47 protein-coding genes and 1 pseudogene (1 of these 48 running past the window's edge) are annotated in these 57,671 nt (G+C 41.0%); 30 read left to right on the forward strand and 18 right to left on the reverse strand.

Annotation, left to right across the window (positions count from 1 at the left end):
* Nucleotides 1-539: 539 nt before the first annotated feature.
* From BV375_RS29455 to BV375_RS29465, 3 genes are all read right to left on the reverse strand, one after another.
* Nucleotides 540-1,943, reverse strand: a complete 1,404-nt coding sequence (locus BV375_RS29455; RefSeq protein WP_086767117.1) for an NAD(P)(+) transhydrogenase (Re/Si-specific) subunit beta — start codon at nt 1,941-1,943, stop codon at nt 540-542.
* On the reverse strand, nt 1,940-2,233 hold the full coding sequence (locus tag BV375_RS29460; RefSeq protein ID WP_086691366.1) for an NAD(P) transhydrogenase subunit alpha: 294 nt from the start codon (nt 2,231-2,233) through the stop codon (nt 1,940-1,942). Before BV375_RS29460 ends, BV375_RS29455 begins: the two co-directional genes overlap by 4 nt.
* A 94-nt stretch (nt 2,234-2,327) precedes the next feature.
* Nucleotides 2,328-3,503, reverse strand: coding sequence for a Re/Si-specific NAD(P)(+) transhydrogenase subunit alpha (locus BV375_RS29465; RefSeq protein ID WP_086767119.1), 1,176 nt, complete (start codon nt 3,501-3,503; stop codon nt 2,328-2,330).
* A gap of 877 nt (nt 3,504-4,380) precedes the next feature.
* On the opposite strand from BV375_RS29465, the gene BV375_RS29470 reads away from it, so the two are divergent.
* The 12 genes from BV375_RS29470 (at nt 4,381) to BV375_RS29525 (ending at nt 17,312) form a co-directional block, all read left to right on the forward strand.
* Nucleotides 4,381-4,935, forward strand: a complete 555-nt coding sequence (locus BV375_RS29470; protein WP_086767121.1) for a DUF2808 domain-containing protein — start codon at nt 4,381-4,383, stop codon at nt 4,933-4,935.
* 312 nt (nt 4,936-5,247) lie between these two features.
* Nucleotides 5,248-5,382 (forward strand): 50S ribosomal protein L34, encoded by a 135-nt coding sequence (gene rpmH, locus BV375_RS29475; RefSeq protein WP_015129556.1) that lies wholly within the window; start codon nt 5,248-5,250, stop codon nt 5,380-5,382.
* 24 nt (nt 5,383-5,406) lie between these two features.
* On the forward strand, nt 5,407-5,829 hold the full coding sequence (gene rnpA / locus BV375_RS29480; RefSeq protein ID WP_086767123.1) for a ribonuclease P protein component: 423 nt from the start codon (nt 5,407-5,409) through the stop codon (nt 5,827-5,829).
* Nucleotides 5,816-6,205, forward strand: coding sequence for a PH domain-containing protein (locus BV375_RS29485; protein ID WP_086691374.1), 390 nt, complete (start codon nt 5,816-5,818; stop codon nt 6,203-6,205). The genes rnpA and BV375_RS29485 overlap by 14 nt, the downstream gene beginning before the upstream one ends.
* Nucleotides 6,206-6,507: 302 nt before the next feature.
* Nucleotides 6,508-7,653: a membrane protein insertase YidC gene (gene yidC, locus BV375_RS29490; protein ID WP_086767125.1), complete on the forward strand. Its 1,146-nt coding sequence runs from the start codon at nt 6,508-6,510 to the stop codon at nt 7,651-7,653.
* A gap of 2 nt (nt 7,654-7,655) precedes the next feature.
* Nucleotides 7,656-8,171: a R3H domain-containing nucleic acid-binding protein gene (locus BV375_RS29495; protein ID WP_086767126.1), complete on the forward strand. Its 516-nt coding sequence runs from the start codon at nt 7,656-7,658 to the stop codon at nt 8,169-8,171.
* Between the two features lie 217 nt (nt 8,172-8,388).
* A complete protein-coding gene (locus tag BV375_RS29500) occupies nt 8,389-8,895 on the forward strand; it encodes a YceD family protein (RefSeq protein ID WP_086767128.1) in 507 nt (168 codons plus the stop codon).
* A 592-nt stretch (nt 8,896-9,487) separates the two neighbouring features.
* Nucleotides 9,488-10,999, forward strand: a complete 1,512-nt coding sequence (locus BV375_RS29505) for an AAA family ATPase (protein ID WP_086767129.1) — start codon at nt 9,488-9,490, stop codon at nt 10,997-10,999.
* Between the two features lie 146 nt (nt 11,000-11,145).
* The gene (locus BV375_RS29510; protein ID WP_086767131.1) at nt 11,146-11,694 is read left to right on the forward strand and encodes an SH3 domain-containing protein; all 549 of its coding nucleotides are present in this window, start codon (nt 11,146-11,148) and stop codon (nt 11,692-11,694) included.
* Nucleotides 11,695-12,075: 381 nt separating this feature from the next.
* Complete coding sequence (locus tag BV375_RS29515) at nt 12,076-13,590, forward strand: peptidoglycan-binding protein (RefSeq protein ID WP_086767133.1); 1,515 nt, start codon at nt 12,076-12,078, stop codon at nt 13,588-13,590.
* A gap of 162 nt (nt 13,591-13,752) precedes the next feature.
* The gene (locus tag BV375_RS29520; RefSeq protein WP_086767135.1) at nt 13,753-14,970 is read left to right on the forward strand and encodes a HAMP domain-containing sensor histidine kinase; all 1,218 of its coding nucleotides are present in this window, start codon (nt 13,753-13,755) and stop codon (nt 14,968-14,970) included.
* Nucleotides 14,971-15,989: 1,019 nt separating this feature from the next.
* Nucleotides 15,990-17,312 (forward strand): D-alanyl-D-alanine carboxypeptidase, encoded by a 1,323-nt coding sequence (locus tag BV375_RS29525; protein ID WP_086767137.1) that lies wholly within the window; start codon nt 15,990-15,992, stop codon nt 17,310-17,312.
* Between the two features lie 137 nt (nt 17,313-17,449).
* Here the strand turns inward: BV375_RS29525 and lptC are convergent, their stop codons facing one another.
* The 3 genes from lptC to metG all read right to left on the reverse strand — a co-directional run bounded on the left by lptC (nt 17,450) and on the right by metG (nt 21,108).
* Complete coding sequence (lptC, locus tag BV375_RS29530; RefSeq protein ID WP_086767139.1) at nt 17,450-18,712, reverse strand: LPS export ABC transporter periplasmic protein LptC; 1,263 nt, start codon at nt 18,710-18,712, stop codon at nt 17,450-17,452.
* Nucleotides 18,712-19,341, reverse strand: coding sequence for an NYN domain-containing protein (locus tag BV375_RS29535; protein ID WP_086691395.1), 630 nt, complete (start codon nt 19,339-19,341; stop codon nt 18,712-18,714). The genes lptC and BV375_RS29535 overlap by 1 nt, the downstream gene beginning before the upstream one ends.
* Nucleotides 19,342-19,506: 165 nt before the next feature.
* Nucleotides 19,507-21,108, reverse strand: a complete 1,602-nt coding sequence (gene metG / locus BV375_RS29540; RefSeq protein ID WP_086767141.1) for a methionine--tRNA ligase — start codon at nt 21,106-21,108, stop codon at nt 19,507-19,509.
* Between the two features lie 375 nt (nt 21,109-21,483).
* On the opposite strand from metG, the gene BV375_RS29545 reads away from it, so the two are divergent.
* From BV375_RS29545 to BV375_RS29555, 3 genes are all read left to right on the forward strand, one after another.
* A complete protein-coding gene (locus BV375_RS29545; protein WP_086767143.1) occupies nt 21,484-22,209 on the forward strand; it encodes a 1-acyl-sn-glycerol-3-phosphate acyltransferase in 726 nt (241 codons plus the stop codon).
* A 361-nt stretch (nt 22,210-22,570) separates the two neighbouring features.
* Nucleotides 22,571-23,401: an alpha/beta hydrolase gene (locus BV375_RS29550; RefSeq protein ID WP_086767145.1), complete on the forward strand. Its 831-nt coding sequence runs from the start codon at nt 22,571-22,573 to the stop codon at nt 23,399-23,401.
* Nucleotides 23,402-23,609: 208 nt separating this feature from the next.
* Entirely contained in the window at nt 23,610-24,734 is a 1,125-nt protein-coding gene (locus BV375_RS29555; RefSeq protein WP_086767148.1) for an EcsC family protein, read from the forward strand.
* 471 nt (nt 24,735-25,205) lie between these two features.
* Here BV375_RS29555 and BV375_RS29565 read toward each other — a convergent pair.
* Nucleotides 25,206-25,617 (reverse strand): annotated as a pseudogene (locus tag BV375_RS29565) (type II toxin-antitoxin system VapC family toxin).
* Nucleotides 25,618-25,866, reverse strand: coding sequence for a hypothetical protein (locus BV375_RS29570; protein ID WP_086767150.1), 249 nt, complete (start codon nt 25,864-25,866; stop codon nt 25,618-25,620). It lies immediately after the preceding pseudogene.
* 70 nt (nt 25,867-25,936) lie between these two features.
* Between BV375_RS29570 and BV375_RS29575 the strand changes: the two genes are divergently transcribed.
* The 8 genes from BV375_RS29575 (at nt 25,937) to BV375_RS29610 (ending at nt 33,434) form a co-directional block, all read left to right on the forward strand.
* Complete coding sequence (locus BV375_RS29575) at nt 25,937-26,233, forward strand: transposase (RefSeq protein ID WP_243714095.1); 297 nt, start codon at nt 25,937-25,939, stop codon at nt 26,231-26,233.
* Nucleotides 26,214-27,695: a leucyl aminopeptidase gene (locus BV375_RS29580; protein WP_086767152.1), complete on the forward strand. Its 1,482-nt coding sequence runs from the start codon at nt 26,214-26,216 to the stop codon at nt 27,693-27,695. Before BV375_RS29575 ends, BV375_RS29580 begins: the two co-directional genes overlap by 20 nt.
* Before the next feature lie 235 nt (nt 27,696-27,930).
* Complete coding sequence (gene plsX, locus BV375_RS29585) at nt 27,931-28,956, forward strand: phosphate acyltransferase PlsX (RefSeq protein ID WP_086691408.1); 1,026 nt, start codon at nt 27,931-27,933, stop codon at nt 28,954-28,956.
* Nucleotides 28,957-29,077: 121 nt separating this feature from the next.
* Nucleotides 29,078-30,070: a beta-ketoacyl-ACP synthase III gene (locus BV375_RS29590; protein ID WP_086767153.1), complete on the forward strand. Its 993-nt coding sequence runs from the start codon at nt 29,078-29,080 to the stop codon at nt 30,068-30,070.
* A gap of 271 nt (nt 30,071-30,341) precedes the next feature.
* Nucleotides 30,342-31,223, forward strand: coding sequence for an ACP S-malonyltransferase (gene fabD, locus BV375_RS29595; RefSeq protein ID WP_086767155.1), 882 nt, complete (start codon nt 30,342-30,344; stop codon nt 31,221-31,223).
* Nucleotides 31,224-31,284: 61 nt separating this feature from the next.
* Nucleotides 31,285-31,923 (forward strand): lysophospholipid acyltransferase family protein, encoded by a 639-nt coding sequence (locus BV375_RS29600; protein WP_086767157.1) that lies wholly within the window; start codon nt 31,285-31,287, stop codon nt 31,921-31,923.
* A gap of 90 nt (nt 31,924-32,013) precedes the next feature.
* Nucleotides 32,014-33,054 carry an AI-2E family transporter gene (locus BV375_RS29605; protein ID WP_086767159.1) on the forward strand — a complete coding sequence of 347 codons (1,041 nt, stop codon included), beginning with the start codon at nt 32,014-32,016 and terminating at the stop codon, nt 33,052-33,054.
* Nucleotides 33,055-33,137: 83 nt separating this feature from the next.
* On the forward strand, nt 33,138-33,434 hold the full coding sequence (locus tag BV375_RS29610; RefSeq protein WP_086767160.1) for a DUF2288 domain-containing protein: 297 nt from the start codon (nt 33,138-33,140) through the stop codon (nt 33,432-33,434).
* 198 nt (nt 33,435-33,632) lie between these two features.
* Here BV375_RS29610 and BV375_RS29615 read toward each other — a convergent pair whose 3' ends face one another.
* Complete coding sequence (locus BV375_RS29615) at nt 33,633-35,048, reverse strand: isochorismate synthase MenF (RefSeq protein WP_086767162.1); 1,416 nt, start codon at nt 35,046-35,048, stop codon at nt 33,633-33,635.
* Nucleotides 35,049-35,336: 288 nt separating this feature from the next.
* Here BV375_RS29615 and menA point away from each other — a divergent pair, with 288 nt between their 5' ends.
* The 3 genes from menA to BV375_RS29630 are packed head-to-tail and all read left to right on the forward strand — an operon-like array spanning nt 35,337 to nt 38,676.
* Entirely contained in the window at nt 35,337-36,233 is an 897-nt protein-coding gene (gene menA, locus BV375_RS29620; RefSeq protein ID WP_086767164.1) for a 2-carboxy-1,4-naphthoquinone phytyltransferase, read from the forward strand.
* A 47-nt stretch (nt 36,234-36,280) separates the two neighbouring features.
* On the forward strand, nt 36,281-37,303 hold the full coding sequence (locus tag BV375_RS29625) for an o-succinylbenzoate synthase (protein WP_086767166.1): 1,023 nt from the start codon (nt 36,281-36,283) through the stop codon (nt 37,301-37,303).
* Nucleotides 37,288-38,676: a 2-succinylbenzoate--CoA ligase gene (locus BV375_RS29630; RefSeq protein WP_086767168.1), complete on the forward strand. Its 1,389-nt coding sequence runs from the start codon at nt 37,288-37,290 to the stop codon at nt 38,674-38,676. Before BV375_RS29625 ends, BV375_RS29630 begins: the two co-directional genes overlap by 16 nt.
* 5 nt (nt 38,677-38,681) lie before the next feature.
* On the opposite strand, the gene BV375_RS29635 is transcribed toward BV375_RS29630, so the two are convergent.
* The 6 genes from BV375_RS29635 to BV375_RS29660 all read right to left on the reverse strand — a co-directional run bounded on the left by BV375_RS29635 (nt 38,682) and on the right by BV375_RS29660 (nt 50,142).
* Complete coding sequence (locus BV375_RS29635) at nt 38,682-39,128, reverse strand: thioesterase family protein (RefSeq protein WP_086767170.1); 447 nt, start codon at nt 39,126-39,128, stop codon at nt 38,682-38,684.
* A gap of 85 nt (nt 39,129-39,213) precedes the next feature.
* Complete coding sequence (locus BV375_RS29640) at nt 39,214-40,302, reverse strand: T3SS effector HopA1 family protein (RefSeq protein WP_086767172.1); 1,089 nt, start codon at nt 40,300-40,302, stop codon at nt 39,214-39,216.
* A gap of 186 nt (nt 40,303-40,488) precedes the next feature.
* Nucleotides 40,489-41,724 carry an aminoglycoside phosphotransferase family protein gene (locus tag BV375_RS29645; protein WP_086767174.1) on the reverse strand — a complete coding sequence of 412 codons (1,236 nt, stop codon included), beginning with the start codon at nt 41,722-41,724 and terminating at the stop codon, nt 40,489-40,491.
* Nucleotides 41,725-42,710: 986 nt separating this feature from the next.
* Nucleotides 42,711-44,591, reverse strand: coding sequence for a hypothetical protein (locus BV375_RS29650; RefSeq protein WP_086767176.1), 1,881 nt, complete (start codon nt 44,589-44,591; stop codon nt 42,711-42,713).
* A complete protein-coding gene (locus BV375_RS29655) occupies nt 44,569-49,071 on the reverse strand; it encodes a translation initiation factor IF-2 N-terminal domain-containing protein (RefSeq protein WP_086767178.1) in 4,503 nt (1,500 codons plus the stop codon). The genes BV375_RS29650 and BV375_RS29655 overlap by 23 nt, the downstream gene beginning before the upstream one ends.
* A 153-nt stretch (nt 49,072-49,224) precedes the next feature.
* Nucleotides 49,225-50,142 carry a histone deacetylase gene (locus BV375_RS29660; protein WP_086767180.1) on the reverse strand — a complete coding sequence of 306 codons (918 nt, stop codon included), beginning with the start codon at nt 50,140-50,142 and terminating at the stop codon, nt 49,225-49,227.
* A gap of 124 nt (nt 50,143-50,266) precedes the next feature.
* Between BV375_RS29660 and BV375_RS29665 the strand changes: the two genes are divergently transcribed.
* Both BV375_RS29665 and BV375_RS29670 read left to right on the forward strand, forming a co-directional pair.
* Nucleotides 50,267-50,788, forward strand: coding sequence for a hypothetical protein (locus BV375_RS29665; RefSeq protein WP_086767182.1), 522 nt, complete (start codon nt 50,267-50,269; stop codon nt 50,786-50,788).
* A gap of 66 nt (nt 50,789-50,854) precedes the next feature.
* The gene (locus tag BV375_RS29670; protein ID WP_086767184.1) at nt 50,855-51,880 is read left to right on the forward strand and encodes a mechanosensitive ion channel family protein; all 1,026 of its coding nucleotides are present in this window, start codon (nt 50,855-50,857) and stop codon (nt 51,878-51,880) included.
* Between the two features lie 128 nt (nt 51,881-52,008).
* Here the strand turns inward: BV375_RS29670 and BV375_RS29675 are convergent, their stop codons facing one another.
* A complete protein-coding gene (locus tag BV375_RS29675; protein WP_086767186.1) occupies nt 52,009-53,712 on the reverse strand; it encodes an S-layer homology domain-containing protein in 1,704 nt (567 codons plus the stop codon).
* A 137-nt stretch (nt 53,713-53,849) separates the two neighbouring features.
* Nucleotides 53,850-54,590, reverse strand: coding sequence for a Uma2 family endonuclease (locus tag BV375_RS29680; protein ID WP_086767188.1), 741 nt, complete (start codon nt 54,588-54,590; stop codon nt 53,850-53,852).
* A 195-nt stretch (nt 54,591-54,785) separates the two neighbouring features.
* Here BV375_RS29680 and BV375_RS29685 point away from each other — a divergent pair, with 195 nt between their 5' ends.
* Nucleotides 54,786-55,676 (forward strand): alpha/beta fold hydrolase, encoded by an 891-nt coding sequence (locus tag BV375_RS29685; protein ID WP_086767190.1) that lies wholly within the window; start codon nt 54,786-54,788, stop codon nt 55,674-55,676.
* A gap of 108 nt (nt 55,677-55,784) precedes the next feature.
* Nucleotides 55,785-56,843: a serine/threonine-protein kinase gene (locus tag BV375_RS29690; protein WP_086767192.1), complete on the forward strand. Its 1,059-nt coding sequence runs from the start codon at nt 55,785-55,787 to the stop codon at nt 56,841-56,843.
* 455 nt (nt 56,844-57,298) lie between these two features.
* Here the strand turns inward: BV375_RS29690 and BV375_RS29695 are convergent, their stop codons facing one another.
* On the reverse strand, nt 57,299-57,671 hold the 3' portion of the coding sequence (locus BV375_RS29695; protein WP_339376844.1) for a hypothetical protein. 1,208 nt of this gene lie beyond the right edge of the window; only the last 373 of its 1,581 coding nucleotides appear in the window; the start codon falls outside the window, past its right edge; it ends in the stop codon at nt 57,299-57,301.

Raw genomic sequence — 57,671 nt, forward strand, 5'->3', positions numbered from 1 at the left:
GGTCAGACGACTGGCATAATTTTTGACTGGTTTTGACTTTTAAAACATCCTCTTAAAACTACTTGATGTTTTAGAAGCTGCTCATATCTTACCTTATCGTGGTAATGATGATAATCATCCAGATAATGGGCTTTTGTTACGCGCAGATTTACATACCTTATTTGATCTTAATTTGTTGGGTATTATCCCAGAATCTCTAGAAGTTAATTTTCATCCAAAAGTCTTAAAAACTGGTTATCAAGAGTTGGCTGGTAGAAAACTTATATGCTCTCAATATCAACCAAGTCAGTCAGCACTTGTATCTAGATGGAAGCAATTTCTAAACCGTCTTAATCAAAATTATTAAAATTGAAAGTTTAATTAAAAATCTTACCTTAAAAATTTTTAAATTTCAAAACAAGTCGAATCTCTTAATTCTTTCTTTTCTTTGCGTCTTTGCGCCTTTGCGTGAGCCAATTTTATAAAGAAAAAACTTGCCCCAGAAGCATTACATTCTCAAGGCAAGCTAACTCTCTAATTGTTTTTTAATTCGCGGTTCGTTAAAGTTGCTTCACTTCAAAAACCAACTTCGCCACCATATCCTTCGCGCTACCAAAGAGCATCGTAGTTTTATCTTTGTAGAACAACTCATTATCTACACCGGCAAAACCTGTACTCATTCCGCGCTTAATCACAATTGTCTGCTTCGCCCGATCTACTTCCAAAATTGGCATCCCAAAAATTGGGCTATTAACATCAGTACGCGCCGCTGGATTAACTACATCATTTGCTCCAATTACTAAAGCTACGTCTGCTTGCTCAAATTGGGGATTAATATCTTCCATGTCATACAACTGGGTATAAGGCACATTTGCCTCAGCCAGTAGCACGTTCATGTGTCCTGGCATTCTTCCAGCAACGGGGTGAATGGCATACTTAACGTCAACGCCCATCCGTTCTAGTTGATCTGTTAATTCCCGGACGCTATGTTGCGCTTGAGCAACTGCCATTCCATAACCAGGCACAATTACCACAGAACGGGCATAACCCAACATCATTGCGCCTTCTTCGGGATCGATGCTGCGGACAGTTTGATCGGTTGCACCACCACTAGCTGCACCACCAGTCGCACTTCCTGTGCCAAAAGCGCTGAACAGCACGCTGAAGAGGGAGCGGTTCATTGCTTTACACATAATTTCGGTAAGGATTAATCCAGATGCTCCCACCAATGCGCCAGCGATGATTAACATATTGTTCATCACCACGAAACCTGCGGCGGATGCTGCTACACCGGATAACGAGTTCAACAGCGAAATTACCACAGGCATGTCGCCACCACCAATAGGGATGACGAACATTACACCCAATACTAAAGAAACAGCAACTACTGCTAAGAATATGGGTAGGCTATCCGGCGTGATGATTAAGTAGGCACTACCCGCTATATAAGCACCTAGTAGTAAGAGGTTAAATGGTTGTTGGAAAGGAAATGTAATCGGGGAACCGCTAATTAAACCTTGCAATTTGGCAAAGGCGAGAAAACTACCTGTGAAGGTAACACCACCGATTAACACATCCAGCAGCATGGAAATGTTGACATCAAGGGGTACAGGTGATCCAGAATCCAATAACCGCCAGAATTCGGCAACAGCGACTAATGCAGAAGCTGCACCACCCAAACCGTTGAGTAAACCCACCATTTGGGGCATTTCTGTCATTTGGACTTTATAGGCTGCGATCGCACCAATGCCTGAACCAATCGCCAAACCTAACAAAATCATCTCGTAGTTCAACACATGCTGATCCAGCATTGTGGCAACAATTGCTAGCAGCATCCCCACGGCTGCTACAACATTACCGTTCCTTGCTGTTGCTGGTGAACCCAGCTTTTTTAAACCGAGAATAAATAAGGATGCAGCGACTAAGTACGTTAACTGAATCCCAGTTGGTAGAAAATCGCTCACGCCTTAATCTCCTTTTTCTTAAACATTTGCAACATTCTGTCTGTAACTAAGAAGCCACCCACAACGTTTACTGTTGCTAGTACGACGGCAATTAAACCGAGAATGACTGACACATTCGTCTCTCTAGCACCAGAAGCTACTATCGCCCCCAGTACTGCAATGCCAGAAATTGCGTTTGATCCCGACATTAAGGGTGTGTGTAAGGTAGGTGGTACTTTGTTGATGACTTCAAACCCAATAAAAGATGCCAACACAAATACAAACAAAGCAGCAAGTAATGCCTCTGTCATGAAATAAAAACTCCTTCTGAATTAATGGGAATGGGGCATTGGGCATTGGTATTTCTTCTTGTCTTCCTTTTCCTCCTAGCCCCCTTCCTAGTTCCTAACTAACTGGCGATTGTTGAGTATTCAAAGCCGTTAAAGCGTCACTCACGCGTTGATTGCGAATTTCACCTGCATGAGTGACGCAAGCTGCTTCAACGATGTCATCGGCAAAGTTCACCTGCAAAGCTTTGTCTTTATTAATCAGCAATTGCATCAACGATGTCAGGTTCTTGGCATACAGTTGGCTGGCATGGACTGGCATCGATGATGGTAGATTGATCGGCCCGATGATAGTAACACCGTTCCAAACGATGTCTTTACCGGGATCGGTGCAGGCGCAGTTACCACCTTGTTCAGCAGCCAAGTCTACAATCACTGAACCTGGCTTCATCTGTCTCACCATTTCCTCAGTGACTAGCAGTGGGGCTTTTTTCCCTGGAACTTGGGCGGTGGTAATCACCACATCGGCATTCTTGATGTGTTCGGTAACAACTTCTTGGGTGCGTTGCTTGCTAGCTTCGGAAATTTCTTTGGCGTAGCCGCCAGCCGCAACAGTGTCTTCTTCGAGTTTGACTTCGACGAATTTTGCCCCTAAGCTTTGAACTTCTTCTTTGACGGCGGGACGAATATCAAATGCTTCTACCACTGCTCCCAAGCGCCTAGCGGTGGCGATCGCTTGCAATCCTGCTACACCTGCTCCCATGATAAATACTTTCGCTGGAGCGATCGTGCCTGCGGCTGTAGTCAGCATGGGGAAGTATTTCGGCAATGCTGCGGCGGCAATTAATACAGATTTGTAACCTGCTAAGGATGCTTGCGAGGACAATGCATCCATGCTTTGGGCCCTAGTAGTACGGGGGATCAATTCCATACTCAAGGCTGTAACTTGGCGATTTGCCAATTTTTGCACCACCAAAGGATTTCCTAAGGGATTGAGGAAGCTAATTAGTACAGCGCCTTGTTTGAGAAATTCAATTTCTGAACGTCCATCTTCACGTTCTTGTGGCGGACTCACTTTCAATAAAATATCTGTTTCGCCCCATAAAGTAGCGGGATCAGCAATAATTTTAGCTCCTGCGGCTTCATAGGCAGAATCACTAAAGAATGATCGCTCTCCCGCACCTGTTTCTACCCAAATTTCTAAACCTTGTTTTACCAATCGGGCAACGATGTCAGGAATTAAAGCTACACGACGCTCACCAACTTCTATTTCTTTAGCAACTGCTATTCTCATGAAATCTCCTGGAGATAAATACCTAAATCTCTGCCAACTATGCAATTTCTTCGCTGAGTTATTCCCACTCTCATGCTTTATAGGCTGGGGATCTCAGCCATTGCTTTTATTCGTAGATTGAACCTTGACCATTTTCGGTTTCACTGTCGGTTCCCTAGACAAAGCCTGAGTTTGCCACTTACAGATGTCGCAATTTCAGATAATTTTAATGGGCTTACATACTGCACATCCTATGTTGATTCCCAAATTTTGCATCTGTGTCTTCAGCTTATTTTAGGGATTGAAAAATTTTGTATTCCTATATTACATAGTGCAATATGCATCCACTTAGAAAAACTTGATTATTCCCAAAGTAATTTTTGATGATTAGTACTTGGATTCACGCTTGTTTTTATCAATCTAGCCCAACTTAACAGGCGATCGCTGATTCTATGGCTCAATTTTTATAACAAAACTCTTACAATTTAGATACACTTATACATATTAAGAAACACAATCTCATCTCAACACTGTGTTTCTATCTAGTAGAAACAGGACAGTTCGACGTAATTTCAAGGCTTGTAGTTAGCGGCTCAATCGCTTACCGCAGTACTAAAGTACTTAACTCAGAACTCGTCATAGTTTCTGTGATCGGCTGCTAGTTCTCAGTTGAAGCAGCCAACAAGCAAATAGCTAGTCAGTAAAGGTAGTGAGGCAAATAAAATCAATGTCAAAAATGTTACTTCAATCCCTCTTGTTCAGATATCTCAGGCAGATGGCACTTTTAATTACTATTTACCGTCTATTTTGAGAAAGTCAGTAGTAAAGTTTAGTTACGAATACTAAACTTTTAGTTATTTAGATAACCAAGCATACTATCTGATAGAGGAGCCTAACTATGCGACATTTACTTTTTAGAAGTTCAAATCGGCGGAAGCCGCCGCTGCGACTTCTCTCTACTTTAGCCGTGACTAGCTGTTTGTTAACTGGTTTTCAAGCTGTAAGCTGGGCACAGAGTTTACCAGGATTGACTCTATTTAGCGGCGTCAAAAGCGAAAATCAACTGCCATTCCGCTTAGATTTTGGCGGACAAGCCGATGGCTGGGATAGATATATACTAAGAATTCCAGCTCAAAAAATGAAATTAGCAGTAGCTCAATTTGCTATTACCTACCCAGATTATTACAAGGGTAAATTTGACCCCAAACAGATTGAGGTGAGGGTTAAAGACAAAGCAGTTCCCCTTTCTGAGGTGAAGTGGGATAAAGACGGTCACGTGATTCAAATTTACCCTCAAGAGCCAGTACCAGCAGGTAGTAGGGTAGAAGTTGTGTTATCTAACGTGAAAAACCCAACATTTGGTGGGACTTTCTATTTTAACTGCCAAGTTCTTTCCCCAGGCGATGTACCGCTATTGCGTTATTTGGGATCGTGGATTTTGATGATCAGTTAACTCAAAGGCCATTTGTGATTGGGCACTGCGCCCTTGCGGGTTTCTAAGGCACTCTGTTGGGCGGCTTTCCGCAGGGTAGGAAGTGCCGTCACGTTATAACAAGTGGCGTGGACAAGAGAGAAAATGCAAGGAGCCAGGAGCAAGCAAAGCAAGAAAGCACGAATGACTCTTGGCTCTTAACTGTTCACCAATAACAAAGTGACTATTGGCTCTTGTCCTTGACTCTTTACCGGAATCTCTATATTTTGCCTGTAATAGTGATATAATAAGAGATTGTGACTTTTTATAAAAATCACCTAAGAGGAGCACAGTATGCAAAGAACCCTGGGCGGTACCAACCGAAAGAGAAAAAGAACCTCTGGTTTTCGCGCTAGAATGCGTACCCCAGACGGGAGAAACGTAATTAGCGCTAGGAGAAAAAAAGGACGTCATCGTCTGAGCGTTTAGGGCATATTAGGCGGAAGAGCATCTGTGGCTTTGCCCAAGGCGAATCGGCTAAAATCCCGAAAAGATTTCCAGGCAGTTTTCCGAGAGGGAATTCGGCGTCATGGTTCCTATTTCACATTAAGGGCCCTGAAACCGTCGGTTGCGAAACAGCCTTCTTTGGATACTGCCCCCGAGAATATACAGTTAACTGATGCAGCAGACCTGCACAGCATAAAGTTTGGTATTTCCATTAGCACAAAAGTCAGCAAGCGTGCAGTAGTGCGCAACCGGATCAAAAGGCAAGTAACGGTAGCTTTGTATCAGTTGTTGCCCAGATTGTCACCTGGATGGCGGTTAGTGATAGTTGTGAAACCAACAGCAGCAGAACTAGAGTGCGTAAGCCAACAATTTCTGCAAGAATTAGAGCAGTTGTTAGCACAAACCGAGGTACTAAATGGGCATTCGTGAAGAAATTTATTATGAAGGCGGCCCTCATATTGGGGATTTGATTGTGAACCTGCTGATTGGACTAACTGTCGTCGGGATACCGTTGACAGTTGGGGCTATTGTCAGAGCTTTGTGGCTACGCTTCCGCATCACAGATCGCCGGATTTCTGTGATGGGGGGTTGGATGGGACGCGATCGCACTGACGTAATTTATTCAGAAATTGTCAAAATCGTCAAAGTTCCCCGTGGTATCGGCATATGGGGAGATATGGTGCTAACTCTCAGAAATGGTAGTCGTCTGGAAATGAGGGCTGTTCCTAAGTTTCGGGAAGTTTATGACTATATCAGCGAAAGAGTTGCTGCCAAAAATTCTGAATATAGCGCGGCTGCTAAGTAATTAGTTAGTTGATAGTCTTCAGTGCTGAGAAGAAGCGAGCACACTGCTTTCCCATGTAGTAGCTGGCGTTGCTGAGTAATGGGGAACAGAGGCACAAACAGTTAATAATCAACCATTAAGATTGTGATGACTCAGTTAAATAAATTTAGTTTTCATCATCCTTGCCTACTTCCTCAATCATTACTCAGCACTCAGCACTTTGAATGTGCGGCTATCCGTAGTGAATGATAGTCGCAGACAAATCATGATTTAGATAAATTAGATTCAGTTAGTTTACAGTACCTCAGGTTGAATTCAGAATAATGGATTTTGGTATCGGGTTTCTCTCGAACAACGTGATGCTGCCAATCATAGACTTTTTCTATGGCATTTTGCCTAGCTATGGATTGGCGATCGTTGCCTTGACATTGATAGTCCGCTTCGCGCTCTATCCCCTGAGTGCTGGTTCCATTCGGAGTATGCGGCGGATGCGGATTGTGCAGCCTCTGATGCAAAAGCGGATGGCAGAAATTAAGGAGCGTTATAAAGACGATCCGCAAAAGCAGCAAGAGGAAATGGTTAACGTCCAAAAAGAATTTGGCAACCCTCTAGCTGGCTGTTTGCCACTGCTGTTGCAAATGCCAGTGTTGTTGGCTCTGTTTGCCACTTTGCGGGGTTCACCCTTTGCTGGTGTTAACTACAACGTTAATCTGCAAGTCTTTCCCGCCGAACAAATCGAACGAATTCAACCCCAAGCCTTTGCTACTCCTCCCCAAAACATCTACATTGCTGATGGGGAACACAGTCGTATTACTGCTATCCTGCCTGGAGGCAATAAATTAGCCGTAGGAGAAAGAACCAAGATACAATACCAGACTGTTGACGGCAAACCATTTCAGGTGCTTTTGGCAGAACACCCAGAAAATAAGTTGATTCCCGAATGGAAAATTACTAAAGGGGAAGACAGAATCAAAATTGACGCTGACGGCAATATAGAAGCCTTACAGCCTGGAGATGTGACAATTCAAGGCACTATTCCTGGACTGGCAGCAGATAAAGGATTTCTGTTCATCGATGCCTTAGGTAGAGTAGGCGCAACCGATCCCGACGGTACAATCCACTGGGATATTGTCGCTATGGTAATTTTCTTTGGGATCAGCCTCTACGTTAGCCAAATTCTTTCCGGGCAAAATTCCAGCGGAGGCAATCCACAGCAGGATACAGTTAATAAAATCACCCCAGTCATCTTTTCAGGGATGTTTTTGTTCTTCCCTCTGCCAGCTGGGGTTTTGATGTATATGGTGATTGGGAATATCTTCCAAACTCTGCAAACCTTTATTCTCTCGCGCGAACCCTTACCGGAAGAACTGCAAAAAATCGTAGCAACCCAAGAAAAAGAAGCAGCAACGGCAGAACAGAAGGCATTGCCGTTTGAGCCAAAAAGTTCTAAGAAAAAGGCTACAAACTGATCATGAGTAACAGTCCCATGCAGCGAGGGCAGCAGTGGTTAAAAACGCTGCTGCTACTTACTGGGGTATCTGCTGAGGTTGAGGGTAATTTAGAACCTGCTCAACCTCAGAGCGGCGACTCCGAAGAACCAGATAACTACTGGTTGACGATTGATGACCAGAACCTCAACTCACAACAAATCCGAAATTTGATTGGTACTGATGGTTCAGTGCTAGATGCAATTCAGTATCTAGCTAATTCAGTACTGAACTTAAACCAACCACCAGAAGAGCAAGCCTCTTATACCATTGAGTTGAATGGCTACCGCGTCAAAAGAGAAGCGGAAATTCGAGCATTGGCAGAGGCCGCATCCCAAGAAGTACGAGCTACGGGTAGAGAGGTAGAAATCAAATCCCTTAGTTCGGCCGAACGGCGGCAAATTCACACATTTTTAAAGGAATTTAGCGATTTAGAAACCTTTAGTCGCGGTAAAGAGCCACATCGTCATCTTGTAGTTCGTCCCGCGATCGCACAGTAGAAGAAGTTGGAAAGCAGGGGAAGTAGAGCAGCAAGGACAGTAAGAAATAATTAATCATTACTTGCTTCTTGAGTTTTGGCTCTTAACTGATTGCGCAGCACTTTTTCTTGAGCGTTAAACTCTCATGTCGCTAAAAGCTAAAATAAAGATCTAAATAACAGCAAAATTGCTGGTAATTAAACTAAGTTAAGTTTCGTGAGGATGTCTCACAAATCCTATGGACGCAATTTTTATTCCGCAGCTCACCAAAGCCCCGGAGCGGACAGAGGAAATTCAAGTTCAGGATTTTCTGCCTGGTTTGGAAACTTTGACCCCTGTTCGTGGTGTTATTCGCGTGCAGCATCTAGGTAATTACTTAGAAGTATCTGGTCAGGCAGAAGCAATTATTACTTGTACTTGTAACCGCTGTTTACAGCAATACAATCAGCGTTTGGTAGTTGATACCAAGGAAATTATCTGGTTAGACGCAACAGCTAATCAACCGCAAGACTTACCCCTTGAAAGGGAAGTAACGGTAGAAGATTTGGTAGAAAGCCTGCCACCTGATGGTTATTTTCATCCCAGTGAATGGCTGTATGAGCAGATGTGTTTAGAATTGCCTCAGCGCCAGCTATGCGATATCAATTGCCCAGGTATTTTGAGTACTGCTGCTGATAGTTCCGAAAAGCCAGTTGATAACCGTTGGGCTTCTTTGGAAGCACTGAAAAAGCAGCTTCCAGGATAGTCGATTAGATTCATACTCAGCAGATTTTAGTGCTGAATTTGAGCGCTCAAGCGCTCACTACAGATATTTTTAATAGTGATAGCAGTAGCCAATAATAATCAATATTTTGACGTTCTTGATTAATCTTCTATCTCAATACGGTTCAGTTAAGGTGATCAGAGTTCTCATCTGTTGGACAAAACCAAGATTTGGGGGAGAATCCCCCAAACCCCCGATTGGGTGACGGTTGCGTCCCCCAAGCCTCCTCCAAAATAATTGTTCCGTTTTTTGTTTAGTAATTATTTGTGAGCTTTGTTGTCAATGAATTTTCTTAACTGAACTGTATTGTCTTATATCTAGCGGCCTAACAGCAGAAAAGCAATTAAGCCAATAAGAAAACAAAGCGCAAATTTTGTCCAAGGTTTTTGAATTAATTGGATAAATCTTGGTATCGCTCTAGGTGAGGAAGTTTTGATCTGGTTGGAGATGGGTACGACTACGGACCAGAGGATTGATCAAATTCCTGATTGTTTCCGTTTTTAGTTTTTAGTTGTGAGAGACAGTACAACCCTTAACAATGAGAGAAGAACGAATAAACCAATAACAGCTACTTATGACCTTCCGTGATGAGTTTAAACTGCTGCTACGTGCCCGTTATCCTTTAATTTATATTCCGACATACGAAGAGGAACGGGTAGAAGCAGCGATCCGGGAAGAAGCAACCAACCAGGGTAATCGCCCAGTGTATACTTGGGATTTTGTTGATGGCTACCAGGGCAATCCCAATGATGCGGGGTTTGGGCGGCGCAATCCCCTGCAAGCTTTGGAATTTATCGAAAAATTGCCAGCTTCTGCGCCAGCGGTATTGATTCTGCGAGACTATCATCGATTTTTAGAAGATGTGGCGATCGCACGCAAACTCCGTAACATGGCTCGACTTCTGAAGTCGCAACCAAAAAATATTGTGATTTTATCACCCCGGATTGCAATTCCTGACGATTTAACCGAAGTGCTGACGGTCGTAGAATTTCCCTTACCAGCCGCCGCCGAGATTAAAATCGAGGTGGAACGCTTGCTACAAGTAACTGGTAATTCGTTGTCTGGGAAATTCATAGATGATTTAGTACGCTCTTGTCAAGGGCTATCAATGGAAAGAATTCGCCGGGTTTTGGCAAAAGCGATCGCTACTCACGGCGAATTGCAACCAGAAGATGTGGATCTAGTTTTGGAAGAAAAGCGTCAAACTATCCGCCAAACCCAAATCTTAGACTTCTACCCAGCCACTGAGCAAATTTCTGATATTGGGGGGTTAGATAATCTCAAAGATTGGCTGCTACGCCGAGGTGGCTCATTTACAGAAAGAGCGCGACAGTACGGATTACCACACCCTCGCGGTTTAATGTTGGTGGGTATTCAGGGTACTGGGAAGTCTTTAACTGCAAAAGCGATCGCTCATCATTGGCATTTACCCTTACTGCGTCTAGACGTGGGACGGTTATTTGGTGGTTTGGTAGGTGAATCGGAATTACGGACTCGCCAAATGATTCAAGTAGCTGAAGCTTTAGCACCCTGTGTTTTGTGGATTGATGAGATAGATAAAGCTTTTTCTGGGCTTGGTAGTAAAGGGGATGCGGGAACCACTAGCCGCGTATTTGGTACATTTATTAACTGGTTAGCTGAAAAAACCTCGCCTGTCTTTGTTGTCGCCACCGCTAACGATATCCAAGCTTTACCACCAGAAATGCTCCGTAAAGGGCGATTTGATGAAATATTCTTTGTCGGTTTACCCACCCAAGAAGAGAGAAAAGCAATTTTTAACGTTCATTTATCCCGACTACGCCCTCATAACTTGAAAAGTTATGACATCGATCGGCTAGCATATGAGACACCCGATTTTTCTGGAGCAGAGATTGAGCAAACTTTAATTGAAGCGATGCATATCGGATTTAGTCAAAATCGCGACTTTACCAACGACGACATTTTAGAAGCTGCTAGCCAGATTATTCCCTTGGCGCGCACTGCGGTAGAGCAGATTCAGCAACTACAAGAATGGGCTGCGGCTGGAAGAGCAAGGTTAGCATCGAAACAAAGCCCGTTAAGCGATACCTTTGGTAAGCTACGCTAACGCATTCAACGGCAGCTGCAATCATAGGTAGTCAAAATTCTAGAGTCAATCATCCAATGTTCAGAGTCATTAATAATTGACTATTGACCCTTGACCATTGACCATTGACTCTTGACAATTGAGCATTGGTGATGAGGTTATAAATTATGTTTTCTAACGTACTAAAATTTATACTTGGGTTTTTCTTGGCGATCGCTATTTTAATTGGTACTGGTGTTGCTACAGCGCTTTATTTCATGAATCGAACTGCCATACCCCCGACTAAACCAGTTTTTTCCAACGATCACCCCACTCAGAGAACCCAAACTGTTAAAGCAACTGAAAAAGTAGCGACGAAGACTAGCTCCTCGCCCGAAACATCTCCTAGCCCAACTCCTTCACCTACACCTACTTCTACTGAATCTCCCAAGACTCAGGAATCACCCAAACCATTACCACCTGGAGCTTACCAAGGAAAAGTTACTTGGTCTCAAGGCTTGAGTTTACGAACCGAACCTAAGCAAGATGCTGAACGTGTTGGTGGAGTTGGTTTTAATCAAAAAGTTGTAATTTTAGAAGAAAGCGACGATAAATTGTGGCAGAAAATTCGCCAGGAAGATACCAATCAAGAAGGGTGGGTGAAAGCAGGGAATACCGAACGAATTGAGGCAAACGAGGCAGTACAACAGCCAGAAAAACCAACACAAGACCAATAGACAGCTAAAGCACTGTAACTTGATTAAATATTTGTTTGATTCAATGAACCTGGGGAAGCCTTGCTCGCCAGGTTGCTTTTTTTGTCAGTATTAATTCTTTTAAGTTCTGCTTATCCTATAGTATACTGGTAGCCAAAATTTCTCATAAACTTAGTAGCAAGTAACTCTACTGTTGTGATATTCATCAACTCAAGTACTTAGATGATGCGATCGCACAACAAACAAAATATGAAAATTTTTATTTCTACTACCTACTGCCTTGAAAGTGCTGAGTCAAGAGTTAATAAGCAGGAGGCAAAGGTCATTAGGTATTCTTTGTTGCCTGCCCTGTCTCCTTTATCCACCTATTTCCTAGCCCCTAGTATCTAACCCTTTATATTTATGGAAGCCATTGGTTATCTACACTCCGAAGCAACTAAAAGCCTTGAAATTGTTCGAGCTCAAGGAAATTTTAGATTCTGGAATTGGACAAAGCTGTCTAGCACAGTTGCAATGCGTTTTTTATCTGTAGGAATAACCTTGGCAATTCTCAGTATAGCTGGGCAAAGTTTAGCACTTCAAAAAATAGGAAGTAATGGCTCTGAAGTGTCAAGCATTCAGAGTTGTTTAAAAAAGTTAGGTTACTTTCGGGGTCCAGTCAACGGTAACTTTGGTTCCATAACCCAGCAGGCTGTCATCGCTTTCCAGCAAGCTAATAAACTACCTGCTGATGGAGCTGTTGGAGTTGGTACTCAGCGATCGCTACAACAAGCGTGTCAAAGTAGAACCGTTAATAGAAATGTCAATAGTAATCTGCAATTAGGCAGCAGAGGACCAGAAGTTGTCAAGCTACAACAGCGTTTGCAGCAGTCAGGCTATTTTCAAGGCCCAATTACAGGCTATTTTGGCCCACAAACTCAGCAGGCGCTAATCCGTTCCCAGCAATCTTCGAGAAGCCGTACTAATCCTGTTATTCCTCGCAGAGTCCCACAAGCAACGCTGAACAGACCAAGCCAAGGAGGTGATTATCCTTCAATATCTCAAGGCAGTCAAGGCCCAGCGGTAACGAGATTACAACAGCGTTTGCAACAGTTAGGTTATTTGAATACTAATCCGACTGGTAATTTTGGACCCCTCACTAGAGATGCTTTAATTGCATTCCAGCGGAATTCTGGCATCACTGCTAATGGGATTGCCAATCAACAAACTTGGAATAGATTGCTGAATCCCTCTGTAGGTGTATTGCCAGATAGAAATAGTCTTGCTGCTCAGCAAGTGCGAGAACTGCAAGAGCATTTACGAGATCTAGGGTACTTGCAAGCTAATCCGACTGGTAATTTTGGCCCTATGAGTAGAGATGCTCTCATCCGATTCCAGAGAGATTACCAACTAGCTGCCGATGGTATAGCTGATACACAAGCCTTGGAAGCAGTACGTGGAGTTTGGCAAAGTAGATCTGTCAATCAACCAGCTAGAAACTATCTAACTATCGGTGACAGTGGTGATAATGTCAGGGCAGTTCAAGCGCGTTTATTGCAATTAGGCTTTTTTAATGGCAATCCTGATGGCTATTATGGTGAAAATACCAGAGCGTATGTGTATGCCTTCCAGCAATATTCCCGACTCAATCCTACAGGGAATGTAGACGCACAAACTTGGCAAGCCTTAGGTTTAAATAATTCTACTGGAGACAATACTGTTAATCCTAATAATAAGAATCGCTATGTAGTAGTAGTCCCGATTCATAATGCTGATACTCTCAACAAAGTACGTCAGTACATAGCTAATCCTGTTGTGGAAAAATCGAGTTTAGGGGATTATGTCAATGCTGGCAGATTTGGCAATCGCACAGAGGCAGAAAATCTCTCTAAACTTTTACGCTCCTATGGTTTAGATGCAAGAGTGGAATATTTTTAAGCACTTTGATAGCGGTTTGCTGGTAAGTGCAATAAAACGTGGAATTAAAATCTAAAATTGGTATAACTTCCATCTTTCGTCAGGTGCGAAGCTGAAGTTAAACAGAGTAAGCTACCTCTAGCTGACGAGGCTTTGCGCTTACTGTTTTTGGTTGCTTAAAAGATGGATTTTAGCCAAACTTTAATTGAAAAAAATGATGCCATTATCGATCGCTGGGTAGAAGCAGTCTACCAAGATCAACAAATTGAAGCTACTCAAGAATTGACTTTCAAAGCTGTCAGGGATAGCCTACCTCGTGTTTTGAATGCATTGGCGACAGTACTTTCTGAATCTGCAAAGAGCGATTTGCAGACTGTAGTTGATGCCAGCCTGGAACATGGTAGGATTCGTGCAGAGCAAGGATTTGAACCAGCAGAGATTGCGCGAGAGTATCGTTTACTCCGATTTGTGATTTTTTCTCTTTTGGAAGAAGATTTAATCCAGGCATCCCAAGTGGAGATGCTGCGAGCTGTACGCCTGATTGACACAGTAATTGATGAAGCGATCGCCCGTTGCTTTAGCAGCTATACTTATGGACGATTAGAAGAAGTCAAACAACTCCAAAGCCAGTTGCGTTTGACTAATCAAGAGTTAACTCGTTTGGTTCGTGCCAGTAAAGATAGTCTGTCTCAGTTAGCTCATGAACTGAAAACGCCTTTAACTTCAATCATTGGTTATGCAGACTTATTTCTGCGCCAGCATCGTCAACAACAGCCAGAACTCAAGGATTCACATCCAAATCTCGAAAGTATCGAGCGAGTTTTAAGAAGTGGTAGGCTAATTCTACATTTAATTAACGATACTTTAGAAATTTCCCGTTACGATGCCGGCACGATGAGATTACAGCCCACCCTATCTGATGTAGGTGGTTTAATCAACTCAGTTGTGGAGATTATTGAACCTTTAGCACGTGCTAAAGAATTAGCCTTGATTGTTAATTGCGCTCGCGCTCCAGATCAAGTTATTACCGATCCGCTGCGATTTCAGCAAATTCTTACCAATCTACTGAGCAATGCAATTCGATACACCGAATCTGGTAGCGTCACTTTAGATTGTTGGCAAGTATCTCAACAGCAGTGGGCTATCTCTGTTACCGATACTGGTATTGGGATTCCTCTGGATGCTCAAACAGAAATTTTTCAACCTTATTTCCGCGCAGTAACCGAGCAAAAATCTCCAGGTTCTGATGGTACAGGATTGGGATTGGCAATTGTGTCTCGCTTAGTCCAGTTAATGCATGGTGAAATCAATGTAGTTTCAAAACTAGGTGAAGGCTCTACATTTACAGTGCTTTTGCCATTAGAAGCGATCGCCCATGAAAATAATCAACTAAATGCCTGAAAGTAAGGTTAAATAACCAACAAGCTATAGAGACTATTGTTTTTTCTAAAACCGCGATCGCTCAATTCTTTTTCATATCTGAAGCTTTTTATCTTTCACAAGTAACAAAATAGAAAGTAAAAACCCGAACTTCTACTTACTATAGTTTAGAAAATTATACTCAAATTTATCAAGCGAATTCTACCATTAAAATTTGAGGGGAATACAAGACAGTTTATTCCTGCTTTTAAGTTTGGCTAATTACTTATACTTTGTACAGTCATTGTAGCCCAATCCGATTTTGGTGTTAGGAAAAACGGGTTTGGGGTTCTTTAGATTTTTAAGTAATCAAACAAATTTATATTACAGGGCAAAGTGTTCCAGGTTTATATATAATTAAATCGATAATTAGTCTTGCACTCTACTATCAAGGATGAGTGCTTCTTGTCTGATCAAATAAAGCAGAAAACAGAAGTGGTAAGAGCTGATTCGTAAAGAAAATATTAAGAACGCTTCGTCCCTTACTCAGCATAACTTTAAATCTCTAGGCAGTTAAGGCGTTCAATTTCTGAAAGCCTGATCCCCAAAGATTTTCAGCGAGTTTACAAATCAGATGTAAATATATTCACCAATTTGGTATATACGAATTACATAGGTATTGCAGTTGAAATTGACAGTTATATACTGTTCAACTTCTAAGGAAATTTCTGAAAGAAAAGGTGCTAGTATAGCGCAACTTCAAGTGATGCCAATTTCAAAGGTGATGATCGCAGATTAATTACTCTAAAAATTGATTTGTATTTGTCATGGACATTTAATTATTTTATATATCACAACCAACATTAACCCTTTATCTAGACAATAGCTTTTAAAATTTGCTACTTTATCGGCTGATTAAAAAGTTACAGCTAATCTATGTTATCTACCCTACTTCCACATCGGAAAAACACCAGTTATTATGACTCCATGCTGATCGCCATAAAAAAGCTTGTATATTAGCACAGTAAACAACTTCACACATCCTAATAGAGGAATAAGGAATGCTGGAATTATTGAGTTCAGGTTTGGTAACGCTGTGGTTGGAAATGGCGGGCTTACAAATCAAGCCGTTAGATGCCTTAGATGCATTGGCTTGGCAAAGTAGCCCTGGCTTGGTTCTTGCCCCTGATCCCAATCCAGCTAGCGCTAATACAGTCCAAGACTATCTCAAGGGGCTAATCGCATCGAAACTAATAGCACAAAATCTCACAGATAGTCAGGGAATTTGGATGCAGTCGGGACCTATGCTCATGGCTAATCACCAAGGGACGACACCTCTGCCGGCTGCTTCTTTAACTAAAGTCGCCACCTCACTAGTCGCTTTCAAAACTTGGGGTCCAGATCACCAATTTGAGACTTTGATCAGTACCACAGGGCCAGTGGTGAATGGTGTATTGCAAGGTGATTTGGTGATTACTGGTGGTGGCGATCCCATGATGGTTTGGGAAGAAGCGATCGCTCTTGGTAATACTCTCAACCGCATGGGTATTAAGCAAGTAAAAGGAAATTTGGTGATTACTGGCTCTTTTGCCATGAATTTCCAACGTCATCCGCTGTTAGCAGGTCAGCTATTTAAGCAAGCGCTGAATTCCGCAACTTGGACCCGCCCGGCGATTTACACATATTCGATTATGCCTAAGGGCACACCCAAGCCTCAAATAGCGATCGCAGGTACTGTTAAAGTTGAGGCACAGCCAAATCCTCAACGAGCTGTGCTGATTCGTCATCTGTCTTTGCCTTTGAAACAAATCATCAAAGAAATGAACGTTTACAGCAACAACGACATAGCAGAAATGCTGGCGGAATCTGTAGGAGGAGCAACCGTAGTCCAATCAACTGCTGCTCAGTTGGCTAGAGTTCCAAATGCAGAAATTCAGCTAATCAATGGTTCCGGACTGGGCCCTGAAAATCGCATTTCTCCGAGAGCTGTATGTGCGATGTTTATGGCAATGCAACAAGAAGCCGCCGCTCGCGATTTGACTTTAGCCGATCTATTTCCTATGTCTGGGTTCGATCATCGGGGAACACTGCATTCCAGACATATACCTGTTGCTACAGTAATTAAAACTGGTACTCTCCGAGATGTTAGCGCTTTAGCGGGTGTAATGCCGACACGCGATCGCGGTTTGGTCTGGTTTGCTATCCTTAATCGTGGTCCAAATGTCTCAGGCTTCCGTACTGGACAAGACCAATTATTACAACGTTTGGTACAAAAGTTGCAATTAGCTCCCCAAGTTCCTGCATCTCTCACCCCGCACTCAACCATAAACACCTTACCCGATCTGGGTACAAGCAGTCGTAATGAAGTTGTATTCAAAGGTTAGTCAAAAGTCCAATTAAGTAGAACGGTGTGGAAAAACAAAACTATGTTTTGAAAAATCAAATAGGCTTAAACCCTCTTCCCTCCTGCCTCCTGCCTCATCCCAACGATAAATATTCACGCCGACCTACTTACTATCAACTATTGACCCTTGGCTCTTTCCTGAGGAATAATCTCTGTCACTACCCTCCCGCCGGTATTGCCACCTTTGACGACAATATTTTCTGTTTGCAGATTACCCACGGCTGTCTCCCCAGTAAAATTTAATGGTGGGTCAACTTGCCGATATACTACATTACCCTGCGCTTCGACTAATTTATTGTCTAAATACCAAGTTAATGTTCGCGATTTCAGAGACTGGCGACGCTGACCAATAGCATTGACATTGCCTGTTAAATAAACTGTTTTTTGCGGTATCTTCATTTCGCCTTGATTAGCAGTTACTGTCACATTTTCAGCCTTATGAAAGACACGCACAGGGGAATTTGTAGTCACAGTTTCTGCATTCATATTCCAGGTCATAGAGTTACTAGCTATCTGCATTGGTGGGTCTAGTAATTCTAACTGGGCATTTTTTGTGACAGTAGCAATCTTAGTTTTCAGATTAATTTCCGTAGCATTTCCGCGACCACGGTCAGTAATTTGATTATTTTTGTAGCGGTCAATTTGTACAGGGCGATCGCCGATTAATTTTTCTTCTTTGATATGCCAAATTAAATGCTCAGTTCGCATTTGTAATTGCGGATCGGCAGAGTTTGCTACTACTCCACCAGAGAATTCCATGCGCTGTTGGCGGGTTTTTACTCGCGCTTCCTGCGCCACTGCTTGTAGTTGTTTATGAGTTCCGTTTAGCTGGTTACGAACAATCAATAAATCTTCGTTGGGACGCCATTCTAATTCATTACCTCGAAGCACAATGCCATTCCGAGGATCTGTAGCAACTATCTTACCCTTAAGAAATAACTGCTTTCCATCTTCCTCAATGTCTGCCCGTTCGGCTTTAATTTGGTAGACTACTTGGCCATCTTGATATAATTCTCCATAAGGGTTTTCTGCCTGTCCAATTTGTTTTTCTTTGGTATATTTTGCTTCTTTAGCATTAACTTTCCAAATTGGTCGCCCCACTTCATCAAACTGTTCAAAAGCAACACCATAAAAAGTCAAATTGCTATCTGTGTTTTGCCCAGATGAACCCGAATTATTTGCTTGATTTTTAGAGGATTTACCGCTGCAAGCAACTAATCCTACTATCAATAACAATGTCAGAGGGAGGCAAAACCAATTGGCTTTAATTGGTGAAACATTGAGAAATTGCCATAAAAAGAATAGGGGGGAATGTATTTTAATTCCCCCCTGATTTCCTGGACCTCTTTTGTCTTGATCCTTGTCTGCTTCCTGCTTCATTAATCTTGAATTTCTAGATGTCCATCAGTATCTCTTGGGTCTTCTAAAAAGCCCATACCGGATAAAGGACGGTATGGATAGCTTTGGCGAGGGGTTTTTTGGATATCTTCTTTGATGGCTTCTAAGTCAATATAGCGATCGCTTACATTGATTAAGCTGTCGCTGGTCATTGAACGTAAACTTACCACCTCTACCCGCACACCCCGATAGCTAACTGAGTTCACTGCATAGGCCAAATCCCCATCACCACTGACTAAGACTGCTGTATCGTATGAATCTACTAAAGCCATCATATCTACTGCTATTTCTACATCCAGGTTGGCTTTTTTTGAACCATCTGGTAGCTGGACTAAATCTTTAGCAATAACTCTGTAGCCATTGCGACGCATCCACAGCAGAAATCCTTGTTGTTTCTCGTTTGTGCGATCTACACCAGTGTAGAAAAAAGCGCGTAACAGTCTAGATCCGCCAGTTAAACGACACAATAACTTAGTGTAATCAATTTCGATTCCTAGTTGCAGTGCGGCATAAAATAGATTTGAGCCATCAATAAATATAGCTACACGACCCCGATTCTCTAAAACTTGTTCCGGCGTAAATATCGAGTCATTTTCTAAATTATTCAACATTGATGTCATACCTCAGTTTTTATCCTTGTAATATTTGATACTAAATTTTTACTTCTCAGATGCAAGTTAGAGCGATTTATGATAATCTACCGGGGCTAATCAGTGCGGCCCCGATCGTTTTTTTGACAGAATTTAGAGATTAAGCAAAATCAAAAATTCAAAGTACTAATCGTTTTTGGGGGGTTCTATACGCTTAAAGATTGGTTGGGGTGTGCCCAACTGTTGTTTAGTAGATAGTAGCCCCCAGGTTGCATGAATATCGAAAGGTGCAGCAATTGCACTTTCTTGTTGATCGTTAAAGTTAATTCCGAAGCCCAATTGCTGATAAATATCGCTACTGATATTCGGAATTATCGGGGACAACAGATAAGCTGCTAGTCTAACTGATTCTAGAACTGCATACAGCACTTTTTCCAATGTCTGCTGCTGTCCTTGCTTATATAATGACCAAGGGGCTTGTTCATCAATAAACTTATTGCTAGCTTGCACCAGCAACAGGATAGCCTCGCAGGCTTGATTGAAAGCCAGCATTTCGTAGGCATTTTTCACCTGTTCCCCTAAAGTTAATCCAATCGCTTTTAAAGGATTTTCAGCCGGAATGGCTTCATTGGCAATTGCTGGCACATTACCGGCGCAGTACTTCTTCACCATGTTCAGTGTCCGATTTAGCAAATTACCTAAATCATTTGCCAAATCTGCATTCAGAACATTAATGAATCTAACTTCATTAAAATCGCCATCTTTGCCAAATTCAATTTCCTTAAGAAAGTAATAACGAACGGCGTCACTACCATAGCGCTGGACTAGCTCTATGGGATCGAGGGTATTACCCAGACTTTTACCCATCTTCTGACCATCTTTAGTTAAAAAGCCATGTCCAAATACTTGCTCTGGTAACGGCAGGCCAGCACTAAGCAGCATCGCCGGCCAATAAACTGCATGGAAACGGAGAATATCTTTACCAATTAAGTGCAAGTTTATGGGCCACCATTTAGCTAAGGCATTTGCTAAAGTTGGTTCTGCATCTGGTTCTAACAATGCCGTTACATAACCCAGCAGTGCATCAAACCAGACGTAAAGAGTATGCTTGGGATCTACTGGTACAGGAAAACCCCAATCTAGATTCACCCGTGAAATCGAAAAGTCTTGCAACCCTTGATTCACAAAGTTGAGGACTTCGTTACGACGACTCACAGGCTGGATAAAATCTGGTCTAGACTGGTAAAGTTCTTGTAGTTGACTTTGGTATTTGGATAAGCGGAAAAAGTAGTTTTGTTCGTCTCGCCACTCAACTTCTTTGTTAGTATGAATCGGACAACGGTTTCCCTCAAGCAGTTCTCGTTCTTCTTTAAATTCTTCACAGGATACACAATACCAGCCTTTTTGTTGTCCCTGGTAAATGTCGCCGCTCTCCCATACTCGCCCGAAAAATTCTTTGACAATTGCTTCATGGCGAGGATCGGTGGTCCGAATAAAGCGATCGTATTTAATATTTAGTATTTGCCACAGAGAAAGGAAAGCCAGAGATATTTCATCACAAAATTCTTGGGGAGCTTTCCCTAAATTTTCAGCCGAGCGTTGAATTTTCTGTCCGTGTTCATCTGTACCTGTGATTAGTAGCACTTGATGCCCTAAAAGCCTTTGAAACCGAGCCACTACATCAGCGGCCATTGTTGTATAAGCACTACCAACATGGGGAACATCGTTTACATAATATAGCGGAGTTGTCAGTGCAAATGTCTTTTCTTTTTTATTCACTAGATTCATGCACAATAAAAAAACAACTTATTAAAACGGTTTATATCTTACTTTTGTGGGCAAAACCACGTAATTATATAACATTACTATTTTTTTTTCAAACACTACATTAATATTAGCAAATCTCGAAAGACCAGATTATTTTATGCTTTATATAAAGCTAGCTAATTTTCCCAATAGTTAAAAAATAGCTGCTAACAATAGTTAGTAAAGCTTTTGATTGCATTTGTTGTGGCTGGGAATACAGAAACTAGGACTCAGAAAATATAGTTAACTTTGAGAATTAAACATTTCTACCTTAAGACGGTCGTGGTAGTGGTGAAGAAATGTAATGTTAAGTCAAGATAAACTGCGATATTTTCTGAAAAAAATATATTGATTGCTATGAGTCTAAATAGCCCTCTGGAGATTTCTCGTTGGTCATTAGCGGCGCTATCAACGCGAATGTTTCGTTATTACGAAGATCGAATTCCTCATGATGCTAGCGTGTTAGTCGTCAGCAATCACCGCAGCTTTATGGATGCCCTGATTTTAATGGCGGCGCTATCAAATCCAATTCGCTTTGCCTGCCATCACTATATGGGGCAAGTACCAATTATGCGGGAACTAGTTACAGGTCAATTGGGGTGCTTTCCCTTAGATGATACTCATAAACGCCAGCAGAGCTTTTTTGCCCAATCCCAACTGCTATTGCAGTCCAAGCAGATGGTAGGGGTGTTTCCAGAAGGAACCGAACCAATGGTAAAATTTACCCAGCCTCATGAGGTGGGTGAATTTCAGCGCGGATTTGCTCATTTGGCATTGCGAGCAGCTGTGAGAGACTTAGCGATTTTGCCGATCGCGATCGCCTCCCTAGAGGAAGTAAACACCGCAGGTGTACCTTTACGCTTATTAAGTTTGTTTGACCCTTCAGAAGCATTATTTAATCAACCAGGTTGGCATCCCTTGGTCATCTATCGTCGAGTCGCGGTGTTAATTGGCCGTCCCTATTGGATTAAGCCCCAACAACAAAAACAATACCAAGGAAAACAAGCGAAAACTGTTGTTGCTGAACTGACAGAACATTGTCATTGTGAAATCGCCAGCTTGTTACGTCAGGGTTGTTATTAGGATATCTCATACCTTGGATGGATCAATTATCCATCCCCAAAATAGTAAAGACGATATTTATACATTGCTTAAGCTATTTATAGGGCAGAGTACAATGAGCAGATGATTCTACTCCGGCAAAGATTTATGTGAAGGAGTTCTATATTTGTTACCTTCTATAATGTTGAAGTTGGAGTTTGAATCCTAGATTATTTAATCGAAAAAGTTCTATTTAAGATCATTTTGGGAAACAAAGTATGATTTTTAGAGAATTTTGACTGTTATTGATAGATATTAACCTTTGGTAGATATCAAACCTAAATTTCTTGAGCTTTCATAGGCTAAATTTTATAAAATTAACAAAATAAATTGAAATTTGACAATGCTAGAAGTTGAGTTAAAGCCGTGTTTCCTTACGCCTAAACGCGTACAGCCAGAGTATCCCCTGTTTGTGTATTTGCCAGGAATGGATGGAACGGGTCAACTATTGCGATCGCAAACTGCGGGATTGGAACTAGGTTTTGATGTGCGCTGTTTGGCGATCCCACGGCAAGACCTCACCACCTGGGATGTACTCACCAATAACGTATTAGACTTGATCCACACCGAATTAGAAAAAAGTTCTCAGCGACCAATTTATCTGTGTGGAGAGTCGTTTGGTGGCTGTTTAGCAATGAAAGTAGCTATCCAAGCACCACAGTTGTTTAAACGGATTATCCTGATTAACCCAGCTTCTAGCTTTCATTTACGTCCTTGGTTCAATTGGGCATCCCAGCTAACTTACTTAGTGCATCCTTACCTTTATGAAATAGGTGCACTAGGATTATTACCGTTTTTAGCATCTTTACAACGGATGACCAGAAGCGATCGCCAAGAACTACTAAAAAGTATGCGTTCTGTACCGCCAGAAACAGTCCTCTGGCGATTGTCTTTACTTAGAGAGTTTCATGTGGAAGACGAACAGTTACGTCGCCTTACACAACCAGTTTTGCTGATTGCTGGTGTCCAAGATCGACTTTTGCCTTCTGTAGATGAAGTCAGACGTTTAGCTAACATTTTACCCAACAGTAAGATGCTATTGCTGCCTCAGAGCGGACACGCCTGTTTACTAGAGAGTGATACTAATCTCTATAAAATCATGCACAATCATAATTTCTTGGAAAGTAGTGCTGAGGTTATGCAAGCGATAGAAGCTGGAAATAAAATCAGGTGAGGAGCAAAAAGTTTTAGGTTGACATATCCAATCTGAAGCAGAAATTTCCAATATTATCCAATCAATCTTTACTGCAACAAATTTCTAGTATTCAGATGAGGAAGTATTTTATTTTTAACTAACGGCTTATCCTGATGGAAAGAGGTCAGGTTAAGCACAAATTTGCTAAAACCAAAATAGCAAAGCTATACAATGAAGGTGCCCAGCAATGGCAGACAAACTGAATAACGCAATAGATAAAAAACTAAATAATTCCTCCACTGATAATACAAAAAATGCTCAACAATCATTTTTAGGATCTGTTGCTGAAACGTTAAGCTGGGTAGCGGGGACAGCAGTTGAGGTAGGAGGAACAGCTGTTAAACAAACACATAAGCTAATTGAACAATCCACTCAAAACACCGGGAAGCTAGTGGATAGCCTCAGTCAAAATTGGCTGATTCGCAGATTATCTGGTGTGTTAAATCTGAATTGGTTAATTGGGGCTAGTGAAAATGTTGATCTGCAAAAAGCACAAGAGACAGTTAACAAACTAAAACAACAGTATCCCCAGGAATCACCAAGCCAAATTTCCCACAGAATTATGGTGGAAAAAGCCACTCAAGCAGGCGGAATTGGTTTAGCAACTAGTATTTTGCCAGGAATAGCGGCGGCTTTATTGGCAATTGATTTGGCTGCTACAACACAATTACAATCAGAAATGCTTTATCAAATAGCAGCTGCTTATGGACTAGATTTAAAAGACTCTGCCCGTAAGGGAGAAGTTTTGGCAATTTTTGGTCTAGCTTTGGGTGGTAGTCGTCTTCTAAAAGCTGCGGGATTGGGCTTGCTACGAAATGTCCCCTTTGCTGGTGCGGCGATCGCAGCTAGTTCCAATGCGACGATGATTTATTCATTGGGGTATGCTGCTTGCCGATTTTACGAAGCGAAGTTAGATGAATCAACTTCCCTCACTTCTAAAGAGACATTGGCAACATTAAAGCAACAAAGTGAAAAGTATTTAGAAACAGCGATCGCACAAGAAGCGATCATGGATCAAATTTTAGTACATATGATCCTCGCCAGTCATCCAGACAAGACTTGGTCAGAAATTCGCCCAGAATTACAAGCTATCAATCTGAGTGAACATTCATTAAAAGAGATTTCCGAAAATATCAAATCACCCCAGCCTTTGAATAGCTTGCTAGATCAACTAAATCGTGATTTTGCCATACCTTTATTAGCGCAGTGTCAAAAAATTGCTGAAATTAACGGTGAAACTACAGAGTTAGAGCAAAATATAATGACTGCGATCGCTAATAAGTTTGATTTGGAAAGGCAAAATAGGCAATAGACAATGGCGATGTCTACGACGGGCTACGCTTGCACTGTTTTGAATGCATAAAATTCTCAAATGATTTAGCAAACAGGGAAATTGAGAAAGTAATATGCCTTTTTACTTGCGGAAAACACCGAAATGAGTAAGCATTTAGGCATTTTAAGTAAGCAAAATGGCTTTTTACTTGCGGAAAACACCAAAATGAGTGCGTGATTTAACAAAATGAGAAAGTGTTTAGACATTTTGAGTAAGCAAAATGGCTTTTTACTTGCGGAAAACACCAAAATGAGTAAGCATTTACGCATTTTGAGTAAGCATTTTAGATAAATGAGTAAGCAAAAAGGCAAAATGAGTTAGTTTTTTCAATAAACTATGAAGTAATCTGCTTTTTGGATGATTAAAATCGACTTTATATGTTTTCTTGATGAAAATACCAAAAGAGCGATCACAAAAACAAATTGCTAAGATATGTGATCGCTACGATTATTATTCAATTAACCAGTTTTCTAATTGCAGTGCAGGAATATTGATAAAATGGCGAGTGTTGTTAGTTACTAAAATATCTGCACGAGAACGAGCTACTGCTGCGATGACTGCATCCAATACACCAGTTGGTTTACCTATTGATTTTAATTCAGCTTGAATTTTGCCAAATTCTTCAGCCGCATTCTCGTCAAAATTTATTACTGTTATTAAACTACTAAATTGATTTATATTAATAATATTTTCCTGAACTTTTTGAGAACAATATGCTCCTTTGTAAAGTTCAGCTATTACTATGGTTGAGATATAACACTGGCTAAACATTCGAGTAAAATTGAGCCAGAACTAGAGGATTTTCATTGATAATAGCAATACAGATGTTGCTATCTAGGAGATATACTAGCGCTCGCCCTATCTATGAATATTGCCCATACAGCCTTTCCCACTCTAAATTCTCTTCTCTTTGTAACTCCTCCATAGTTTTCACAAAATCCTCTCTAGATTCTCTGTTATTTGATAAAAAATCCTGCATTGTTTTCAGTCTTTCTTGGTGGCTAATTGACTGAGCAATTTCAATATCAATTACTATTTCTGTACTATCAGGAATATTTAGTTCTTCTGATAACTCTATAATTTTGCCACGTTTGATACCTTTAATTTTCATACGTTTTCTCCAAAATGGAGTTTTTTACATTTTATCCTGAAAAATTTCTAAAAAAAATTGCTACTGTCTTATGTCTCGCTTACCCCGCAATTTTCAACCAGGATTTTGTTATCACATCACCATCCGTTGCAATAACCGCGAATTTCGCCTCACTCGCCTAGAGTGTCGGGAGGTGTTTGTTGACGCTATTAACAAAGCAAAAGAGAAATATGGCTTTAAACTCTATGCTCTTTGTATTATGAGCAATCATGTCCATTACCTGCTACAGCCAATTCCCCAATCCCTGACAGCACGAACAGAAAATTTTACGCAATACTGGTACAAGAACTTTGACACAAAATACAAAAATGGTAATTCGACTGAGTGATACGCCTCTCTTGGAGTGGTCAGGGGATACTCTAGCAATTGGCTTATTTGAAGATGCAGTAGAGTTAACTGGTGAACTAGCAACTTTAGATGGCAAGTTTGCTGGGATTTTAAAAGAACTGATTGCTGAAGAGGAATTTAAGGGTAAAGCCAATAGCACGATTTTTACTCGTATAGCTGCTAGTACCCCAGTTAAGAAAGTGATTTTGGTGGGTTTGGGAAAAGCCGACGCGCTAAAAATTGATGGTTTGCGACGTGCAGCTGCGGCTGTAGGCCGAGTAGCCAAAAAGCAAAAAAGTAAAGTTTTAGGGTTTAGTTTTCCATTATGGAACAACGATCCGGCGGCAACTGCCCAAGCGATCGCTGAAGGTGTGCAACTGGCGCTTTACCAAGATCTCCGTTTTAAATCAGAACCCGAAGATAAAGGCTCACAAGTAGAAACCATAGATTTATTAGGGTTTGGCGGGCAAGAAGCAGCCATTAACCGCGCCAATCAAATAGTTTCTGGGGTAATTTTGGCAAGAGAGTTGGTAGCAGCTCCAGCAAACGCTGTTACACCGATTACTATGGCGGAAACTGCCCAAGCGATCGCCACGGATCATGGTTTACAAATCCAAATCTTAGAACGGGAAGAGTGCGAAAAGTTGGGCATGGGTGCTTTTTTAGGAGTAGCTCAAGCTTCTGATTTGCCTCCTAAATTTATTCATCTAACTTACAAACCAGAAGGCACACCGACACGCAAACTAGCAATTATTGGTAAAGGCTTAACCTTTGACTCCGGCGGACTCAATATTAAAGGCGCTGGTAGCGGCATTGAAACTATGAAAATTGATATGGGTGGTGCAGCTGCCACTTTAGGCGCAGCCAAAGCAATTGCTCAAATTAAGCCAAGTGCTGAGGTTCACTTTATCTCGGCCGTGACCGAAAACATGATTAGCGGTCATGCGATGCACCCAGGCGACATCCTAAAAGCGTCGAACGGCAAAACTATTGAAGTGAATAATACCGACGCTGAAGGGCGTTTGACTCTAGCCGATGCCTTAGTATATGCCGAGAAATTAGGAGTAGATGCGATCGTTGATTTAGCAACCCTAACTGGTGCCAACGTCATCGCCTTGGGTGATGATATTGCAGGTTTGTTTACTCCTGATGATGCTGTAGCTTCCCAACTAGAAAAAGCTGCGGCATCATCAGGAGAAAAGATTTGGCGGATGCCAATGGAAGAAAAGTATTTTGAAGGGCTAAAGTCTGGAATCGCGGACATGAAAAATACAGGTCCCCGCCCAGGAGGCGCAATTACTGCGTCCCTTTTCCTCAAGCAATTCGTCAAAGATACCCCTTGGGCACACTTAGATATTGCTGGTCCGGTGTGGTCAGATAAAGAAAATGGATACAACGGACCTGGGGCAACAGGTTTCGGTGTGAGAACCCTTGTTGATTGGGTACTGAGTCCAGTTGAGTAGGTAATTGGGGATAGGGCATGGGGCATGGGGCATTGGGCATTGGGAGGAGAGGGAAGCTTTTTCATATTCTCCCCACACTCCCACCCGCTCTGCCCCCAGTCCCCGCCAATTCATGTTATGTTGAGCTTGCCAGAACCTCTTGCATAGTGGGAAGAGTAATTTGGCAGTCTAAATGTTCCGATTTTTCGGCAAAGCCATCTGGTAAAATTTGTAAGGTTTCTAAAAGCTCTAAGCAATGGGATCGACTGGCGTAAGGATCGCAATTGACGCAATGGGAGGGGATCATGCACCCGGTGAAATCGTAGCTGGCGCAATCCGAGCACGAGAAGAATTGGGTGTAAAAGTCCTGTTGGTGGGTGATCCCCAACAAATTGAAGCTGCCCTGCCGCCAAAAACAAGCCTGGCGCAGGTAGAGATCGTTCCTGCTGAGGAAGCGATCGCAATGGATGAGGAGCCTTTAAACGCAGTTAGACGCAAACGTAAGGCTTCAATTAATGTGGCGATGGATCTGGTGAAGCAGCAGCAAGCAGATGCTGTGTTCTCAGCCGGACACTCTGGGGCAGCTATGGCCTCTGCTTTGCTCCGCCTAGGACGATTGCCAGGAATTGACCGCCCAGCAATTGGGACAGTTTTTCCTACAATTAAAGCTGGTAAGCCAGTACTAATACTTGATGTTGGTGCAAATGTAGACTGCCGTCCGAAATTTTTAGAGCAGTTTGCTGTCATGGGGTCGGCCTACAGTCAGTATGTGCTGGGTACACCCGAACCAAAAGTAGGTTTGTTGAACATCGGCGAAGAAGACACTAAAGGTAATGAAGTGGCTCTGCGCGCCCACCAACTCCTGCGAGAAAATACTCAAATTTCTTTTATCGGGAATGCAGAAGGACGTGATGTACTTTCTGGCAACTTTGATGTGATTGTCTGTGATGGCTTTGTCGGCAATGTGTTGTTGAAATTTGCTGAAGCCGTGGGAGAAGTGATTTTACAAATCTTGCGGGAAGAACTACCCCAAGGATTGCATGGTCAAATTGGCACAGCAATTTTAAAACCAAACCTGAAAAGGATTAAGCAGCGCATGGATCACGCGGAACATGGCGGTGCTTTGCTTTTAGGTGTGGACGGAATTTGTCTTATTGGTCACGGTAGCTCACAAGCACCTTCAATTTTTAATGCAATTCGCATAGCCAAAGAAGCTGTAGACAACCAGGTACTACAAAGAATCCGGTCCCAGTATGAAGCCCTACAGCGTGATAGTGGTTAGCAATCAGCCAGAAGACAGCAATCAAAATCACAAAAAGTGTGATTAGTCAATAGTTAATGACTAATGGCTAATGATTACTTAATGACTAAACGCTGATAGGTGATAGTTCGGGAGACTAGGAGTGCATAAGTTAGGCATAGCAATTACCGGAAGTGGCTCGGCAGTACCAGAAACTTCCCTAGACAACGCAGCGCTGAGCGAACTGGTTGAAACATCAGACGAATGGATCGCGACCAGAACAGGAATTCGCCAAAGACGCTTGGCCCTGCCAACAGAGTCTTTGAGTGTACTCGCAGCTAAGGCCAGTCGTCAAGCGATTGCATCTGCTGGAATTACAGCAGGAGATATCGATCTAATTCTCTTGGCAACCTCTACCCCTGATGATCTGTTTGGCAGTGCTTGTCAAATTCAGGCTGAATTAGGAGCGACCAAAGCCGTAGCCTTTGACTTGACGGCTGCCTGTTCAGGCTTTGTATTTGGACTAGTAACTGCTGCCCAATACATTAGAGGTGGCGTTTTTCAAAATGTACTTTTGATAGGGGCAGATATCCTCTCTCGTTGGGTAGATTGGCAAGACCGTCGCACCTGTGTATTGTTCGGTGATGGTGCTGGAGCAGTGGTGTTGCAGGCTAATGAGAGCGATCGCTTGCTAGGATTTACACTCAAAAGTGATGGTAGCCAAAACCACTACCTTAACCTTGCCTATCAAGCCTCTTCCCAAGAACTGATTCCAGGCGTCAATATCAGTCAAGGAACATATCAGCCCATTACGATGAATGGCAAAGAAGTCTACCGCTTTGCTGTGCAAAAGGTGCCAGAAGTCATCGACAAAACCTTATTTCAAGCTAACCTCACTATTGAGCAAATAGATTGGCTTCTCTTACACCAAGCCAACCAGCGAATTCTAGATGCTGTTGCTCAACGCCTCAATATTCCCAACGATAAAGTTATTAGTAATCTCGCCAATTATGGCAACACCTCTGCCGCCTCCATTCCGCTCGCTTTAGATGAAGCAGTGCGGCAAGGCAAAATTAAACCCAATGACACTATTGCTGTATCCGGCTTTGGCGCTGGACTTACATGGGGTGCAGCAATTTTTCAATGGGGAAGATAATATTTTGTCCTTTGTCATTAGTCATTTGTCATTTGTTAAGTAGATGAACAAAAATCTGGACAGTCAATAAATATCCCAAATTTTCTTGTGCTGCGAGCAAGATACCCGCTAATACTAAAGTACGGGCAAAACTTCGGTGTGAGCGCTGCCTATCTCACAAGATGGGATAATTTATTTCTGAGAGTTCCCGTATAACAATCAATGACCAATGCCCAATGGCTAATGACAAATGACAAATGACGAATGACCAACGACTAACGACTATTGACCAATGACTAAAACTGCATGGGTGTTTCCCGGACAAGGTTCCCAAGCTACAGGAATGGGAACAGACTTATTAGATATACCTTCGGCTAAAGATAAATTTGCCCAAGCTGAGGCTATCTTAGGCTGGTCTGTCACAGACATTTGCCAAAGCGATGCCGAACAGCTATCACGCACTCTCTACACCCAACCAAGTCTTTATGTAGTAGAAACAATTCTTGCTGACCTGATCCGTGAACGGGGACACCAGCCAGATTTAGTTGCTGGTCACAGTTTGGGAGAATATATTGCTCTTTACATTGCTGGTGTCTTTGATTGGTCTGTTGGTTTACACCTGGTGAAGCGTCGCGCCGAACTGATGGATAGTGTTTCAGGTGGGATGATGGCGGCGCTGATGAACTTTGACCGTGAACAGTTGGACATGGTTATTGCTCAAACACCCAATGTAGTGCTGGCAAATGATAACAGTCCTGCTCAGGTGGTCATTTCTGGTACGCCCGAAGCTGTACAGACGGTAATGTCCCAAGTTAAAGCCAAGCGCGCTATCCCTTTAAAAGTTTCTGGAGCTTTTCACTCCCATTTAATAGCAGCTGCGGCCATGGAATTCCAAGAGATTCTCGAATCTGTGCAATTTCAGCCAGCTATTGTACCAGTAGTCTCTAATGTAGAACCAATAGCAACTGTTGATGCAGAGATTTTAAAGCAGCATCTAATCAAACAAATGACTGGTTCAGTCAGATGGCGTGAAATTTCTTTGCTGCTTCCAACCCAGGGTATTGAGCGAGTAGTGGAAATTGGCCCGGGTAACGTGCTAACTGGTTTGATTAAACGTACTAGTCCTGGTTTAATCTTAGAAAACGTCCGTAATGCCGCTGAGTTGCCTGTTTAGGTACTGGGGAAGGGAGACAAGGGGACATAGAGAATAACAAATGACAACTGACAAATAACAAATGAACAGAAGCCGTGAACCATTGATTAGTCTGGCACTGTATCACGCTTTTAAGTGGTCAGTGGTCAGCCCTATGCTACATGCTTACTTTCGAGTCCGGATTCATGGTGCCGAAAATGTGCCTCAATCTGGGCCATTACTGGTAATAAGTAATCATGCTAGTTACTTCGACCCGCCAATTGTCTCCAATTGTGTACTACGTCCCGTAGCGTACATGGCAAAGGAGGAGTTATTTCATATCCCGGTTTTGGCGCAAGCAATTAAATTGTACGGTGCTTACCCTGTAAGTCGAGGCGCAGCCGATCGCACTGCCATCCGTTCAGCTTTAGAGTGTATTAATAATGGTTGGGCTGTAGGTGTTTTCTTGCAAGGTACTCGCACACCAGATGGTCGCATTACAGACCCTAAAAGAGGTGCGGCCCTGTTGGCAGCTAAGGCAAAAGCGCCCATATTACCAGTGAGTTTATGGGGTACTGAAGGGATTTTACAAAAAGGCTCGACTATGCCGCGTGCAGTTCCCATAACTGTCAGGATTGGTCAGGTAATTGATGCACCTACTTCTACAAATAAAGAGGAATTACAAGCCTTTACCCAAAAATGTGCAGAAGTGATTAACCAGATGCATGATTTAGGGCGATGACTCAAAAAATCGAGAAAATCTGCTGAAGGGAGGTAGCGATCGCTCTTAGGTTTCTGTACGTTTAAAGACAATGCCTTTTGTGAATTCCTTATGAGCGGCTTTGAAGCCAAAAATTTTTGGCAAAGATTGAATAATCTAGCGTTAGTCCGCTTTTTGCTTTTAGTAGCTACTGGTTGGGCTATTATACAGCTTTTAGCATACTTTGAAGGGGTGATTGTTATTTTTACATTCGCCGCTATTTTAGCTTTTTTACTCAGCTATCCTGTACAATGGCTGCGGCGTTTTTTGCCCCACGGTTTAGCAGTTCTTGTAGTTTTCTTACTCAGCATTGTAGTGCTTGGGGGAATAGCAATCACCTTGGGTTTAGCAGTTTTATCTCAAGGGCAACAACTAATCGATAGTGTCACTAATTTTTTAAATTCTTTAGCACCTTTAATTGAGAGATTAGAAAACTTTCTACGTAGCCGCAATCTGCAAATAAATTTAGACTTTATTCAAGAGCAGTTACGCAATCAAGCAATAAATAGTTTGGTAAATAGCCTAGCTATTTTACAACAATTTCTAACAAATTTTGTAACGTTTATATTAATTGCTGTTGTTGCTTTCTTTATGCTTTTAGATGGAGAAAAAATTTGGCATTTAATTCTAAAAATAGTACCAAGGCAGCGACGCAGTAGATTTACTAATGTAATAAAACGCAGTTTCCTAGGATTTTTTCGAGGTCAGTTGTTATTAACCTTGTTTTTAACTAGTGCTACATTGTTGGTATTTTTACTTTTAAATGTGCCTTTTGCCTTGCTTTTATCAGTGGTAGTCGGTTTACTTGATGTTATTCCTGGCATAGGCGCAACATTAGGAGTTAGTACGGTAACTTTAATTGTATTATCTCAAAATGTTTGGCTAGCATTAAAAGTATTTGTGGCTTGCATTGTACTCCAGCAAATCCAAGATAATTTAATTGCGCCGCGAATTATGCAAGGTGCCTTGAATTTAAATCCGATAGTAGTTTTTTTTGCTTTGCTAGTAGGTGCGAGAGTAGCAGGTTTGTTAGGTATTTTTATTTCTATTCCTATAGCTGGAGTAATTGTATCTTTGTTTGAAATTGAGGAGATGCAAGCAGACGTTGAGTAATTAATTATTAGTCGTTAGTCATTAATTCTTGGTTGCAAAAAATGTACAATGAAACTTAGGCTGATAAAAAAAATTGAGAAATTATGCCGGATTTAAGAACGGAATTAGCAGCAAATTTAGATGAAGCAGAGTGGGAATGGCTAATTCCTCATGTCAAAAGGGATGCAGTGATTGTAGTGGCGCTGGGGCTAGGCTTGTTGGATGTCGGAGTAGCGATCGCTAGTGATAATATTCCACAAGTGCAACTATGGATTGATGAGCAATTGATTACCAAACCCACCACCGAACAGTTAGGAGAGTGGAATGGTAATCCTCAAAAGCGGTTTCAAACACTTATTGTCCAGCCCTATGTTTTAGCGCAAGAAATAGTGGATACATAATCTGCGATCAAGCAGAAAAATAGGAACTAAGAAATTTAATTGTAGGGTGTGTTATCGCTTTAGCGTAACGCACCGGATTTATTGCTGTGTTACGGCGATATTTGAATTGATATAAAATGTGTATAAAAATTTAAGGTGCGTTAGCCTGCGGCATAACATACCCTACAATTTCTGGTTGACTTTATAAATTATTGATAACTAAACTAAAGCTTTCAATAAAGCCTGAAGTTTCAGTTGAACTTCTGCAAATTCTTTTTCAGGATCGGAACCTGCAACGATACCAGCGCCTGCATACAGTCTAGCGCGATCGCCATCTATCAGTGCTGAACGAATTCCCACAATAAACTCGCAGTTACCTTCAGAGTCTACCCAACCCAAGGGTGCAGCATATAAACCCCTTTCAAAGTTTTCGTAACGACGAATTTCTGCACAAGCAATATCTCTCGCTGCACCAGCTACAGCTGGTGTAGGATGCAATTGAGCGACAATTTTTAAAGGATGTACGTTAACCGGGACTATTGCGCTAATTGGTGTCCATAAATGCTGAATATTAGATAATTGTCGCAGGCGGGGTGGTAGTACCTGGGGTAATAAACCTATCTGAGATAGGCGTTGAGTAATGAAATCAATTACGAGAGAATGTTCGTGCTTTTCTTTTTGACTATTTATTAAACGATTAGCATTAGCTGCATCTTCAGCAGGTGTTTTACCTCGTGGCGCAGAACCTGCTAAAGCATCAGTAATTAACTGTTGCTCATGAATACTGATTAAGCGTTCTGGACTAGCTCCAATAAAGTTTTGTCCTTTGCCGTTACTTGTAGAGAATATATAGCAATTGGGATGGATTTGTCGGAGATTATTTAAAGATTTAAATAAGTTAAAATTGTTGCTTGAGCTAATATCTAGGGCATCTGCTAAAACAATTTTAGTTAAATGATTAGCATGTATTTTTTCTAAAGCAGATGATACAGCGCGTTTAAATTGAGCAGCGTTGGTAACGGATTTTTTGCTAAGATTTGCCGGAAAATTGTCAATATTTGGGGAATAATATTTTAAAGCATTGATAGTTTCAATTTTGTTAAACAGAGTTTGGATTAATCTAGAGATATTAGCGCTAGCATTAATAATTGAATTCATTACTAAAATACAGCGCTTATTTTTTACAGCTATTTGCCAATGTGGTAGAAAAATTGTAGCTGAAGGGAATGGATAATCGGCTTGATAATTTTGATGAAAAAAGCTGAAGTAACAGAAAAAGTGAGGTCCAGAAAAAGGTTGATTTTTGTTGCCGAAACTAATTATATTTTTTAGAGAATTTTTGATAAAATACTCAGCCTTACTAAATCGCTCAGTACCATCAATATGTAATTCAGCTATAGGATCAATGGCAGCGATCGCTTCTCCTTTACCCTTATTCTCAAAATAAAAATTTACCTCATTTACTTGGGCAAGCTTTTCTAATACAACTAAAGGATCAACTAAGTCAATTTCTAGAGAAATACTGACAATTTGCCTACTATTATTTTTGAGGCAATTTTCCTGAACTGCTTCCAGAAATTGGTAGAGATCTTTGCGATCTACAAAGAGGTTGTTGCGACATGGGGAAACTGTCATGGATCTAGTAATAGTAAATTTTTTTTAAGTTATCTTCCTAAAGTGCAATTAAACATGGTCGTATTTCTACAGGTAACATATTAAGTCGCCATTTCACCAGAGTATGGTTTGCCTTGTTTTTGGTGTTACAAGACCACGACAAGCCATGCTCAGTTTTATGCTGCAATTTGAGAATTATGTTTTCAGCAAAAGCAAAAGTTTTTTGCAAATCACTAACATCTAGTGTCTCTGAAAATAATAAAATCTAAAGTATGAGTAAGGTTCTGGCAATTTAGTTAATCACAACTGATGACTACAAAGCAGATTTTATATCCCAAAACCAAATTATGGATGGCAGCGATTAAACCGCCGATGTACAGCGTTGCCATTATGCCTATTTGGGTAGGAACAGCGGTAGCATTTGCAGAAACCAAAAATTTTCATGCAGCAGTATTTTTTACTTTTATTGCTGCTGCAATTTTAATTCTGGCGTGGGAAAATATTAGTAATGATGTCTTTGATTCTGAAACGGGAATCGACAAAAATAAACACCATTCACTGGTAAACTTAACTGGAAAAAAATTAGTAGTATTTTGGTTAGGAAATCTTTGCTTAGGTTTAGGGTTGCTGGGAATACTAGCGATCGCACTTTGGCAACAAGACCTAACTGTAATCGGGATAATTCTGCTTTGCTGTGCTTTGGGCTATATGTACCAAGGACCTCCCTTTCGTTTAGGATACCAGGGTTTAGGCGAGATTCTGTGCTTTTTCGCTTTTGGTCCGTTGGCAGTCGGAGCAGCATATTACAGCCAAACCCAAGCTTGGTCAATGACGAGTTTACTAGCTTCAGTGATAGTCGGCATTGTCACCAGTTTAATTTTGTTTTGCTCCCACTTTCACCAGGTTGATGATGATATAGCCGCAGGTAAGCGATCGCCTATTGTCCGCCTGGGAACCCAAAAAGCATCTCAAGTTCTCACTTGGTTTACTGCAAGTATTTATCCCCTCACCTTGATTCTTGTTTTGTGGGGAATTTTCCCTGTCTGGACGCTTTTAAGTTGGCTAAGTTTACCCTTCGCTGTAAAGTTATGTCGCCATGTCCAAAAAAATCATAACCAACCAGATAAGGTGAATAATTGTAAATTTATCGCCGTAGCTGTACATTTTTGGGCTTGTTTGCTGTTGGGTGTGGGATTTGTGCTTTAGCTTTTATTTCACGCAGAGGCGCAGAGGCGCAGAGAGAATGAAGAGGTGTGATTTACAGATTTGAATTTCGTCCGATAGCGCGGAGATTTTTGCGATCGCTTACCACCAGTCATGGTAATTGGGATATCCGCGAAAGTATTATTCTTCGCCTGATTGATGAAACAGGTAGAGATGGATGGGGAGAAATTGCCCCGATCGATTGGTTTGGTTCTGAAACTCTCCAACAAGCTTTAGATTTTTGTCGCCAAATACCACAGGAAATCACAGAAGAGACGATTTTTAAGATTCCCGATGATTTACCCGCCTGTCAATTTGGTTTTGAGTCAGCGTTTGAGCGACTAGGGAACTCGGGGCCCCCTCTGAGGATTAGGGGCAATGGGGGCTGGAGACTGGAGGGACAAACAGGACAAGGGAGAGTAACCAATTCCCAATGCTCAATGCCTTATAGTGGCTTATTACCAGCCGGGGAAGCGGCATTAAATGCATGGCAAAAACTGTGGGAGCAAGGATATCGCACGTTTAAATGGAAAATTGGTGTTTATGCGATCGCGCACGAACTAGAAATTTTTCACTTACTCATTCACAGCTTACCAGCCTCTACAAAACTGCGATTAGACGCAAACGCTGGACTCAGCTATGAAGAAGCTCAGTTATGGCTAGAGAATTGCGACAAATTCCCCACAAATATTGAATTTATCGAACAACCGCTAGCTGTTGAGCAATTAGAGAGGATGTTGCAGCTGAGTAAAGGTTATAGTACAGCGATCGCTTTAGATGAGTCTGTAGCTACACTCTCACAACTTACTCATGCTTATCAACAAGGGTGGCGAGAGATTTTTGTAATTAAGCCAGGGATAGCAGGTTCACCATCGCGGCTACGGCAGTTTTGCCGACAGCATAACATTGATGCTGTCTTTTCATCCGTCTTTGAAACTGCGATTGGTAGACAAGCAGCACTCCAGCTAGCAGCAGAATTATCTCAGCATAACCGGGCTGTTGGTTTTGGTATCAACCACTTGTTTGAAAAAGAAGAAGATACATGGCTTCAACGTCTATGGCAAAACCTTTAAACTATCTTAAAAAACTAGGTGAACGCGATTGGCTAATTGGTTGTAATAGTCTTCAATTACAGCAACTAACTGAAGAATTTTATTTGGAACTTATGCAGTTGTGTGCATCAGGCACAACACCAAAAATTATTTTAGCTGAACGCCAACCCGAGCGATTTTTAGCGGGCTTTATCGCAGCTTGTGCAGCTAATTGTCCAGTATTTCTTTGTAATCCCGATTGGGGAACACAAGAATGGCAACAGGTTTTTGATTTAGTCCAGCCAGACATTATTTGGCGAGATGGGGAGATAATTAAAAATTCCAAATCACTTTTACTCTCTAACTTAGAACTCATTACTCAGCACTCATCACCGATCATGATTCCCACAGGTGGCTCATCAGGACAAATTAAGTTTGCCATCCACACTTGGGATACCCTGATGGCTTCTGTGCAAGGATTTAAAGAATATTTTCAGCTAAATTATATTAACTCTTTTTGTGTATTACCGCTTTATCATGTCAGCGGTTTAATGCAATTTATGCGTTCTTTTATTACTGGTGGGCAACTAGCTATTCTACCCTTTAAAACATTAGAATCTGGTCGAATATATAATATTGAATATTCAAGTTTTTTTATATCTTTAGTCCCAACTCAGTTACAACGTCTCCTGCAAAACCCAAAATTAACTGAGTGGATATCACAATTTGAAACAGTAATGCTAGGCGGTGCGCCTGCATGGGATGAACTACTAGAAAAAGCTAGATTTCATGGTATTCGATTAGCACCCACCTATGGCATGACAGAAACGGCCTCTCAAATTGCTACCCTTAAACCTGATGATTTTCTGAATGGCAAAGTTAACTCTGGCCAAATTCTGCCTCATGCCCAAGTAAAAATTCGCAACCAGCAAGGTGAATTTTTAAATAGCAATCAGACAGGTAACATCACAATTCAAGCTAAATCTCTAGCCCTTGGTTACTATCCAAAATTGTGGGAAAATCGGCATTATTTTCAAGTAGATGATGTTGGTTTTTTAGATACACAAGGTTATTTAAACATTATCGGGCGTGATAGTGACAAAATAATTAGTGGAGGTGAAAACATTTATCCAGCAGAAATTGAATCAGCCATCAGAGCAACTCAAATGATTACTGACATTTGTGTAATTGGTATACCGGATAACCACTGGGGACAATTATTAACAGCAATTTATATCCCTAAAAAATCTTATACTTCATTAGAAATTAAAACTGCCCTTCAAGATAAAATCAGTAAATTTAAAATCCCTAAACATTGGCTTCCTGTCCCCAACTTACCCCGTAACTCTCAAGGTAAAATCAACCGCCAGCAACTACAGAAACTAGTAACCAACCAAAGCAGCTTGGCTGAGTGAACTTTTTACATAATTTCCCTGGACTTTCTTCTCTCTGCTTCCTCTGTGTCTCTGCGGTTCGTTTCCAACCAATTAACTATTTCAACAGGTAATTCCTGCTTAGTTCTACTACTCACATCAATACAAACGTGTCTAGTGATTGCCTTAGCAACTATCACCTCAGCAATAAAAATTTCGTAAGCGATTTCAAACTTCTCGCCACCTAATTTTTGTGGCATTAAACTCACTAACAACTTATCGCCGCAAAAAATTGGGCGTAAAAAATCTACATTGGCATGAACAATCGGAAAAGCTACGGAAGGACTGCTAAAAAAAGCTTTTAAATCAATACCTACTGCTTCTAGAGATTCTTCATATGCTTCATGACAAATCCCCAAAATATTCGCAAAATACACTACCCCAGCAGCATCAGTATCTTGGAAGCGAACGCTACGGTTATAAGTGAATGGCATATTTGATGATTCAAAAATTCAAGCATAAAAAGAGCAGGCTATAAGCCTGCTCTACAGATTAATTTTACAGTAACTATTACAACAATTAGTTCAAGGGAGAGTAGATATCCTCAGAACTAGGATTGAGGTAAGGACGCTGCACATCAACTAAGTTTCGGGTAAAGTGTCGGTTAATTGACTGCATCCTCTCATCAAGAGCATTCTTACCTTTTTGCCAAGCTTCCAACAAACCATTAGCAACAATTTGACAGCGGTTCATACCAAAACTTTCTTGTGCCGCAAATTTTTTAATAGGTTCTTCGGCTAAACTCAGTCCTGGTGCCAAAAACTTGGTGAATAAAGGGATTTCGGGGTAAAAATGGGATTCATGTTCCGCATAGACACCTTGCAGAACTTCACGGATTGCTAAATAGTCATGACGTTCAAAGTAGAGTATCCCTGAGTCGTAGCGTCCGTATGCAGAGGGATTGAACGGAACCTGAAAGCTAAAAGGAATACCAGCCTCGTTCAGTTCCATTGTGAGACTATCCATGAGCGCGATCGCACCAAATGGTGTGATATTAAAATAGATTCGCCCTGCTCCCAAATCACTCTCTGGGTTGTCTTGTCGTTCTTGCCCGAAATTGCTAACTGCCAAGTAACAGCCGTTTTGCAGGCGATTTTTGGGCATCCATATTGCCACCAAGTCACCAACTTTAGCAGATTGAGAATGGGGTTTGAGATGACAGTCAGGCTCGATGTATAATGTCAATCCGCCCTTGTTCACAGCCATGCTACCATCAGGTTCCTGCCGCAATACTTCCCAACTAGGGTCAAAATAACCTGTACCATGATTGCAATTGTGCAGTCGTTCGTAAAATTCCCCATCAATACCCAAAGTGGCATTGTTTTCTAAATTTTGGTGTGGTAGATGATGAGCAGCATCAGCATTGACTGCCAAAATGTTTTGCAGAGAGCCATTGTAATAGATACCGTAGAGGAAATTCCGCAATAGTAGAGTTAGATACTTATGCTGTAAATCTGCCGAATTTTGCTGAAATCTATCTGCTATTTTCGCTGGCAGGGCAAAGGGTTGATAATTGGGATGGTGAATACAAAAGTTAGACTCGATTTGGATATTACTAGCAATATCAAATAGAGAAGTCAGGGGTTGATGAACAGAAGAATATACCATTAGTTCAATAAAACCTCAAAATTCAAAATGGGAAATTAGACAACTAACAAGTAGCCAATAGCGTGACTTCCCTGATAAAAACCTAGAGATATGAAGAGTTTATGGAAGATTCTGTGTGGGGAATAGAATAAAAATTTCAAATGCAAAAATACAATTTTGCATGGTTAATAGTTCGGCTTACTTAGATTAACAACCGCGGAGGCGAGTTTTTTCGTAATAAAGACGAACCAGTTGCTTCTCTCGTTCTGGCTGAGGAAGTTTATGGACTTTAGCCACAGGTTTTAGAACTTCTGGCTGAGTAATGCCAAAAACTGTCTGTACACCTTGCTCTGGCATAGTCAATAAGTTTTTGGCAACTTGCAGCATACACATGTCAGCATTATCAAAATCTTTGCGACATTTAATCTTGTCCTGAATTTGATAAATCAGTGCTAATCCGGCAAACTGGATAACTCGCAAAATAAAGTCATGGCGGTAGTCCAAAATCATCGGGAAAGCATTGAGATAACTTCGAGTTAAAGCCAAGATTGAAGGTTGAAGAACCTCCAGCGGTGTTACCGCCAGGTGCAGAGATTCTTCTAACTCCAAAGTGGGGTCTACTACAAGACTCGAAAGCCAAATTTCCAAATAGCTTGCTAATAAAGTGCCCAAATCATAAGCAGGATCTCCCCAAGCGCAAGCTTTCCAGTCAATCAATCTTATCAAGCAATTATCAAGCTGCTGCCACCGAGAATGAACCAAAATGTTGTTCAACTTCAAATCGTTATGAGTTAAGCAGCAAGGATTCCATTCGTATGCTAAGTCTGCAATTGCTGATTCTAAACTTTCGTAACGCTGATAGAGAGTATAGAATTGCAACGCTTCAGTGGGAACCATGCCAAAAATTTCTGGTGCTATCGACTCTATCCCTTGGGCCGGATTATAGAAGTGATAACGAAACTGTCCTTCGGGAGCAGTAGCCATAAAATCGCGATACTCTCGACCGTTGAAAGTAGCACGGTGCAACCCCGCCAAGGTAGTACCAATAGCTGAGGCAATATCATCTGCAAAAATATCAGTTTTTTGGTAAAAATTCCTAAGTTCTTGATAGTCACTCAAGTAGTTGCGGACAAGGATAGAATTTTCCTCGTCAAAATGTAGTACTAATGATGCGATCGCAGAAATATTACCGATAACCGGAAACTGCTGTAGCAATTGGTGAAACAACCACTCATTAAAAAACTCATGGGGAGTTTCATGATAATGATTGCTACGTTCTTGTTTAATCAGTAGTTTGCGATTATCTGCCAGATTCACTAGTAAATTGAAATTTTTACTCCTATCTGGTAACTCAGATTCTTTTGATGCTCCATCTTCTGAGCTACACAGACCTGCATCTTGCAGATACTGGATAACGTTTTGAGAAGACAGTGATAATACCATGTATTATTATTTCCTAGTACGTAAAATTGCGGAGAAAATTACCTATTTCAGGATTAGCCTAGCTCTAGCAGTTTTCGGTAGATAGCAACTAACGTATGAATATCAATAACTATTCGTACTATCTATTAATATCCCATCTAACCTAGTAAAACCTGCCAAAATGGCAATATATCTTTTACTGTTCCTTTAAAAATGGGTTCGTTACTCTATTCAATCTTTACATTTCTAAGCAGAGTTACGTAGGTGTATATTAACTGCTTAGGTTGTGTATTTTGATCTGGCTCTATTTTCCAGTCGCAGGAAACACAACTAAAATTAATGATTTTATTCATACCGCAAACTTGTTGTATTTAAGTACGTAGTCACGAAGATTATGAATGTTAAGCTCTAATTTAAGTATAAACTTTGCAACTTATAAAATTTGCCTGATTAAAATTAGGTGTTCGTATTTGGTGCAGCATTGGACATCTCATTATTAAATTAACAAGAACACTAAATTTTTTACTACTCTTGCAACTAAAAAACTATTAATTGTGCAATAGATAACTAGTAAAAAACCATTAGTAATAGATTTTGTTGAATGCTAAGAATTCATGTATAAAGGTGAGCAAAAAATGTATTGTCTATCACATTTATTCCATGCTTAATACCGCTAACAATCTTCCAAACTCCTCGATTTGCAAAACATGCTATTCCGCATTCATATTTTTATTTATCAACACAAAGCCAGGAAAACCGGATGTTTTAGCTGGGTAGTAATTATTTTTTTTTGGTTAAATTTTAATCATTATTGCTTGAACGCACGGTAGCCTGTCGCTTTTGTAACTAAATGTTTACTTACCAATTTCATGTGAGGCTACACGTTATCGCTCGCCGCAAGCTAATATAATATGCATTTTTATATCAAGTTGGGATGAGGGGTATAACTCATCACAAAGCGACTAGGAGTCTGATTTATTTTACGAGTATTAAATCAAATCTTGCGCCTAGTCCTTAACTTTTCTTCTGGTCTTTTTTTCTATTTGTCCTTTTTTTGGCTTTGTCCCTGGTTCATCTTTCTTGGGTTGAGGTACATTTTGCTGCAAGATCAAATCATCGGGGGCATCATTTTTTGAGACAATCTGGAGACGGAGAAACTGTGACCACACTTCATTGTTGAGTAAATTTAAAGCAGTCTCCCGGTTGTGTATAGCGATCGCATTGATAACTTGACGCCATCCCTCTCGTAATAAATCAACAAAAATTTCTTCTCCTGTAACCTGACTCAGCAACGAAAGTGCTAATTTAAAACTTCTTAAATCATTAGGCAAATTATTCGACCTTAACGCCGGAAGTACCGTATTTAGCCATATGGGTAACAGTTCCAGCCAGTTATTTTTTTCTATTTCTGTAACTGCTATCTCTTCCATACCCAATGCACCCCAAATGCACACAGCCTCTACAGCTAGTTGAGCATCACAGTTTTCTAAAGCCTGTGCCCATAATTGTTGAGCATAGTTTTGAAAGCGATTGGCGAGAAATTCATAGGCCTGCTGGACTTGATTGGGAATCGTTACTTGATAAACAGACTCGCCTGTTGGTATTTGATAGCCGCCAGAAGAAAGCCAGTGATATGAGCCGCAAAGATAAATTTCTCGATCAACTATTACTTCTTTGAGGTGGGAATCTCCTAACCAAGAAACCTGTACAGCTGACAAACCTTCAGGGGTTTTAATTGCTCGCAGTTTTTCTGCAATTTCTAGTAGTATTGGTGATTCTTCATCTTCTTGTCGCTGTGCAATTCCCCATCCAATTAAAATCCCAACTCCACGCTTGGCTAACTGCTGTAGTGAATTCAGGAATTCCTCATTTACTAGTACCTGATTTACCCAAGGGGAATAGATAATAATTTGATGTTTTGCCCTATTTACAATTTCTAAAAAAGTTTGATTAATTTGGCGATCGCGTAACTGTATAACTTGTTTCGTATTAGCTTTTAAAGCCTGTTGCCGAATCTTTTCAAGTTTGGCTTCAATTTCACTATTTTTATATTTAAGGACTGCTTCCTGCTCAAAATTGATGCTTTTATTTGATGATTTACACAGAGCATCCAAAGAAAGCTTACCTTCAGATAGCAGTATTTCCAGCCATTTTGAACGAGAATCTAAAATCTGCTTTCCTCGCCGCAGTTGTAAGCAAATTTTATCTTCCTTGGCATCAAAAATCAAAAAAAGAGATATTTTTCGCCAAATAGTTTGAGTTGGAGCTATCACCCTAAAAGCTGTGACAATCTTTCCGGTTTCTGGTACATGAAGTGCTACACCAGAAGCCTGAAGGCTTGTTTGAATTTGCTCCAAACTTAAGGAAGAAATTTCATTAATTTTAAAATCAATATTTAAAATATTAGCTAAACTCAGCAGGTTGATAACGACTTCATTTAATGGTTCACCCTGAAAAGTTACGGTTTCGCCTAAAGAGTCTGTAATTGCATGAATTTGTACAGTATATGGAGGCTGTGGTACAGAACCTTTCTCATAAAATAAGCGCCCTTGCTCGGTAACTGTAATAAATGATTTTTGTGCTAGAGTTTGCAACTTTTGTAGAGTTGCAATTGTACTTTGGACAAATACTGTATCAAGTCCTAATATGGATGCTAATTCATTAGCTGTGGGTGATGGCTCAAATTCAATCCCAGCGCGAATAATAAATTCTTCTAGGACATTAAATGGACGGGGTTCTGTAATAGTGAGTTCTACTGTTGTTTGATGTAAACTATAGCGTAATTGACGCGCTGATAAAACTAATAATTGAGGATTTTGCGATTCAATCTCTTCAACTATATTGCTGAGACTATCATCAATAGGTTTAGCCGAAGATGCGTGAAACATCAACGAAACCTCCATGATGATTTACAATATTTGCAACCTCTGAGTACATATTGCCGACTTTACCTGGTTGTTGGGTAAATAAATCGTGACAACCCACAATTACCAGTAATTCTTGAGCGCGAGAAAAAGCCACATTCACCCGTTCTGGCTTTTTAGCAAATCCCACATCTCCCTTACTGTTGTTGCGAACCATACTTACAATGACAACGGGACGTTCCATACCTTGAAATCTATCAACTGTACCAGTCCGAATTTGCAGTGAAGGGAAAAGTTCTGATTGTAAGCGTTCATCAATTTTTCTTAGTTGAGCGCCGTAAAAGGTGATTACTGCTATTTCTTTTTTAGGTTCACCACAAGCGACTTTCGCAGACCAAGTATTTTCAAATTGCTGACACAAAGCTTCAATTACATCAATTTCCTGAAGATTAAATAAGGAAGTTCCTTCTCGCTGTTCTTGAAAATCATTTTCTCTGGGCATTTTCACCCAAAGCAGATGATGATCGGGTTGAATGATTTCACCTGTTAAATCATGGGCGCGTTTAATATCAGGCTGTAAAATTCCGCATTCTAGTTTGCCCTCATAAAATTGATTGATTGCACCCATAATATAAGGATGCATTCGATATTGAGTAGTTAACATTTGTTTGATGCTTTGATCTGCATCTTCAAATTGACTTTTAAATAGCGATTCTTCTAAAAATTGCAGTTCGTCTCGTGTACTGCCAATTTCTTGAACAACTTCTTCTAAAGTATTAGTATCAAGCATCGGTGGTAGTTGTTTATGGTCGCCCACCATGACTAACTTTTTACCCTTTAAGGCTGGGATGAGTAACTCTGGTGGAGTACACTTGCTAACCTCGTCAACAATGACGACATCAAAGTATTTGAATTCTTCAGAAAAATCCCGTCCTGCTGCTTGTACACAGGTGATACCAACGACGTTGGCATTATCTAAATAAATTTGCCTTAAATCATTGCGATCGCGCTCAGATGGGTTGCGTACTTTTTCAATCCAATCTTGGATAAAATTTTGATATTTATTGAGATGAGTTTCGTCTTGATTTAGTTGATTTTGCCAAGCTTCAAACTGTGATTTGATGCTGCGTAAAAATTCTAAATCATACAGGTTAATAGCAGCAATTTTAGACTTAAATCTATCAGGTATTGCTTGCCATTCTATCTCCCACCAGTTTCGCTCTAATAACAAACTTTCTGATAGCTGTGGTTGTGACTTTCGGGTTATTTCAGCTATTTCTATTTTTAGGCTATCAAGTTGTTGTTGAAAAATTGTAGTTTCTTCTTGTAACCTAGATAAATGTTCAAATAGAGTAATTTTGATATCTTCTAATACAGCAAAAGGCTCAATTGATGCTATCAAACTTTCAAGCTGACTGAGGTGATTTATCCAATAATGAACGTGCTTGGAGAATTCTTGAGGTTTTTCCCAAATATTTGCTTGGGTTGTGAGATATTGTTCAGCTAAAGTACGTAATTGATTAGGAACGTTTGACTGTTGGTTGAGTTCTTGCAATATATTGATAACTCTTGCAAGTTTTAAATTCGCATCTTGTCGCGCTGTTTCTATCTGGTTTTGAGCATTTAATATTTGCTGTTGAGCAATTTCATTATTTTGTAGTTCATTTAATTGTCGTTGCAGATGTTGAAGCTGCTGTTCTGTTTCTGTTTTGACTTTTAAAACACATTGGCGCGCATTTCCTAAGATACTATCTATGAGTTCTTGGGTAATTTGACTGAGAGTAGATGCACTATTATCTGGTTCCCAACAAGCACCATAAGTTTGTTGAATTCTGCTTAAAAAAATCTGAGCAGTTTCGACTAGAGTTTTTCGTTGATTTGTTGCCAGATATTGATAGTTATTAAATTGTTGATAAATTTCCTGCCATTGAGTACGAGCGCTTGTTTCCAATACTATCGGCAGTTGGCTGAAATTTTGCTGTAAAAAATAGCTAAAACTATGCTGTTTACCTTTTCTGTTATTAAAATCACCTTCCATCTCATAAGCTATTGCTTTTGTCAATAACTCCCAATCAGGTAGATTGACTGTGTAATTTGCTGGCATCAGTGATATTTTTAAAGAATTAGCCAAACTCACCAATTCGGGTGGTAATTGCATCAAATCTACTGTTAATGCTTGAGCAGTCTGGCGAGAGTGATTCAAAATTTCTGCCACTTGATAATTTGCCGTAGACTTCCACTCTTTAACGGCGTTTATCACTAAATCGATTTCTTGTTTGCGGTTTTCCCAAGTTTGGATTGTTTGTTGTAGGCTTTGCTGTTTAGTAAAGAATTGCTGATGCTCTTTTTGTAACTGATGCAAATCGCTAGAATGTTGCTTAAAAACCTGCACTGCTGCTACAACTTCTAACATCGCTACATTTGCACTCTGAGCATAAATTAACGCAGTTCTAAATTCAGGAATTCCCAACCCTACAGTCTCGCGTAGCCAAACGGCTAATCCAAAAGCACCGCATTGAGGTTGAACAAAGCCAAGTATATTGGTCAAACTGATGGCTTTACTAACATTTACTAAAAAGGTTTTGACTAAATTATTACCTTCTGTATAGGGTCTAAGATGGGGTAAAAAATTTGTAATCTCTGGAGCTTCCCAATTGACTATAGAGGGCGTATCAAGGAGGCTTTCTAAGCCTGAAATTAAAGTTTCTACCTCAGCTTTTTTGGCTAAGGCTTCTTGATAAAGTGATTCTTGCTTTTTTAGATCTACCTCTAATTTTGGCTGGAGTTGAGTTCTTTCCTGTTGACTCTGTTGAAATTCTTCTTCGGCTTTGAAGTAAGCGGTAAATCTTTGTGATGATCCCAATAATTGACGAAAAATCTCTACATTTTTGTGGCGTTTACTGAGATTGTTTTCGCAGTCAGTAGCAGTATTGTCTAACCAAGTACCAATCACTTGGTCTTCTAAAAATGGTTGTCCTTCCTCCCCAACTTTTTCAGCGCGTCCTTTGCGTATCGCCCGAATTACAGGGTTGTGAACTAATCGGCTGAGGGCGTTATCAACTGCTAAATTGGCTTGCGAGGCAATTAAGGTACGTCCACCTCGTAAAGCAATTTGATAGCAAATCTCAGCAATTACGGTAGTTTTCCCTGTACCAGGTGGCCCTTGAATCAAAACCAGATCTTCGGCGGAAAGTACCGTTTCTACTGCTGCTTTTTGACCAGGGTTAGCGGAGGAAAGTAATAAATCTTGTGCTTGTAGTTGGACAGTTTTTTGAATTGGTCTAGCTTGGGAAGCGTCGAATAAGAAATTGCCCAAGTAAGGATTTTGAGTGCGACCATTATTCAAATCGTCTAAGGCTTTTTTCTTGCGTTGAATTTGTCTGATGTCCCCCAGTGCTTCAAAACACAAAAATCCAGTGTTGGGAAACTGATAACGTCCGCTTGCTATGTAGTCAGCTAAGTCCCGTTCCAGCCTGACGCTGATAATGCAACGCTTGGTGTCAACTTCTTCAATAGCTCCTAATAAGCGGCTTTGCTGCCAGTTTTTTCCTGTGGGTGCAGTCTCGAACAGCTTTAAGTCATCGTTTTTGGCTTTTCTGACCCGTTCCCAAAAGTTGGCTACATCCAAGGGATTTTCGTTAGAACCGTCAAGGGTAGCTGAGGCGATATCAATTTCAAAACTGATCCGCCTTTTAAAGTTGTAGTTGTGGCTTGTATAAGGGACACAGAATTGACGTGCTTGAGCAATTCTTTCTTCAATCTGCAAAAATGCTTTCCAGGCTTTGAGTTGTTCTTCTGTAGGCACATAGTCGCCACAAATTGGTGCGGCGAACATACGTGTAAATATTGATGAGGGAAGACCGATATGATGCTCATGGTTGGGCAAAAGCCGTAAGCGAAAGGGCACAGCATAAGCATCGGCTTGTCCCCGTGAGGGTTGGAGTAAATAAGCAGACAGTATTTTTAAACCGTCATCGCTATTTGGTTGTACTGCTGCTTTAAATCCTAAAGTTTTTCCTAGCTTCTGAAGTCTGAGGGGTAATTTACTATCGTCTGAGTCTGTCGCTACGACTAAATCCCAAATTTCTTCTTTTGCAGCTCTCCCCGCGCCCTTACGACGGACATAAAATAGACAAGGCTTTTGACCGAAACATTCATACATTAACTCGTGGGCATATTCTCGGCGCTCCCCAAATTCGGGATATTCTGCAACGGTGGATGCGTCTTCAAGATGACGGATAAAACTATCAATCATCGAATTTACGAACATATAGCCCCAATCTTCGGAGGCTTTTTTCATTCTTGAGGAATTTGCTGGTAGAGAAGCAACCTTGGCGGCTGGTGGTTTTGCAGCTTTGCGAAGGCGTTCTGCCTCGAATTCTGAGATTGTACTGCTGGGGCTTTTGGCTACAATGTTGAGTTCAGCGCAAATTGCTAGTAGCTTTTTGCTATCTACTTTTAATTCGGTTGATAGTTCGTAGATTCTGACTTTGGTTTTGTTCATCCAGTAACCGCCAGGAAGATTTTCTATTTATGAGAATAAAACCACAGATAAACACAGATAAACACCGATGGCTTATCTGTGTTCATCGGTGTTCATCTGTGGTTCCAAATAATAAATCAGGATTTTTACCATTCGCATTGAGGAAGTACTGTATTAAAGTCTATATTGTCTGTAGACTTGACTGGCAGCCCGATGTATTAGAGAGTGTCGCCACACGAGGGAGTTCAAATCATCGGCGTAACCGCCACCAATGACGCAGGCGACGGGATAACCAGCACCGACACAAGTACTTAAAACCTGCATTTCTCGACGGAAAATGCCACTGTCGGTTAAAGCTAATTTTCCCAGGCGATCGCCTACATGAGGATCTACTCCGGCATCATAAAAAACTAAATCTGGTTGCACTTGAGATAATAAATCTGGTAAATACTTTGCTAAGGTTTGCAGGTAGGCGTCATCTTCCATTCCTACTGGTAGGGGAACATCCAAATCACTTTTCTGTTTGGTGCCAGGAAAATTGACTTCACAATGCATCGAAAATGTGAAAACGCTTTCGTCTTCTTGGAAAATAAACGCTGTACCGTCGCCTTGGTGTACATCTAAATCCACAATTAAGATTTTTTGCACAAGTCCGAGTTTTTGTAAAACGCGGGATGCGATCGCTAAATCATTGAAAATACAAAAACCAGATCCATAACTGGGAAAGGCGTGGTGAGTTCCGCCTGCTGTATTGCAAGCTAAACCTTGACTTAGTGCTAGTTGGGCAGTGAGTATTGTACCACCAACAGCTATACAGGTACGATTTGCCAGTGCTGGACTCCAAGGTAAACCAATGCGCCGTTGGGCTTTAACATCTAAGGTTCCCTCACAGTAGGCTTGAACGTAGTTTGGAGTGTGAACTAACTCTATTAACTCTGGTGGCGGACGTTTAGGAGTGTGACATTGTTCGATTTGCGCCACACCATCAGTTAACAGTAATTCGTAGAGTTGGCGGAACTTCGACATCGGGAAGCGATGTCCTGGGGGTAAAGGAGCAATGTAATCTGGGTGATAAATAATTGGCAGATCCATGTTATTTATTTTGAACCACAGCCTGTTGCCCTCCACGTCTCATTTGATGAAACCCAACTGTTGTTTACACTAAAAGTTACAAGTAAAACATAGCCAAGCAGCCTCAGTGCTTGTTTTGTAGCCGATGATGCAACTAAAAACTGTCTGGCAATCGGGAAGTGGCGATCCGGAAAATCCCCAAATCTTAGCTACCATTGGCCAATGGTGGACAAATTTAAATAGTAAAGAAGTTACCTGGCAACAGCGAATAATTACGCAAAATACTGAAGTCGATCGCATTGACTGGGAACCAAAGCGGTTCGATGAAAAGTTTGCGATCGCTAACCCAGAAATTCGTGGTATTACTCTCTATTGGCGTAAACCTGATTCTCCGCAGGAACGTAACACTACGCCACACCAACTAATTCTTGATAGCCTGCACCAATATTTATATATTTTTCCCCAGTCACAAAAAGAACTAGTTATTAGGGTAGGTTTACCGTCAATTACCTATCAAACAATTTCTCTCACAAATCCCCAATATTTATATAATCCATCTGGTGAAAACCATATCCTCACATTACAGGATGCAAGGCAACAGCTGGAAGTAAAAGTTACTATGAGTCCAGAAAATCTCAAACAGTTACTTCGGCAACTTACAAGGTAAAATTTACCAGGTGTGAGTTACTCTCACCGAGTACCGTAATTTTAAATATCAAATTTCAAATTGACTATGATGCAATGGATTCTACCAATTGTATTGATTCTGGCTGGCTTACTAGCTGGAATAATTGCGGAAAAATTTCTCTTCAAAAAGCTGAAAATATTTGTTACCAAAACAAAAATTCCTGGAAGTGAAATTATATTTTCCTCTCTGCATCGCATGACCTTTCTGTGGTTTGCACTTGCGGGATTTTTGGCAGCAATTTTGAGTGCTCCGATTAAGCCAGATGTTGCTAACTTACTGCAAAAAATCATTACTATAGTTGTACTGTACTCAGTGACTCTAGTTCTGGCTAGATTGACTGCTGGTTTTGTGAATTTATTTACCCACAGAACCGAAGGCGTTTCAACATCACTAGTTTCTAATATTGCTAAAGCTGCTGTCTTAGTTTTAGGGTCACTAATTTTATTGCAAACAGTAGGTGTACAAATTACACCAATAGTCACAACTTTAGGAATTAGTGGTCTCGCAGTTGGTTTAGCACTTAAAGATACCTTAGAAAATTTGTTTTCCGGTTTTTATCTGCTTATCTCCAAACAAGTCAGAACTGGAGATTATGTAAAGCTAGAAGATAGCCATGAAGGATATGTGATAGATATATCTTGGCGAAATACAACTATTAGAGAGCTTTCTAATAACGTCATAATTGTGCCAAATTTAAAGTTGGCTTCTGCAATTTTTATTAATTATCATTTACCAGTCAAAGAAATTACATTAACGATTAATGTTGGGGTTGATTATGATAGCGATCTAGAACAAGTAGAAAAAGTCACTGTTCAAGTTGCGAAAGAAGTAATGCAAGAGATAGCACCAGAATTAATAGCCAATGAACCTTACATAAGGTTTCACAAATTTGGAGATTTTAGTATAGATTTTACTTTATATATGCGTGTCAATGAATTCTTTGACCAGCGTATTGGGAAACATTTATTTATTAAAAAATTGCACAAGCGATATCAGCAAGAAGGTATTAAAATTCCCTTTCCATCTAGAGAATTGTATATGCAAGAAAATTCTGCAAAAATCGAACAATAAAAAATTTGCAGATTCCTCTTTTACCCTTTGCCAATTCCCTCTCTCGTTAAAAAATAGCAACGAAAAACCCGGTCTTTCTCGTAATAATAAACCGGGTTTTGAAAATTAGTAAATTACTGTTCTAACTATCACTTTCTACCTGGAGTGCGTCCACCTTCATCGTTGCTACCACCGTGGGGATGAGAATTACCGGGGTCGCAACCTTCGGCACCATTACCTATGCCTTGGTTACAATGACGGCGTGGTTTTCCACTTTCTGCTGGGGTTATACTTTCATCCAAAACTTCAGAACGCTGGGTTTTTTCGACAGCATACTGAGAAGGTATATCTGCCACTTCACCAGTACTAACCAATGATTTATATATCAAAGCAGTCACTTCAGCTCTTGTTGCTACTTTGTTAGCATTCAGAGTTTGGACATCAGGATAATTGACTACAATACCTCGTTGTGTGAGTGCAGCGATCGCATTGCGGACATCGCTACGAATTGAAGTAGTATCGGTGTAGGCTGCTAAAATCGTTTCGGTAGAACCGCTAAATGTGTAGTTTAGTCCTCGCGCTAAAGTTAGCAAAACTTCCAGGCGAGAAAGACTTTGCGCAGGGTTAAATTGATTACCAGAAACTGATAGAAAGCCTGTTGAATATGCTTCGCGGACAGCATTATATGCCCAGTGCTTAGTAGAAACATCCCTAAAACTGATAGGGTTGCGAACTTTCACCTTGTCAAAAGCCTGACTAAGCATCGCCGCAAATTGCGCGCGAGTCAACTGTTCATCAGGACGAAAACTACCATCGGGAAAACCTTGGATAACTTGTAAGGCTGCTAATTCAGCAATAAAATCTTTAGCCCAGTGGTTTTCTGATACATCGTCAAACTTAACTTGAACACTGCTGTCTACGCCAAACTCGCGAAACTTCATCATCATCTGGCTGACATTGTAGACAGAGTTATTGTCATCGCTGAGTTCAATTGGTTCCACCAATTCACCAGGTCTAGCCTTCAAAGCTAAAGCTGAGCTGGAACTGAAAGCATTAATTGATTGGCGCACCAAGGTATACTCACCTTGAGTAAAAGAAGAAGGATAAACGCTGGTGAGTGGAACTGTTGACCAACCCTGGACTTGGAATTGGCTAACATTGATTGACTGTGAACTAGTTAGGAAGCTAACACGTTCGTTGCTGACTTGGGTGAAGTAGTCGTAAGTGGTACTACCCGTGTCAATTTTGCCGTCTGAGTTGGCATCAACACCATAAACAGTGCGGACAACTTGATACTCACTAGGGTTAGCAGACAAGATTAAGTTAACTGTGGTGTTTGCTGCTAAACATTCAAATTCACTGTAGCCAATAAAGTGGTTTTGAGTATCATACAACCGCACGATAACGCGATCGCCTTCTCTCAAGCCCTTAACAAATTTGGCTTTTTGCTTAATCTTGTATTTGTAATCGCCCAAAAACCGTTCTTTTAAATAACTCTTGCCACGTTTACCCTTGACAGAAATACGGGTAATTACTTCCGAAAAATTACCAGCAGGTTGCCAAACAGCAAGATTAAATCCCGTTGCTTTTCCCTTGACGGAATTACTACTGATTACCTGGTTGCGGCGTTCTGTGGTCACAGTTCGCTGCCGAATAGTGGTGCTACGGGTCGTTTCTACTTCTTTATCAGCTAAAAGTTGTTGACTTGTAGAATTTCCTAGTGTTTGTGCGACGTTGGTAGAAGACCCTGAAGCCGTGTTGGCATAAGCTGTTGGCGAAAACATTGCTACAAAGGTAGCAGCAACAACAACTTTGCTTAAGTAAGCTAAGTAACTCTGATTTATGTGTTTCATCTTCAGTGCATACCGATAGGCTATTAGGTCGAAGGAAATCTATATTCCCTTGAACTATTAATCCCGTGATTTAGATGAAACTAACATCGATAATTTATACTTAGCTAGATAAAAAGCAAACTTCTAGTAAAGTAATATTACTGATCGCTCTGAAGACAACTTATTACTTCATCCACGCTTAGGCTAAGTGTATTTGCAACCTGCTCCACACTCAAACCCAACTCTAATAGTTTAGGTATTGCATCCAGTCGCGCTTGTTCGGCTGCTTGTCGTGCTTGTTCTGTTTCTTTGTAACTTAAGAGTCTTTTCTCAGTTTGGGGATGATAAAACCGTAATTCTCGGTCAATTACTCTCAAGTCCAAACTTAATACTTGGCTGTAAATGGAGAATACTCCATCAGCTAATAGTGTTGGTGCAATAGCTTGATATTTACCCTCAACCAAACTCCTACCTTTAAGTTGAGGATTAAGATAATCTCCTGTGGGGTCGTACTGAAAATATTCCTGTACGCCTAAAGCAGCATACTTCAAAGGTTTTTCTATTTCGTCATTTTCTTGAGTCGTTGCAGAAGTGATTTCCAAAACAAAACTAGGAACTTTCTTCCCTTCTTCCCAAACCTTGTAGCTAAGGCGCTTCTTTTTTTCTACCCCAAAGACCACAAACACATCAGGGGCGACTACAGCACTAGGAATACCTTTTTTGTAGTAAATAAAAAGGTTCCCCGATACATAAACATCATCTCGGTCTTGGAAATAAATATCTAGGGCTTCTACACCATAAATTAAATAATCGCGTGCTGGGTCGCTCTCTGCCATCGGTTTACCGTCAGAGTCCGGGTAGACAATCTCGGTCTTGAGTTGGTTGGAAGCAAGAGTCATAAGCAATTCAAAACTCAAAATTATAGAACCGAATTGTGACAAGCATCCTAGCTACTGAATCTATACCAATTCCATGCACAACAGCAAAGAACACAAGCCTAACCCAGGTGGGGTTGGTTCAAAAATAGCATTTTGTTCAGAACTCTTGCAGGTGAGAGATATTACTATAAAAACAATACTTTAGGAATCTTAATAATGAATTTAACTACCCAGCAGTTACCTTCAGTCACTTTGGAAAAATTCCTTTGGACTTGGCAGGGCTATAAAATTCAGTACACTGTTATGGGTACAGGACGCCCTCTGGTACTGGTTCATGGCTTTGGTGCTTCTATTGGACACTGGCGCAAAAATATCCCAGTTTTAGCAAATGCTGGTTATCAAGTTTTCGCTATAGATTTGTTGGGTTTTGGTGGTTCTGAGAAAGCACCAATTAATTACACCATAGAAGTTTGGGTGGAACTGCTCAAAGATTTTTGGACAGCACACATCAAAGAACCTGCCGTATTTATCGGTAATTCCATCGGCGCGCTTATCAGCTTGATGGTACTGGCAGAACATCCAGAAATTGCTGCGGGTGGTGTTTTAATTAACTCTGCTGGTGGGTTGAGCCATCGTCCTCACGAATTGAATCCACCACTACGCATTGTTATGTCAGCTTTTAACAGAGTAGTGCGATCGCCTATTACAGGCAAATTGGTTTTTAACCGCATCCGCCAAAAAGCCCAAATTCGCCGCACTCTTTACCAGGTTTACCGCAATCGTGAAGCAGTTACAGATGAATTAGTTGATTTACTTTATACTCCAGCTTGCGATCCGGGAGCACAGCAAGTTTTTGCATCAATTTTGACAGCACCTCCAGGTCCAAGCCCTGGGGAACTTTTGCCCAAGGTAGAACGTCCCCTATTGGTAATTTGGGGTGCTGATGACCCTTGGACACCAATTACGGGAGCAAAGATTTACGAACAAGCGCGTGAGAATGGCAAAGCAATCAAAATTATCCCCATTCCCAACGCTGGTCATTGTCCCCATGATGAAGTTCCAGATGTTGTCAATACCCAAATTGTGGATTGGCTAGCGCAAAGGTGATGATTTCGCGCATAGGCGTCTTCTAGATGTCTATGCGCCTTTGTGCAAGAGGGTCTTAACTTTTTCCCACTTCACATTGACAAAATTAAAATTGTGTGGTATTTGTTTATGGAACTTGATGTGCAAAATGGATATCAAGGGAATATCCCCTTCAGTAACTATCCAGATTTTTCTCAGCATGGCTATCAAGTTATCCAAGAATTAGGACGCAACCGGGAAGCGGGACGCACTACTTATCTGGCTCATGCACTCAAGACTGACCAAAGAGTAGTGATAAAAGAGTTTCGTTTTGCCAGTGTAATTCCTGATTGGTCTGGTTTGAAAGCTTATGAACGTGAAATTGAAATCCTACAACAACTAAATCATTCCCGCATTCCCCGCTATGTTGATTCTTTTGAAACATCAGCGGGTTTTTATATGTTGCAGGAATATAAAAACGCTCCATCCTTAGGATTAGAACGTAGCTTTCATCCTGAAGAAATTAAGCAAATTGCTGTTTCAGTGTTAGAAATTTTAGTTTATCTACAAAAGCAAGTAGCACCAATTATCCATCGGGACATAAAACCCGAGAATATTTTGGTAGATGACCTGCTTAATGCTTACCTAATAGATTTTGGTTTGGCTCGGATAAAAGGTGCAAAAATGACTCTCAGCAGTTTTGCTGCTGGAACTCCAGGTTTCATGCCACCAGAGGAACAGTTTGGTTATCCGCTAACTGAGGCATCAGATTTATATAGTTTAGGGGCAACACTAATTTGCTTACTCACTCGTACTCGTTCTGTAAATATTGGTCAGATACTTGATGCTAAACATCGTTTAAACTTTCAGAAATTAATTCCCCAAATTAGCCCATGTTTTAGGTCATGGCTAATGAAAATGGTGGCACAAAAACGTCAACATCGCTATGCTAATGCAGCTATTGCTTTGGAAGTACTGAAACCTATTCCAGTCATTGGTAATGCTACTAGTTTAGAAACTTTAGTTGCTACTGTAAAAAGTAGAAAAAAAACTTTTGTGCTAGGTCTAGCTGCTATTGGTACGCTGGCAGTAGCAGGAGCAAAGTTTATGATTACTCAATCGGCAGTGGTAAATAAGCAAGTGCTAGAAGCTAGAGAATGTCAAAGCTTAAACTCAACCTCCAATTGTCTAGATAAAAATAGACATTAATAAGAATTAAGTCGCTTCCATTTGTACATTTATGCTGGGAAGCAACATTTAAAAATGCGATCGCTGCTTCCATTTTCCTCAACCCAGAAATTGAGTTCTGGGCGGATCACTAAAATCCCAGTTAATCTAGTATTTCTTTTCTGTTCCCCATTCCTACGGCAGTCCGCTCAAGTCAAGAAACCCGCCCACGCGGCTGCCTCCCCGTTGTAGCAACTGCCGTCAAGTGGCGTGGAAACCCCCTGCGTACCCCAGGGCCGTTTCATTCGTAATGGTATGTATTTTGTCAATATGAATGGCGATAAATATCAGGGCAAAAGTCATAAATTGTTGACTATCTTGATGCCTAAGATTGAATACCAAGCTCGTTTTTTATCTCCTGAACCCTTGCATTTTTAAGCCTTTTAGGGAATGAAACAGCCCTGCCTGCGTACCCGTGGCTGCTTCACCTGTTCTTGTTAAAATTGACCTAAATCCCAGCTGTAATTAAGACCGAAAAACCAACCATCAAAATTAATGTTGGGAGCGTTAGACCCCCCAAAAGTAACACCACCTTGAACATTAAGATTGCTGTAGTTGGATACTCGATAAGTCAAGTGCCCAAATAACCGATGGAATTCGTCATCTCTCGAATCTGGGCGATTTGTAAAATTTGACAAGTTGAACTGGTAGTTAACCCCGACCTGTAGAGGTTGTTGCAAGTAGTAGCTCAAAGATAACCACATAGAATTTATGATCCGGCTACGATTTTCGGGGTCGGCAAAATTTATACTCAATTCATAAAAGCTATCAAGAAACAATCTGGAACTTAGGGGATCTCGTCGCCCTAAA

It is taken from the genome of Nostoc sp. 106C (assembly GCF_002154725.1).
In the GTDB taxonomy this organism is placed as follows: domain Bacteria; phylum Cyanobacteriota; class Cyanobacteriia; order Cyanobacteriales; family Nostocaceae; genus Aulosira.

What these genes read in the sequence shown, in the direction of transcription:
- BV375_RS29660 (WP_086767180.1), bottom strand. Translation starts at nt 50,142, where the DNA reads ATGGATCTGCCAATTATTTATCACCCAGATTACATTGCTCCTTTACCC.
- BV375_RS29670 (WP_086767184.1), top strand. Translation starts at nt 50,855, where the DNA reads ATGATGCAATGGATTCTACCAATTGTATTGATTCTGGCTGGCTTACTA.
- BV375_RS29605 (WP_086767159.1), top strand. Translation starts at nt 32,014, where the DNA reads ATGAGCGGCTTTGAAGCCAAAAATTTTTGGCAAAGATTGAATAATCTA.
- BV375_RS29665 (WP_086767182.1), top strand. Translation starts at nt 50,267, where the DNA reads ATGATGCAACTAAAAACTGTCTGGCAATCGGGAAGTGGCGATCCGGAA.
- BV375_RS29535 (WP_086691395.1), bottom strand. Translation starts at nt 19,341, where the DNA reads ATGTTGAATAATTTAGAAAATGACTCGATATTTACGCCGGAACAAGTT.
- BV375_RS29485 (WP_086691374.1), top strand. Translation starts at nt 5,816, where the DNA reads ATGGGCATTCGTGAAGAAATTTATTATGAAGGCGGCCCTCATATTGGG.
- BV375_RS29655 (WP_086767178.1), bottom strand. Translation starts at nt 49,071, where the DNA reads ATGAACAAAACCAAAGTCAGAATCTACGAACTATCAACCGAATTAAAA.
- BV375_RS29635 (WP_086767170.1), bottom strand. Translation starts at nt 39,128, where the DNA reads ATGCCATTCACTTATAACCGTAGCGTTCGCTTCCAAGATACTGATGCT.
- rpmH (WP_015129556.1), top strand. Translation starts at nt 5,248, where the DNA reads ATGCAAAGAACCCTGGGCGGTACCAACCGAAAGAGAAAAAGAACCTCT.
- BV375_RS29510 (WP_086767131.1), top strand. Translation starts at nt 11,146, where the DNA reads ATGTTTTCTAACGTACTAAAATTTATACTTGGGTTTTTCTTGGCGATC.
- BV375_RS29650 (WP_086767176.1), bottom strand. Translation starts at nt 44,591, where the DNA reads ATGTTTCACGCATCTTCGGCTAAACCTATTGATGATAGTCTCAGCAAT.
- fabD (WP_086767155.1), top strand. Translation starts at nt 30,342, where the DNA reads ATGACTAAAACTGCATGGGTGTTTCCCGGACAAGGTTCCCAAGCTACA.
- BV375_RS29600 (WP_086767157.1), top strand. Translation starts at nt 31,285, where the DNA reads ATGAACAGAAGCCGTGAACCATTGATTAGTCTGGCACTGTATCACGCT.
- BV375_RS29685 (WP_086767190.1), top strand. Translation starts at nt 54,786, where the DNA reads ATGAATTTAACTACCCAGCAGTTACCTTCAGTCACTTTGGAAAAATTC.
- BV375_RS29610 (WP_086767160.1), top strand. Translation starts at nt 33,138, where the DNA reads ATGCCGGATTTAAGAACGGAATTAGCAGCAAATTTAGATGAAGCAGAG.
- BV375_RS29645 (WP_086767174.1), bottom strand. Translation starts at nt 41,724, where the DNA reads ATGGTATTATCACTGTCTTCTCAAAACGTTATCCAGTATCTGCAAGAT.
- BV375_RS29505 (WP_086767129.1), top strand. Translation starts at nt 9,488, where the DNA reads ATGACCTTCCGTGATGAGTTTAAACTGCTGCTACGTGCCCGTTATCCT.
- BV375_RS29680 (WP_086767188.1), bottom strand. Translation starts at nt 54,590, where the DNA reads ATGACTCTTGCTTCCAACCAACTCAAGACCGAGATTGTCTACCCGGAC.
- BV375_RS29575 (WP_243714095.1), top strand. Translation starts at nt 25,937, where the DNA reads ATGTCTCGCTTACCCCGCAATTTTCAACCAGGATTTTGTTATCACATC.
- BV375_RS29495 (WP_086767126.1), top strand. Translation starts at nt 7,656, where the DNA reads ATGAGTAACAGTCCCATGCAGCGAGGGCAGCAGTGGTTAAAAACGCTG.
- BV375_RS29500 (WP_086767128.1), top strand. Translation starts at nt 8,389, where the DNA reads ATGGACGCAATTTTTATTCCGCAGCTCACCAAAGCCCCGGAGCGGACA.
- BV375_RS29570 (WP_086767150.1), bottom strand. Translation starts at nt 25,866, where the DNA reads ATGAAAATTAAAGGTATCAAACGTGGCAAAATTATAGAGTTATCAGAA.
- BV375_RS29460 (WP_086691366.1), bottom strand. Translation starts at nt 2,233, where the DNA reads ATGACAGAGGCATTACTTGCTGCTTTGTTTGTATTTGTGTTGGCATCT.
- BV375_RS29550 (WP_086767145.1), top strand. Translation starts at nt 22,571, where the DNA reads ATGCTAGAAGTTGAGTTAAAGCCGTGTTTCCTTACGCCTAAACGCGTA.
- BV375_RS29555 (WP_086767148.1), top strand. Translation starts at nt 23,610, where the DNA reads ATGGCAGACAAACTGAATAACGCAATAGATAAAAAACTAAATAATTCC.
- BV375_RS29545 (WP_086767143.1), top strand. Translation starts at nt 21,484, where the DNA reads ATGAGTCTAAATAGCCCTCTGGAGATTTCTCGTTGGTCATTAGCGGCG.
- BV375_RS29515 (WP_086767133.1), top strand. Translation starts at nt 12,076, where the DNA reads ATGGAAGCCATTGGTTATCTACACTCCGAAGCAACTAAAAGCCTTGAA.
- plsX (WP_086691408.1), top strand. Translation starts at nt 27,931, where the DNA reads ATGGGATCGACTGGCGTAAGGATCGCAATTGACGCAATGGGAGGGGAT.
- BV375_RS29675 (WP_086767186.1), bottom strand. Translation starts at nt 53,712, where the DNA reads ATGAAACACATAAATCAGAGTTACTTAGCTTACTTAAGCAAAGTTGTT.
- BV375_RS29470 (WP_086767121.1), top strand. Translation starts at nt 4,381, where the DNA reads ATGCGACATTTACTTTTTAGAAGTTCAAATCGGCGGAAGCCGCCGCTG.
- BV375_RS29525 (WP_086767137.1), top strand. Translation starts at nt 15,990, where the DNA reads ATGCTGGAATTATTGAGTTCAGGTTTGGTAACGCTGTGGTTGGAAATG.
- BV375_RS29630 (WP_086767168.1), top strand. Translation starts at nt 37,288, where the DNA reads ATGGCAAAACCTTTAAACTATCTTAAAAAACTAGGTGAACGCGATTGG.
- BV375_RS29520 (WP_086767135.1), top strand. Translation starts at nt 13,753, where the DNA reads ATGGATTTTAGCCAAACTTTAATTGAAAAAAATGATGCCATTATCGAT.
- BV375_RS29580 (WP_086767152.1), top strand. Translation starts at nt 26,214, where the DNA reads ATGGTAATTCGACTGAGTGATACGCCTCTCTTGGAGTGGTCAGGGGAT.
- lptC (WP_086767139.1), bottom strand. Translation starts at nt 18,712, where the DNA reads ATGAAGCAGGAAGCAGACAAGGATCAAGACAAAAGAGGTCCAGGAAAT.
- BV375_RS29640 (WP_086767172.1), bottom strand. Translation starts at nt 40,302, where the DNA reads ATGGTATATTCTTCTGTTCATCAACCCCTGACTTCTCTATTTGATATT.
- BV375_RS29615 (WP_086767162.1), bottom strand. Translation starts at nt 35,048, where the DNA reads ATGACAGTTTCCCCATGTCGCAACAACCTCTTTGTAGATCGCAAAGAT.
- yidC (WP_086767125.1), top strand. Translation starts at nt 6,508, where the DNA reads ATGGATTTTGGTATCGGGTTTCTCTCGAACAACGTGATGCTGCCAATC.
- metG (WP_086767141.1), bottom strand. Translation starts at nt 21,108, where the DNA reads ATGAATCTAGTGAATAAAAAAGAAAAGACATTTGCACTGACAACTCCG.
- BV375_RS29690 (WP_086767192.1), top strand. Translation starts at nt 55,785, where the DNA reads ATGGAACTTGATGTGCAAAATGGATATCAAGGGAATATCCCCTTCAGT.
- BV375_RS29465 (WP_086767119.1), bottom strand. Translation starts at nt 3,503, where the DNA reads ATGAGAATAGCAGTTGCTAAAGAAATAGAAGTTGGTGAGCGTCGTGTA.
- menA (WP_086767164.1), top strand. Translation starts at nt 35,337, where the DNA reads ATGACTACAAAGCAGATTTTATATCCCAAAACCAAATTATGGATGGCA.